At 35.8% G+C, this 51013-nt stretch carries 36 protein-coding genes (1 of these 36 only partly in view); 18 read left to right on the forward strand and 18 right to left on the reverse strand.

Going from position 1 to position 51013, the window contains the following annotated elements; all coding sequences use genetic code 11:
* The 4 genes from topA to M0R38_05410 form a co-directional block, all read right to left on the reverse strand.
* On the reverse strand, window positions 1-2242 hold the 5' portion of the coding sequence (gene topA, locus M0R38_05395) for a type I DNA topoisomerase (GenBank protein MCK9481180.1). 263 nt of this gene lie to the left of the window's left edge; the window shows 2242 of its 2505 coding nt (coding positions 1-2242); the start codon lies at window positions 2240-2242; its stop codon lies beyond the left edge, outside the window.
* Window positions 2243-2279: 37 nt separating this feature from the next.
* A complete protein-coding gene (locus M0R38_05400; GenBank protein ID MCK9481181.1) occupies window positions 2280-4355 on the reverse strand; it encodes a M43 family zinc metalloprotease in 2076 nt (691 codons plus the stop codon).
* Between the two features lie 8 nt (window positions 4356-4363).
* Window positions 4364-6463 (reverse strand): M43 family zinc metalloprotease, encoded by a 2100-nt coding sequence (locus tag M0R38_05405; GenBank protein MCK9481182.1) that lies wholly within the window; start codon window positions 6461-6463, stop codon window positions 4364-4366.
* 85 nt (window positions 6464-6548) lie between these two features.
* Entirely contained in the window at window positions 6549-7979 is a 1431-nt protein-coding gene (locus M0R38_05410; GenBank protein ID MCK9481183.1) for a dicarboxylate/amino acid:cation symporter, read from the reverse strand.
* Window positions 7980-8191: 212 nt separating this feature from the next.
* Here M0R38_05410 and M0R38_05415 point away from each other — a divergent pair, with 212 nt between their 5' ends.
* The 5 genes from M0R38_05415 (at window position 8192) to M0R38_05435 (ending at window position 14875) form a co-directional block, all read left to right on the forward strand.
* The gene (locus M0R38_05415) at window positions 8192-10186 is read left to right on the forward strand and encodes a peptidylprolyl isomerase (protein MCK9481184.1); all 1995 of its coding nucleotides are present in this window, start codon (window positions 8192-8194) and stop codon (window positions 10184-10186) included.
* A gap of 99 nt (window positions 10187-10285) precedes the next feature.
* Window positions 10286-11629, forward strand: coding sequence for a sodium:proton antiporter NhaD (gene nhaD / locus M0R38_05420; GenBank protein ID MCK9481185.1), 1344 nt, complete (start codon window positions 10286-10288; stop codon window positions 11627-11629).
* A gap of 60 nt (window positions 11630-11689) precedes the next feature.
* A complete protein-coding gene (locus tag M0R38_05425; GenBank protein ID MCK9481186.1) occupies window positions 11690-12556 on the forward strand; it encodes a hypothetical protein in 867 nt (288 codons plus the stop codon).
* Entirely contained in the window at window positions 12544-13929 is a 1386-nt protein-coding gene (locus M0R38_05430; GenBank protein ID MCK9481187.1) for a peptidylprolyl isomerase, read from the forward strand. The genes M0R38_05425 and M0R38_05430 overlap by 13 nt, the downstream gene beginning before the upstream one ends.
* The gene (locus M0R38_05435; GenBank protein ID MCK9481188.1) at window positions 13919-14875 is read left to right on the forward strand and encodes a MoxR family ATPase; all 957 of its coding nucleotides are present in this window, start codon (window positions 13919-13921) and stop codon (window positions 14873-14875) included. Before M0R38_05430 ends, M0R38_05435 begins: the two co-directional genes overlap by 11 nt.
* Window positions 14876-14910: 35 nt before the next feature.
* Here the strand turns inward: M0R38_05435 and M0R38_05440 are convergent, their stop codons facing one another.
* Together M0R38_05440 and M0R38_05445 are read right to left on the reverse strand one after the other, a co-directional pair.
* Entirely contained in the window at window positions 14911-15708 is a 798-nt protein-coding gene (locus tag M0R38_05440) for a hypothetical protein (GenBank protein MCK9481189.1), read from the reverse strand.
* A complete protein-coding gene (locus M0R38_05445) occupies window positions 15705-17429 on the reverse strand; it encodes a sulfatase-like hydrolase/transferase (GenBank protein ID MCK9481190.1) in 1725 nt (574 codons plus the stop codon). The genes M0R38_05440 and M0R38_05445 overlap by 4 nt, the downstream gene beginning before the upstream one ends.
* A gap of 202 nt (window positions 17430-17631) precedes the next feature.
* Between M0R38_05445 and lpxD the strand changes: the two genes are divergently transcribed.
* The 4 genes from lpxD to M0R38_05465 all read left to right on the forward strand — a co-directional run bounded on the left by lpxD (window position 17632) and on the right by M0R38_05465 (window position 21552).
* Entirely contained in the window at window positions 17632-18678 is a 1047-nt protein-coding gene (gene lpxD / locus M0R38_05450; protein ID MCK9481191.1) for a UDP-3-O-(3-hydroxymyristoyl)glucosamine N-acyltransferase, read from the forward strand.
* Window positions 18678-20078, forward strand: a complete 1401-nt coding sequence (locus tag M0R38_05455; GenBank protein MCK9481192.1) for a bifunctional UDP-3-O-[3-hydroxymyristoyl] N-acetylglucosamine deacetylase/3-hydroxyacyl-ACP dehydratase — start codon at window positions 18678-18680, stop codon at window positions 20076-20078. Before lpxD ends, M0R38_05455 begins: the two co-directional genes overlap by 1 nt.
* An 86-nt stretch (window positions 20079-20164) precedes the next feature.
* Window positions 20165-20953, forward strand: coding sequence for an acyl-ACP--UDP-N-acetylglucosamine O-acyltransferase (lpxA, locus tag M0R38_05460; GenBank protein MCK9481193.1), 789 nt, complete (start codon window positions 20165-20167; stop codon window positions 20951-20953).
* On the forward strand, window positions 20953-21552 hold the full coding sequence (locus M0R38_05465; GenBank protein ID MCK9481194.1) for an ATP-binding cassette domain-containing protein: 600 nt from the start codon (window positions 20953-20955) through the stop codon (window positions 21550-21552). Before lpxA ends, M0R38_05465 begins: the two co-directional genes overlap by 1 nt.
* Window position 21553: 1 nt before the next feature.
* Here the strand turns inward: M0R38_05465 and M0R38_05470 are convergent, their stop codons facing one another.
* Window positions 21554-23905 (reverse strand): T9SS type A sorting domain-containing protein, encoded by a 2352-nt coding sequence (locus M0R38_05470; GenBank protein ID MCK9481195.1) that lies wholly within the window; start codon window positions 23903-23905, stop codon window positions 21554-21556.
* Window positions 23906-23950: 45 nt separating this feature from the next.
* On the opposite strand from M0R38_05470, the gene murF reads away from it, so the two are divergent.
* Window positions 23951-25210, forward strand: a complete 1260-nt coding sequence (gene murF / locus M0R38_05475) for a UDP-N-acetylmuramoyl-tripeptide--D-alanyl-D-alanine ligase (protein MCK9481196.1) — start codon at window positions 23951-23953, stop codon at window positions 25208-25210.
* Between the two features lie 15 nt (window positions 25211-25225).
* Here the strand turns inward: murF and M0R38_05480 are convergent, their stop codons facing one another.
* The gene (locus M0R38_05480) at window positions 25226-25984 is read right to left on the reverse strand and encodes an RNA methyltransferase (protein ID MCK9481197.1); all 759 of its coding nucleotides are present in this window, start codon (window positions 25982-25984) and stop codon (window positions 25226-25228) included.
* Window positions 25985-26092: 108 nt separating this feature from the next.
* Between M0R38_05480 and M0R38_05485 the strand changes: the two genes are divergently transcribed.
* Complete coding sequence (locus M0R38_05485; GenBank protein MCK9481198.1) at window positions 26093-28318, forward strand: BamA/TamA family outer membrane protein; 2226 nt, start codon at window positions 26093-26095, stop codon at window positions 28316-28318.
* Between the two features lie 8 nt (window positions 28319-28326).
* Here M0R38_05485 and M0R38_05490 read toward each other — a convergent pair whose 3' ends face one another.
* The 5 genes from M0R38_05490 to M0R38_05510 form a co-directional block, all read right to left on the reverse strand.
* Window positions 28327-29289 carry an acetyl-CoA carboxylase carboxyltransferase subunit alpha gene (locus tag M0R38_05490; GenBank protein MCK9481199.1) on the reverse strand — a complete coding sequence of 321 codons (963 nt, stop codon included), beginning with the start codon at window positions 29287-29289 and terminating at the stop codon, window positions 28327-28329.
* A gap of 31 nt (window positions 29290-29320) precedes the next feature.
* Complete coding sequence (locus M0R38_05495; GenBank protein MCK9481200.1) at window positions 29321-31444, reverse strand: S46 family peptidase; 2124 nt, start codon at window positions 31442-31444, stop codon at window positions 29321-29323.
* Window positions 31445-31579: 135 nt separating this feature from the next.
* Window positions 31580-33148, reverse strand: a complete 1569-nt coding sequence (locus tag M0R38_05500; GenBank protein MCK9481201.1) for an OmpA family protein — start codon at window positions 33146-33148, stop codon at window positions 31580-31582.
* A gap of 109 nt (window positions 33149-33257) precedes the next feature.
* Window positions 33258-33725: a hypothetical protein gene (locus M0R38_05505; protein MCK9481202.1), complete on the reverse strand. Its 468-nt coding sequence runs from the start codon at window positions 33723-33725 to the stop codon at window positions 33258-33260.
* A complete protein-coding gene (locus tag M0R38_05510; GenBank protein ID MCK9481203.1) occupies window positions 33712-34599 on the reverse strand; it encodes a 3-hydroxyacyl-CoA dehydrogenase NAD-binding domain-containing protein in 888 nt (295 codons plus the stop codon). Before M0R38_05510 ends, M0R38_05505 begins: the two co-directional genes overlap by 14 nt.
* 58 nt (window positions 34600-34657) lie before the next feature.
* Here M0R38_05510 and gmd point away from each other — a divergent pair, with 58 nt between their 5' ends.
* From gmd to plsY, 5 genes are all read left to right on the forward strand, one after another.
* Complete coding sequence (gmd, locus tag M0R38_05515) at window positions 34658-35794, forward strand: GDP-mannose 4,6-dehydratase (protein ID MCK9481204.1); 1137 nt, start codon at window positions 34658-34660, stop codon at window positions 35792-35794.
* Window positions 35795-35802: 8 nt separating this feature from the next.
* Window positions 35803-36933 (forward strand): GlmU family protein, encoded by a 1131-nt coding sequence (locus M0R38_05520; protein ID MCK9481205.1) that lies wholly within the window; start codon window positions 35803-35805, stop codon window positions 36931-36933.
* Between the two features lie 168 nt (window positions 36934-37101).
* The gene (gene tpiA / locus M0R38_05525; protein ID MCK9481206.1) at window positions 37102-37866 is read left to right on the forward strand and encodes a triose-phosphate isomerase; all 765 of its coding nucleotides are present in this window, start codon (window positions 37102-37104) and stop codon (window positions 37864-37866) included.
* A gap of 79 nt (window positions 37867-37945) precedes the next feature.
* Complete coding sequence (locus M0R38_05530) at window positions 37946-42424, forward strand: hypothetical protein (GenBank protein MCK9481207.1); 4479 nt, start codon at window positions 37946-37948, stop codon at window positions 42422-42424.
* Between the two features lie 51 nt (window positions 42425-42475).
* A complete protein-coding gene (plsY, locus tag M0R38_05535; GenBank protein ID MCK9481208.1) occupies window positions 42476-43132 on the forward strand; it encodes a glycerol-3-phosphate 1-O-acyltransferase PlsY in 657 nt (218 codons plus the stop codon).
* 128 nt (window positions 43133-43260) lie between these two features.
* On the opposite strand, the gene M0R38_05540 is transcribed toward plsY, so the two are convergent.
* The 3 genes from M0R38_05540 to M0R38_05550 all read right to left on the reverse strand — a co-directional run bounded on the left by M0R38_05540 (window position 43261) and on the right by M0R38_05550 (window position 46984).
* The gene (locus M0R38_05540) at window positions 43261-44265 is read right to left on the reverse strand and encodes a hypothetical protein (GenBank protein ID MCK9481209.1); all 1005 of its coding nucleotides are present in this window, start codon (window positions 44263-44265) and stop codon (window positions 43261-43263) included.
* Between the two features lie 69 nt (window positions 44266-44334).
* On the reverse strand, window positions 44335-45009 hold the full coding sequence (locus tag M0R38_05545) for a response regulator transcription factor (GenBank protein MCK9481210.1): 675 nt from the start codon (window positions 45007-45009) through the stop codon (window positions 44335-44337).
* A gap of 37 nt (window positions 45010-45046) precedes the next feature.
* Window positions 45047-46984 carry a tetratricopeptide repeat protein gene (locus M0R38_05550; GenBank protein MCK9481211.1) on the reverse strand — a complete coding sequence of 646 codons (1938 nt, stop codon included), beginning with the start codon at window positions 46982-46984 and terminating at the stop codon, window positions 45047-45049.
* Window positions 46985-47180: 196 nt separating this feature from the next.
* Here M0R38_05550 and mnmH point away from each other — a divergent pair, with 196 nt between their 5' ends.
* Window positions 47181-48215, forward strand: a complete 1035-nt coding sequence (mnmH, locus tag M0R38_05555; protein ID MCK9481212.1) for a tRNA 2-selenouridine(34) synthase MnmH — start codon at window positions 47181-47183, stop codon at window positions 48213-48215.
* A 14-nt stretch (window positions 48216-48229) separates the two neighbouring features.
* On the forward strand, window positions 48230-49264 hold the full coding sequence (selD, locus tag M0R38_05560; GenBank protein ID MCK9481213.1) for a selenide, water dikinase SelD: 1035 nt from the start codon (window positions 48230-48232) through the stop codon (window positions 49262-49264).
* 15 nt (window positions 49265-49279) lie between these two features.
* On the opposite strand, the gene M0R38_05565 is transcribed toward selD, so the two are convergent.
* Both M0R38_05565 and M0R38_05570 read right to left on the reverse strand, forming a co-directional pair.
* Complete coding sequence (locus tag M0R38_05565; GenBank protein ID MCK9481214.1) at window positions 49280-49639, reverse strand: hypothetical protein; 360 nt, start codon at window positions 49637-49639, stop codon at window positions 49280-49282.
* Window positions 49640-49710: 71 nt separating this feature from the next.
* On the reverse strand, window positions 49711-50781 hold the full coding sequence (locus tag M0R38_05570; protein MCK9481215.1) for a COX15/CtaA family protein: 1071 nt from the start codon (window positions 50779-50781) through the stop codon (window positions 49711-49713).
* Window positions 50782-51013: the final 232 nt, after the last annotated feature.

The following is a 51013-nucleotide window of genomic DNA, read 5'->3' on the forward strand; positions in this document are numbered from 1 at the left end:
AGAGGTTTGTACCTTTTGGTAATGAGAAGTATTTTGATTTGTATTTAATATAAGGTCCAAATCTGCCTTTATTGACTTCTAATGCGTTGCCTTCCCACTCGCCAATCTGAAGTGGTAGTTTGTCAGCGTTTTTATCTTCATTGCGTTTTGCCTGAATCACCATGATAGCTTCTTCTTCATTTACTGACAGAGGGTCGAGCGTCCTGGGTAGAGAGTAAAATTTCTTGTTATGTAAAATATATGGACCGAATTTGCCAATGTTGACAACCAATTCTGTGCCTTCCAAGTTGCCAATTGTGCGTGGGAGCTTAAATAAATCCAAAGCTTCCTCAATACTAATTGTTTCAATACTTTGTCCCTGTCTGAGGCTTGCAAATTGTGATTTTTTATTTTCATCAGGTTCAACAATCTGTACATAAGGTCCAAATTTCCCCATTTTAGCAACAATTTTATTTCCGCTTTTAGGATCAATTCCGACCTCTCTTTCACCGGTAACTTTCTCTGCGGTAGTGGCTGTCTTTGTAACGAGCGTATGAAACGGGTGGTAGAATTTGTCTATCATGTTGCTCCATTTTTGCAACCCGGAAGCAATATCGTCAAATTCCTTTTCTACAGAGGCAGTAAACCCATAATCCATAATTTTGGTAAAATGTTCTGAAAGGAAATCTGTTACTAAAGTGCCAATATCCGAAGGAATTAATTTTCCTTTTTCAGAGCCTGTTTTCTCAGATTGAATCGTTGAAGTTATATTATTCTTCTTGAGGGTATGGGTTTTTATTTCTCTTGCAACTCCTTCCTTTTTTCCTACTTCAACATAGCCTCTTTTTTGTATTGTTGAAATAGTGGGAGCATAGGTAGAAGGTCTGCCGATACCTAATTCTTCAAGTTTTTTTACCAAACTTGCTTCCGTATATCTTGAAGGTGGACGACTATATTTTTGTTCAGCAGTGACCGAATCAGCTACAACAGTGTCTGACTTCTGTATCGGTGGTAAAATACTTGTGTTTTCTTCAGTTTCTTCGTCATCGTTGGATTCCATATACACTTTCAGAAAACCATCAAATTTAATTACCTCACCTTCCGCAATAAAGATGAATTTATGATTGTTTGATTTTATCTCAATAGTGGTTCTTTCAAGTTTTGCACTCGACATTTGTGAAGCAATTGCACGTTTCCAAATGAGATTATAGAGTTTCTTTTCTCTTTCTGTTTCACCTGCAAATTGAACATTAAAATTTGTTGGTCTTATTGCTTCATGTGCTTCTTGAGCTCCTGCAGTTTTGGTGGTATATTTTCTTGTATGTGAATAGTTTGCTCCGTATTCATTGGTAATAGTGTTTTTGGCAGCACTAATTGCCAAGTCGGACATGTTTAATGAATCCGTTCTCATATATGTTATGTGTCCTTCTTCATATAGCTTTTGTGCTAATTGCATGGTCGTGCTTACCGGGGTGCCAAACTTTCTTGAAGCCTCTTGTTGTAATGTGCTCGTAGTGAAAGGCGGTGAAGGATTGCGTTGAACAGGCTTTGTTTCTACATTTTGTACTGTGAATATTGAGTTTTTAGAGTTTTCTAAAAATGAAATAGCTTCTTCTTCGGTTGGGAAACGATTATCCAATACGGCTTTAAAAGTAGCACCTTGGAAATTAAATATGGCACTTATTTGATAATCTGATTTTGTAGTAAAATCTCTAATTTCTCTTTCTTTCTCAACTACTAAACGCACTGCAACAGATTGTACTCTGCCTGCTGATAGAGAAGGTTTAACCTTTTTCCATAAAAGTGGTGAAAGTTCATAACCTACAAGTCTATCAAGAACCCTGCGTGCTTGTTGTGCATCAACAAGATTGATATCAATGCTTCTTGGGTTTTTAATGGCATGTTCAATGGCGGGTTTTGTAATTTCATTGAATACAATACGCTTTATGTTCTTCTTTTTTAAATCCAATACTTCAGACAGATGCCAAGAAATGGCTTCTCCTTCTCGATCATCATCCGATGCAAGCCAGATTGTGTCAGCTTCTTTGGTTAATTTTTTGAGTTCATTAACTAATTTCTGTTTGTCAGCGGGAACAACATATTTTGGTTGATAGTTGTTGTTGAGATCTATTGCGCTATCTCCTTTGTCTAAATCTCTGATATGACCATAGCTGGATTTGACTAAAAAATCACTACCGAGATACTTTTCAATTGTCTTTGCCTTAGCAGGAGATTCTACAATTACGAGGTTTTTTTTCGACATATATTATTTACTAAAACTAGATTACAGCGACTTGTAATCAGTCGGCAAATATCAGTCTTTTAGTGAATATGCCCTCATTTGTTTCAAATTTCAGAAAATAAATGCCGGGTTTAATCCCCTTACTTCTTAAATCTATGTTTTGAATCAAGTCCTTTTCGGCAATATTGTTGTCATAGATTGTTGCAATATTTCTACCGGACATGTCAAATAATGTGATGGAAGTCTCTTTGTTTAAGAACAGTGGATTCAAATGAATATTGAACAAGTCCGTACTTGGATTGGGATGAATATTAATCAAGGCATCCAGTTCTATATCACTAATTGATGTGAAATATTGACTGATATTTATGTCATCAATGAAAATTGGATTGCCTCCTCCACTTACTATTTCAATGCGTATTTTAATACTTGTAGAAGTTTCAAATTCAGATAGTGAAAAATTAATTCTTTTCCATTCATTCTGATTAGAAGGTGTGAAATTGCTCACAAATCCAACACTTGATGAAAATTGCGCGCTCAATCTTTGTACCTTTTGTTTCCAGGTACTTCCACAATCTTCAGATACGTAGATTCTAATGTAGTCAATAGCAGTTGAGTTGCGTCTTCCATAGCCAACCATAAATGAAATCTTTGGATTCATGCCTGCCATCTTGGAGATGTTCATTGAAGGAGTTTCTAAAACAAAGCGGGTTCCAGTATTAGAATTGGTAATATTGGCTTTTATGCTATTATTACCATAAAATCCAACATTTGCTTTTGCAAAGGTGTCAAATCCGGTACCCGTCAATTGAGTGATGCCTTCTAATGAAAAGGAATTATTGGTCTCAAAACTTTCAGCAATACCGGTTAAGGCAGCAACTTTTGGGAGTACTTTTATATATTTTTTTATTTCATAAGACGAAGAACCAACACTATTTGTTGTAGTCAATTTTACATTATATTCTCCCGGCTCATCATATATGATAATAGGCGAGGGTTGATTTGAGGATTGAATATTACCTCCTTCAAACTCCCAAGTTCTTTGAGATACAAGACCATTACACGAATTATCCATAAATTGCACAGGGCTGCCGGCACAAACAATTTGAATATCACTTTCGAAGAAAGCAAAAGGCTTTTCACCGGCTTTGGGTAGAATACCGGTAAATTCTAAATTCTCATTGCTATAGAGATTTTTTCTTGTGTAATCATTGCTTTGTAAAAATCCATAAACTCGATTCTTCTGACCAATTGAAAACATGGATTGGCAGCCATGGGAGTAGTCCATGAAGTTCTCCCACTGATCGTAATATTGATTGTTAGCACAACTCTTGTTGGTTGGGTTGCATCCGGAGTTGGAAAATTGTGCAGATACGGGAGGGGTGTCGGCAACTAAATCACCACCCTGACTTTCGTTACAACCACCTTGGAATGTATGGTAAAGTCCTAAATAGTGCCCGACTTCATGTGTCAAAGCTCTTTGGTATAGTGGATTAGCTGCACCAAATGAGCCAACAGCATCAGAGCGCATAACAATACCATCTGTGCTTGCAGACATGAATGGGAAGTTGGAATATCCCAATATGATTCCACTACCATTACCGCTATAAATTGAGCTTACTACCCATATATTCAGATACCGATTTACAGGCCACTTAATTAAACTTTTAACATTATCTCCTGCATCAATGTGTAATGAAGATGTTATGCGATTGATTCCATTTGTGCAATTTCCTTGTGGGTCTTTTTTTGCTAATTGGAATTCAATTTCCATATCAGCTATCAGAGGCTTAAAGGGCGCATTGGCATTGTTGCGAACATTTTGAGTATCAGCATTTAACTTGTTAAAGTCTTCATTCAATATACGTATTGCGTCAAAAACTTGCTCGTTTGAAATGTTCTCAGGTCCATTCGTATTTATTATATGAAAAACTACGGGAATAATGATTTTACCACTTCTGCGTTCAGTTTGTTGATTGGTTGTTGATTCAGCAATAGGATCATGCCAATTAGGGGTTGCAAGTTTCCATTCTTCAAAACGCTGATCTGTTCCGCATTGTTGGCTATAAACGTGATGAACAGAAAAATATAGAAGAAGAGAAGTGAATAAAGGGAGAAACAGTTTTTTTGACATAATACGTATTAATCAGTAATTATCAATTTCTTAGTTGATATTCCTTCGTCAGTAAAAATTTTAACAAAGTATAAACCGGCACTGATGTTATAGTCTTTAGGGTTAATTTCAATTGCAAGATTATGTCCCTGAATTTTATTGCTGTTTAATAATGCTATTTCTTTTCCATTGATATCAACTATTGAGATTCTAGCAAAGGTATTTGCATTCACAGACGCTAATTGAATTGTAAAGTTGCTGTTACTTGGGTTGGGGAAAATTACAACATCGAGTGGTTTGTCAAGTGTAGGAACGGAAGTGTAGTATTGACTTAAATTTATATTATCAATGTAAATTGGGTTACCTCCACCACTTTCAGCAACAATTCTAATTTTGAGATTAGTAGCATTGCTATAGCTATTTAAAGGACAATCATAACGTTTCCAATCATCCTGTGTCTGTGGGACAACACCAACTCCAAATCCTGGATAAGTAGAAAGGAAAGTGCTATTGCGCTGTACCACTTGTTGCCATGTAGCACCACAGTCTTGAGAAACATATACTCTTACAACATCCTGGATTGTAGCATCTCTTCTTGCATGCGCAACCATAAAAGACAGTATTGGAGTGCCACCCATCTTAGTCATGTCAAGCCCGGGTGACTCAACAGCATATCTGTAGGCAAAATTGAAAGAGTTAATAGGTGCTTTTAAACTAACATTGCCGTCATAGCTGATGTTTTTTACAACTTCAAAAGGATAATATCCGGGTTCTGCAACTTGGTATAAACCTGAACTAGTAAATGAGTTTCCTTTAGCTTCCTCAAAGCCTTCAAAAAGGCCTACTTGAGGGGTTGTAGCAGCATGAACCTGAATATATTGTTTGATTTCAAATTCGTCTTCGCCTGATGAGTTGCTAACTTTAAGTTTTACAGCAAATTTACCGGGATTTGAATATGTAACTAATGGATTAACATCAGAAGAAGTGGTTACATCCGCTCCTTCAAATGTCCATGTTCTATTTGTAATATTGATACCGGCACAAGGAATTGATGAGAACTGAATTTGACTGCCCGCACAAATTACTGTCTTGTTTGCTCTGAAACTTGCAACCGGTTTTGAGGCAGAACCGGAAATGCCTGTGAATTCAAGGTTTTCTTCAGAATAAAGTTTATGTCTGGAAAATTCTTTACTTGTAAGGTAAAAATCAACTCTTTCTTTTTGTCCATGAGTGAACATTACTTGACAACCATGTGAATAGTCCATGTAGTTTTCCCATTGGTCATACATAGTGTCTAAAACAACTTTTCCACTTGCATCATAGAAACAACTATTGCCGGTGGGAGGGCAAGATGTGTTTGTGAATTCTTCTTTCACTAAGGGAGTGTCATCTACACGGTCATTAGGGAAGGTACAGCCACCTTGAAACGTGTGCAGGAGTCCTAAATAGTGCCCGACTTCGTGTGTCAGAGTTCGCCCTTGATCAAAACCGGAATAACCAACTTCGCTCGCAATGATAACAACGCCATCTTTAGACGGGGTCATCCATGGGAAATTAGCAAAACCTAATACAGTACCTTTTGCACCGGAAGAGTTAATTGAAGTAACTACCCATATATTTAAATAACGATCCGGAGGCCAAAGAACTAATTCTTTTACATTATCTCTGGCATTGGTTCCAATTGTTGAATAAATTCTTTCTATACCATTGGTACATCTGCCTTGTGGATCTCTCTTTGCGAGTACAAATTCTATTTCAAAGTTCGCAACAAGCGGAGCAAAAGGTGCATGTAAAGAATTTCTTACATTGCCAACATCAGGATTTGTTGCGCTATAATCTTCATTTAAAATTTTTATTTGATCAAATATCTTGGAGTCCGGAATGTTCTCTGGTCCATTTGCATGAATAATATGAAAAACAACAGGGATTGTAACCTTTGTACGTCTTCCATTGGTAGTAGAACTTCCAGCGGTTTCCGCATCGTTAAATATGGTAGGATTCTCTTTTCTCCATTCTTCTAATGTTTGATCAGAACCGCAAACATGGTGAGTTTGTGCGTGGGCATTATTGATAAAGACAGTTGCGACTGTTGCGAATAGAATAGATTGGAATGTAGTCTTTGTGATCATGCTTTCTTAATATTATGGTGGGCAAATATATAATTTATAATTTGTAATATGTTGTTTCGATTGGTGTGTGTTTGTCTATTTTTTACTAACGGCTTAAATTGTTTGTTTTCTGTTCTGTTTTCTCAACAATTGTGGCTGTAATTGAGTCTCCGGTAACATTGATTACTGTTCGACACATATCTAAAATTCTGTCAATTGGTAGAATGATTGCAATCCATGCGGGATTGAGGTGTACAGACTGCAAAACCATGATAAGCATAATGAGTCCGGAACTTGGGATTGATGCTGCACCAATGGATGCCAATGCAGTCGTTAATACAATGGTCATTTGTTGTGCTATGGTCAAATCAATCCAATGTAGTTGAGCTAAAAACACTATGGCTACCGCTTGGTATAAAGCAGTGCCATCCATGTTGACAATAGCACCTATAGGTAAAATAAAACTGGTCGTCTCTTTGGAAACTTTTAAATTGTTGCTAACACATTCTATTGTAACGGGTAGGGTTGCTGCACTTGAGCTTGTTGAAAATGCAAGGAGTTGGGCAGGTCCCATTGATTTAAAGAAAAATTTATAACGAGATATAAAACTCTTGTTCTCAGGTTGTTGGACACCTAAAAAGATATAAAGTGAAGGATAAATTATGAACAAAAGGATTGAGAGTCCTGATACTACTACTATGCTGTATTTGAGTAAAACAGAAAGTATGTCTATCAGTTCGGTCATGTTAGAAGCCATTTCGGTCATGTTCCCTGCCATCAAGCAGAAAACAAAAAAAGGAGAAAATGACATTACAATATCTACCATCTTAAGGTAAATATGATTCAATCCGCCAAAGAAGAAAGTAAGATTTTCGCTATATTGTTTAGGAATTTTTTTGATTGCAATGCCAAAAATGATTGAAAAGAAAATGATTTGAAGAAGTAGTGTGTTGTTAGACAGGGAGTTTACAATATTGTCCGGAACAATTTCCACTAAGAATGAAAGCGGAGATTGTTGTTTTGTTTTTGTTGCAACCTCAATTTTTTCTGCAAGTTTGCTATTGTTCAATGTGCTTTCATTACCACTTTCTGATACTTCATTGGAGTATTTTGGATCCGACAAAATGTTTTTGTTGTCAATTAAATGAATGTCGGGAGTGGATTGCGCCCATTTTTCGTATGTGATACGGTTTTTTATTTTTTGCTCGATAGGGATTGTTTTTCCCGGTTCAAAAAGATTCACAACTCCAAGTCCAACAATGATAGCAATGAATGTTGTGATTCCGAAAATAATGAGTGCTCTTGTCCCCATTCGTCCGAGTTTTGTAAGGTCAGAAAGTTCAGCAATTCCTGTAATAATTGAAAACATGACTAATGGGATGGCGATTAGTTTGAGCAAATTCAAAAAAATGACTCCAAAAGGAGAGAGCCAGTCTTGAGTGAATGAATTAAATCCAAAGTATATTGAACTAAATGCCCAAATTATCCCAGCTATTAACCCAATGAGTATTTTCCAATGCAATGCTATTTTTTTCACTTTGTTGAGATGTGATTGTGAAATAAACTTGAGTGGGCAAAACTATTTGATTTTTTTGAATTGAAAAGATGAATGATATTGTATGTGATTACTTGTGTTTTCGATTAAACATGAATGTATGGTGTTCATTGGAATAAAAATTGTTAGTGCTTTTTTATTTCATCAAGTGTAAGTTTGCGCGCTCAATCAAAAATGAAATATTGCAATTTATTATGAAGATATTAAAAGTTCAATTGATGACAATGGCTTTGCTATTGTCTGCAACAGTTTTTTGCCAACATAATGATGATGTGGTTTTTTCCTACGGAAACCATAAAGTTACTTATGATGAGTTTAAGAGAGGGTTCTTAAAAAATCAGTCAATAGAAAAAAAGCAGATAACCCAAAAAGATATCAATGATTATTTGAACCTTTATATCAACTTTAAACTAAAGGTTCAAGATGCTTATGATAAGCAATTTGACACATTGCCGAGTTTTAAAAATGAGTTAGTAATGTATAGGAAGCAAATTGCCCGACCATTTCTTACTGACAAAACGGTAAATGAGCATTTAATGCAAGAAGCGTACAGTCGAATGAAGGAAGAGGTTGATGCATCTCATATTTTGATTGTTGTAAAGAATTTTGATAATCCATTGGACACAATGAAGGCGCGTAAGCTTTTAGATAGTATTCGTAATTTAATTATTGAAGGTAAAATGGATTTTGCAACAGCAGCTGAGAAATACTCTCAAGACCCTTCTGCAAAATACAACAAAGGTGAGTTAGGGTATTTTACGGCATTTGAGATGGTTTATCCTTTTGAGTCTATGGCATATAATACGAAAGTAGGAGATGTAAGCCCTGTCTTTAGAACAGATTTTGGTTATCATATTCTAAAAGTCAATAATAAGCGTCCGGCAGATGGAGATATCAAAGTGTCGCATATCATGATTAAATTAAATCAGAATGCAACTCAACAAGAAATTGCGCAAGCAATGGAAAAAGCAAACAGCATATATTCAAAAATTAATTCAGGTGAGAAAACATTTGAAGAAATGGTAAAACTTTATTCAGAAGATAACACTTCTTCTGCAACAGGAGGCGAGCTACAATGGTTTAAGCGCACAAGTCAATATCCAATTGAGTTCAAAGAAGCAGCCTTTAGTTTGAAACATGATGGGGATATATCTAAACCCGTAAAGACTAATTATGGCGTACACATTATAAAACGCATTTCACTCAGACCGATTGAATCTTATGATAAAGTTTTGGGTACCTTGTCCCAACGCATTAGCAGAGATTCGCGTTCTCAACAAAATACAGAAGTGGTGTTTGCGCGTGTTAGCAAAGAGTTAAATCTGAAAGAGGGTGAAAAAGTGTTGAAGAAATTCATAAAGTCATTTGCAAAAGACCAAACACTTACTGAGGGCAAATGGAAGTATGTTGCAGATAAAAATGCAACGAAGATAATTCTGTCTTATGCTGACCAAAAGCTGACAGTTGCTGATTTTGCAAAATTTATTGAAGGTGCTCAAAGCCCTGCTGAAAATGCCAATAAAGAGGGATTAATCAAAAAGTATTTTAAAGAGTTTCAGGTTGTCAGCCTGATGAATTATTATGAAAATAATTTAGAGAAATTCAGTCCCGATTTTCAACATCTTCTTCAAGAATATAAAGAAGGTATCTTGTTGTTTAGTCTTATGGATGAAATGATTTGGACCAAGAGTATGCAAGATTCTATTGGTTTGCAGGAGTTCTATAATGCAAATAAGCAAAGATATCAGTGGGGTGAGAGGTTTGACGCTGACATTTTCATTGTGTCAAATGTGGAAATAGAGAAGAAGATTTCTCAGATGATAGCTAAGGGCATTGCTAGTGACAGTATTATAAATTACTACAAGAAGGCTGACCCGCTTGCCTTATCGGTTAAGAAAGGTAAGTTTTCTAAAGGTGAAGACCCTGCTGTTGATTTACTATTTGACAAGGCTGATGCAAAGAATACAAAAGGCAATTATTATACAGAATTAAAGGAAGGCTCAACTTTATATATTGTCAGAGCCAATAAGTTTTTACCTCCTTCTCTCAAAGAACTTGATGAAATTAGAGGACATGTTACCAGCGATTACCAATCTGAACTTGAAAGTCATTGGATTGAAAGTTTGAAAATGAAATATCCGGTAAGTGTTAATATGGAGGTTGTCAACAGATTGCAACAAGAAAAATAGTGAATTAATCCACTATTGAGATAGTATGTGAATACTATCAAAAATGATTTTTTTATTCGAAAATCAAACTAAGTTTGCGCCCAATAAATTTTATTTTTTATGATAACATTCATTGTTCTTGTATTCATCATTGGCTATTTAGCTATCACTCTCGAGCATAGTTTAAAAATAGACAAATTAGTTCCGGCTTTAATCATGATGGTATTGGCTTGGACTGCTATTGCTATTGGCTTGGACGGATTTCCAAATTGGTTTGATTCCCACAATGGCAGAATGCTTGATGGATTTTCGAGTATGTTGTCTGAACAGAAACAAGTTTTATTAGAAAATACGTTACTGCATCATTTTGGTAAAACTTCTGAAATTTTAATTTTCCTTATTGGTGCAATGGCAATCGTGGAATTGATTGAATATTTTAATGGTTTTAGTACCGTTAAGGGATTTATCAAAACTAAGAGCAGAAGAACTTTGCTGTGGGTGATTTCAATCCTTGCATTTTTCTTGTCAGCGATTATTGACAATCTTACAGCTACAATCGTATTAATCACAATATTGCGCAAACTATTGCCTGAAAATAAAGATAGAATCTGGTATGCAGGTTTTATTATTATTGCTGCAAACGCAGGAGGCGCATGGACTCCGATTGGAGATGTTACCACTACGATGTTGTGGATTGGTAAAAAGGTATCCACTGTAAAATTAATTGAGTATTTGGTTGTCCCAAGTATATTATGTCTTGCTATTCCATTAATTATAGGCTCTTTCTTGCCGGTGTTCAAAGGGGAGTTTGAAAATACAGAAGATAAAAACCCTTCGAAATACAGTAAACTCATGTTGTTCCTTGGTTTAGGCATGATAGTATTTGTTCCGATTTTTAAATCTATTACACATTTACCACCATATCTTGGTATGATGTTTTCTTTTTCAATTGTTGCCATTACTGCTGAAATCCTAAAAATGAAACAATCCAAGTCTGGGTTGAATGTTTTGGCAACTGCCGAACATCACCAAAGCCCAACTGCGCGTGCTTTATCAAGAGTTGAAATGCCTTCTGTGTTATTCTTCCTTGGAATTTTAATGACGGTTGCAGCATTGGAATCCTTAGGTATTATTTTCAATCTCGGTCAAGAAGTGCAGCATGTAATGTCTAACGAGATGTTTATCTTTATTTTGGGAGCGGCTTCTGCTGTAATTGATAATGTCCCATTGGTAGCAGCCAGTATGGGGATGTTTAACTTCCCTATGGATGAACATATCTGGCACTTTATTGCTTTTGCAGCCGGGACAGGGGGAAGTATGTTAATCATTGGATCTGCAGCAGGTGTTGTTGCAATGGGTATGGAAAAGATTTCTTTCTTTTGGTATCTTAAAAAGATTTCATGGTTAGCACTCATTGGCTATGTGGCTGGTTACATCTTCATGTTGATGTTTCATAGTTATTAATTTTGGATATTATCTCAAATAATAGTACTTTTCCATTTGAGATAATTGGATGTTATTTTGATGAAAAGAACCGCTTTAATATTATTATTTGCCATTATTCTTGTTTCTGTTATTAGTTGTACAAACATTTTGCCTGACAAAGGGAAAAACCTGTTAGCTAAAGTCGGTGATAAATCTTTGTATTTGGAAGATATTCCCCAAGAGAAGTTTGTAAAAACCATTGAAGGAGACAGCGCTACTCGATTAAGACGATACGTAGAAAAGTGGGTTGAAGACCAGTTCTTTCTTCTTCAAGCAAAGCAAGAAGTATCAGAGCAATCACCGCTAATTAGTGAAATTTTAGAAGAGTACAAACGGAATCTCATGATTTATGAATTAGAGAAATTGTGGATGAATAATTTTACTGACACTACAATAGGTGACAGTGCTATAAATGCGTATTATGAAGCAAATAAGGAAAATTTTCAATTAAGGAAGAATATTGTGAAGATTCGCTATGTGAAAGTAGAAAAGGATATTGCTGCCAAAGAATTAGCAAAAGTTAAAAATCTTATCAAGAACCCTTCTCAGCAGAATGATAGCCTCATCAGAATCTTTGCAGAACAAAAAGCAGAAAACTTTTATCTGGACAACAATTGGCTTTATTTTGATGATGTATTAATAGAGATCCCTATATCCTCAAATTATAATCAAGAAAGGTTTCTTCAAAACAATCGTTTTGTAGAATTAACCGAAGGACGATTTATATATTTGGTTAACTTCGTTGACCTTAAAATAAAAGACGACATTACTCCGTTGGAATTCGAGAGAGATAATATTAAGAAGTACATTATTATGCAAAGGAAAGCTCAGTATATAGAAAAAAAACGCAGAGAACTGCTTAATCAAGCAATTAAATCAGGAGAAATTAAAACATGGATAAATTAATCAAACCGACTCGTCTTGTATTGGTTGGGCTTCTGTTGCTTTCAGGTCAGCTTTTTAGTCAAGAACCACCCAGAAAGATTGTCGATTTTGTATTAGCAAAAATTGGGAATCAAATCGTTCTCCGCAGTGAATTGGAAGCAGAAATTGAACAAATAAAAGAAAGTGGCGAAGTTGTTTCTGATGAATTAAGATGTGCAATCTTTCATGAATTAATCAAAAGAAAGTTAATGATTATGCAGGCTGAGTTGGATAGTATCCCGGTGTCTGAAGATCAAGTGGAGGATGAATTGAACCGCAGACTTAGCTATTTTGCAGGTCAAATGGGAGGAGAAAAAAAGCTTGAGGAATATCTTGGGAAGTCTCTAACTGAATATAAGAAAGAGATGCGTCCTAAAATGAGACAACAACTATTGTCAAGGACGATGGAATCCAAGATTACAGGAGATCTCAAAATAAGTCCAAGTGAAGTAAAAGAGTACTTCAATAAGATTCCTAAAGACAGTATTCCTCTTATTAAGGCTGAATTTGAGTTGGGTCAAATTATTATTAATCCACAATCTTCAGACTTGGCGAAAGAATATGCACTTGAATCCATTCGTAAGATTAGAGAAGATATTGTATTACGAGGGGCAGATTTTGGCAAAATGGCTCGTAATTTCAGTGATGACAGATATACCGCAGAAAGAGGCGGGGCTCTCGATGAGTTCGGGCGCGGGGAGATGGTGCCTGAATTTGAAAGAGCCGCATTTAAACTCCAAAAGGATTCGATTTCTCCAATCATTGAAACAAAATACGGATTCCATATCATAAAAATGATTGAAAGACGTGGAGAAAGAGTAGAGGTATTGCATATATTAATCAGACCAAAACTTACGTCTTATGATGTGCAAGACGCAATTCATCTGGCTGATAGCATTCGCAATGTGTTTATAAAAAATGATGCTACTTTTTGTGAATTAGCATCCAAGTATTCAGATGATGATCAAACCAAAGGTGCTTGTGGAATGTTTACTGACCCTCAAACCGGGTCTTCCAAAATATCCATTGAATATTTAGATAAACAAATGATGTCTGCTGTGTCAAAATTAATGCCCGGACAATTGTCAGAACCGGAAATTGTGGACATGCCTAATGGTATCAAAGCTATTAGATTGTTTTATTTGAAAAGTGAAACCCAACCTCACCAAGCAAACTTAAAGGATGACTATCCAAGAATTCAGTTTAATGCTTTGGAAAAAAAACGTGAGGAAGTAATGAACGAATGGCTGATGAAAAGACTTGAAAATACTTACATAGAGATTAATGACGAGTATTTAAAGTGCGATTTCATTGACAATTGGAATAAAAAGGCAAATAAAGGTAATGGAAAATAGATTGGACTTAGTAACTGAGTTTACACAAACAATTAGTGTTTTAAAACGTGAAATTGGTAAAGTAATTGTTGGACAGGAGGCAGTTGTTGACTCTGTGTTGACTTCTATTTTTAGTAACGGACATTGTTTATTGATTGGTGTACCCGGATTAGCCAAAACCTTACTTATTAAAACAGTTTCCGAGTCATTAGACCTAACTTTTAGCCGAATTCAATTTACACCTGATTTAATGCCATCCGACATAACCGGCTCTGAGATTTTGGATGAAAATCGAAATTTCAAATACCTGAAGGGTCCTATCTTCTCAAACATAGTCTTAGCGGATGAAATCAACCGTACTCCACCCAAAACCCAAGCAGCATTATTAGAAGCTATGCAAGAAAAGAATGTTACAGTTGCCGGAAAGTCATATCCACTACCGTTGCCATTCTTTGTTTTAGCTACTCAAAACCCTATTGAGCAAGAAGGTACTTATCCTTTGCCTGAAGCTCAATTAGATAGGTTTATGTTTAATATCGTGTTAGATTATCCTTCGTTTGAAGAAGAAGTAAGAATTATTAAGGAAACAACAGTAGAAAGCCAGTCAAAACCGGAGAAAGTAACCGATGCATCAAAAATAATAGCATTCCAAAAGTTAGTTCGTCAAGTTCCGGTCGCAGATAATGTTGTAGATTACGCAGTTGCTTTGGTTGCAAAAACCCGACCTTCCAATCAACTTGCACCAGATTTTATTAATAATTATGTGTCGTTTGGAGCCGGTCCAAGAGCTGGGCAGTATTTAATAATGGGAGCGAAGTGTAATGCCTTGATGAAAGGAAAATTGTCTCCGGACATTGAAGATGTGCAGTCAGTAGCTTTGAATGTTTTAAGACATCGTATTGTGAAAAACTATAAAGCAGATGCCGAAGGTGTTACAATTGAAGCTATAATCAGAAGACTTTTTTAAGAGCAACTGTTTTTCTTTGCTACTACATTAATAGGTTATTTAATTTCAGCTTTTGTTGCTATCCAATAAAGTAAAACTTTGACTTTTGGATCGCTGGCAACTTTCCATTCATGCACACTTCTATTCATGTTGTCAGCAAACGTTAATTTATTCTCTGCTAACCAAAGTAACATTTCTTTATCTGGATAGTATTTTTTCAAAATATCATAGTCGTGAATAGGGGCAGAAATGTAAGTTGTAGGGTATTTCATCCCTTCATTTATTTTTTCTAATGCGGCTTGTAAGTCTTCATCAGAAAGAGTATAAAGTCCGGGGTAATGCAAGTAGTAACTAGTTTTAAATCCTGCTTGCTCAAATGCTTGCAATTCTTTTGTCTGGTTTGATTCTACAATAAAGCGGTTTTGATTGAGAGATAATGTGTTGCATATATATATTAACCTATCAATAGCATTAGGTAGAATAATACTATCCAGATTTTTGAAATCTAACCAATAAAGCGTGTTTGAATCTTCATTGGATTTAAGAAAATCAAAGAGTGAAAGTTCTGATGATAGCGCAGGTGGGTGATAAACATCGAAGTTGTTTTCAGAGGGGACAAACATGATATCTAACTCAACACCTTTATAGTGAGGTGCTATTTCTTGTAGTCTCTCAATGGAGTTAACCCTATGTGCCCAAATCTTATCTTGAATTATTGTCTCATAATACAACTCTACCAACTCTCCGGATGCAATCATTTGTTCTATTTTCGCTTTGTAGTATGTATATGCCTTATATACAGATATTCCTACAGTGATGAGTATTATGAAAATAATTACTATCCTTTTTATCATGGTTTTATTTCTTTGTCGTAGTTAATACTGCCTTTTACAATTCTTGGTTCAGGTTGGAAGGAAGTGCTAAAGATGCTTTTATGATCATCCCTACCGTTAAACTTGATGTCTAACAAATCAGCAACAGAATAGATGAGTTCATCTGTCATATAACTGCGATTTTTATACTGTGCATAAGTTTGCACTTTATTTTGTTGATTAGACCAATAAATAAAAGGTATTTCAAACATCGGAAAGCTGCCCACAGATTCTGTATGTCCTTCAAAATTCATGGATTGATATACATCTTCACCATGGTCTGAGTAATAAATAACCTGCTGTTCTTCACCATTCTTTGAATTTTTCTGAGTAAGAGAGATGATATGACTTACAATAAAGTCATTATATCTTACAGCATTGTCGTACATATTTATTGCATCCAATGCTCTTTCAGAAGGGTAGTCAGTATGTGCACTGTCCTTGAAGTATGCATATTCTTTAGGATATCTGCCGCTATATGCAGCATGTGTTCCGTATAGGTGTACAAAAATCACTTTTAAGGGTTCGGAATCTTGTAAAGCCTTTTCAATAAAAGGGAAAAGGCGCTCATCATACGATTCTTTATAGTACGACTTCTGTTGGTCGTTGCTCCCGGTATTGATAAAATAACTTTGATCTGCAGTTCTGCCAATCATTGTTACCAGGGTTTCATATAACCCGATTGGATTCTGATTTGATATCCAAAAGGTCTTATAACCGGCAGCCTTGACAAGTTGAATCATGCTGCCTTTTTCCTTTTCTTCAGGATGGGCGTTTGTACCAAAGGTTAAAGATTTTTCTAAAGCTGCAATCGTATGCGTGTGTGGACTTATCACATCATTAAATAAAACAAGCTGGTTTTCAATTTTCTTTAAATTAGGAGTGGTGTTGCGATAGTATCCATAAATCTCCATGTGGTGCTTAGTAGTTGATTCTCCAATGATAATGATGAGTGTACGCGGTTTATCCTTGCTTTGCGGAATTACAGATGATATATAAGGACTCTTGTTGGAATTAACCATATAGTCCTTGTATTTATTAATCTCTTCTTCATACAGTTTATAACCGTTCAAAAATTTTGAGATAATATGATGTTGAAAATGCCCTGCTTCTACATAAATAATTGTCCCGGTACAGGTAATCAAGAGTGCAATAATCCATCTGTAAAGACTAGATTGTGTTGTGGTTTTTTCGTGCAGACGTACTGGAGCGGTTGATTGTTGTTTAGTGAAAATGGATTTGACAACTGAAATTAAGTCTTTCAGATCTTGTAAATATGAATCAAGTGAATACTTATACAATGCTTTAATTACAAGCCAAAGAATGAGGATTGACGGTATCAAAAATTGAAGTAGGAGTTTGATGATTGGGGTTGTAAAATATACCTTTAGATACTCTGTTGATTCCGTAATGTTTGTTTCCAATAATATAAAAACAATAGAAGAGGTTAATTCTTCTTTATACAAATAAATGTAGGCTGTTTCAAAGAAGATTAATAGAAAAGTTACTAAGTAGATTGTAATAATATATCCTGCTTTAAGTATCTTCTTTGGTAAGAAAAACGCAAGCGAATATAGCAAAGCATGTAAGAAAATGAGTCTTTCCGGCATGATTGCCTCTATGGAGTTTTGAGCAGTAATTCCCCAAAATAAGAAAATAGGGAAGAATAATAACAGATAACTATATTTAACAAGGTAGGACATTCCTAGACTATGGGTGTTCTGATAAATCTAATTTATGAAAAAATGAATTGGCGAAATTAAAGAGTAATTTTTAAACTCAATGCAAATAAGCCAAGAATAACCCAGTTCGTGTTTTGAACAACAAATTGGATTGTAATAATCTTAATGGAACACAGCAATTTTGCTTTAAGTTTATTTTTATTCTCTTATTTTCGTGCCCTATATGAGCAATCCTACCATTGAGGATATTATTCAGTTTGTCGGAGGGACGGTTGAGGGTAATCAAAATCTAGTAATTACCGGTGTAGCCGGTATAGACGAAGCTTTGCCTTCGCAGCTAAGTTTTATATCTAATTTAAAGTATATCCAAAAGATTAAAAATACAAAGGCAGGTGCGGTCATAGTAAATAAAGATTTGCAATTGGTAGAGTTGCCTGCTGGACTTACATTAATCCGTGTGTCGGATCCATACCTGGCTTTTTGTATGGTTTTAGACAAATACTTTAATCCAATCAAATTTCAAAGCGGAATAGAACCTCATTCCTATGTCCATTCCGGTGCAACCATAGCAGACTCTTGTTATATAGGTGCTTTTAGTTATGTGTCACAAGGAGCGCAGTTAGCAGAAAAGGTTCAAATTTATCCTCATGTTTTTGTAGGTAGTAATATTAAAATAGGCAAGAATACCATCATTTATCCCGGAGTAACCTTATATCCCGAAACTGAAATAGGTGAAAATTGTATCATTCATTCAGGAACGGTTATTGGTTCTGACGGATTTGGACACGCTCCAATGCCGGATGGTTCTTATGCCAAAATTCCTCAAGTGGGTAAAGTGGTCATTGGAAATTATGTTGAAATTGGTGCTAACTGTACGATTGATAGAGCCACCTTGGGTGAGACACGAATTGAAGACGGAACTAAACTGGATAATCTTATTCAAATTGCGCATAATGTAAAAATAGGTAAACATACTGTAATTGCTTCTCAGTCGGGCGTTTCCGGTAGCACAACTTTAGGTAATTATTGTATGGTGGGCGGTCAGGTCGGTTTTGCAGGGCATATTCAGATTGCAGACAAGTCAAGATTTGGAGCGCAATCCGGAGTCCCGGCATCAATCAAAGAAGAAGGCAAAGATTGGATGGGTACTCCTATTGTTCCATTAAAGGAAAATCTTAAAGCAATGGTTATGAGCAGAAATCTCCCTAAACTTGAAGAGCGAATCAGGCAACTAGAAAATATTATTAAAGAACTTACATCAAAAGAATAATGAATCCAAAACAGAATACACTCGCAGGGAAAGTTACACTGTCGGGTATTGGTTTACATACCGGAAAAGAAACGACACTTAGCTTACTCCCGGCAGAAGCTAATTTTGGCTATAAGTTTAAAAGAGTGGATCTACCGGGGCAGCCGGTGATTGATGCAGATTGTGATTTGGTTGTTGAAACTGCCAGAGGAACTACACTGGAACAACATGGAGCAAGAATTGCAACCGTAGAACATACACTTGCTACGCTTGTAGGACTTGAGATTGATAACTGTCTTATAGAAGTTGATGGTCCCGAATGTCCAATATTGGATGGCAGTTCAAGAATTATTGTAGAAGCCATTGATAAAGTAGGAATTGTTGAGCAAGCTGAAGACAGAGAATACTTCGAGATTCCACACAACATTCATTATAATGATGCCAATAATAAAGTCGAGATGGTGGCAATGCCTTTAGATAGTTATCGATTAACTGTTATGGTTGATTACAACTCGCATATTTTGGGTACTCAACATGCTACCATTACAGGATTAAAAGAGTTTAGAAAAGAAATAAGCCCCTGTCGTACTTTTTGTTTCTTGCATGAAATTGAAGCAATGGTTAAAGCAAATTTAGTGAAAGGTGGCAGTTTGGACAACGCCATTGTGATTGTTGACAGACCTATAGAGCAGCAAGAGTTAGACAACCTTGCTAAATTATTTAACAAAGAGAAAATCGAGGTAAAGAGTGAAGGTATTTTGAATAACTTAGATTTAAGATTTCAAAATGAACCTGCTCGACATAAGTTGTTAGATTTAATAGGTGATTTGGCATTAGTTGGAAAACCACTCAAAGCACAAATTATGGCTGCACGTCCAGGACATGCATCCAATGTTGCATTTGCCAAGAAAATAAAAGCAGAAATGAAGAAGATTGAAAGGAAAGCACTTACAGAAGTGCCTTATTACAATCCTTCAGAAAAACCACTTTACGACCATAGAGATATAATGCGTATTCTACCTCATAAGCACCCTTTTCTATTGGTTGACAAAGTGCTAAGAATGGATGCTACAACCGTAATAGCAGTTAAAAACATCACTGCTGATCAGTATTTCTTTCAAGGACATTTCCCGGGTGACCCAATTTTTCCGGGTGTGTTGCTGGTAGAAACCATGGCACAAGCAGGCGGTATCCTTATTCTGGGAGATAAAGAAGATCCTGAGAATTATGGGACTTATTTTCTAAAGATAGAAAATGCCAAATTCAAGGAAAAAGTTGTACCCGGAGATACCTTAATTTTAAAGTTAGAATTGACCGAGCCGGTGAGAAGAGGTATATGTCAAATGAGGGGAAGAGCATGGGTTGGAGAAAAACTTGTATGCGAATCAGAAATGATGGCGCAAGTAGTAAAAATTAAATAAAAATCCGAATTGTGAATAAAGTTTGTTATAGTTATTATGAGGGATTTGAGAGTTTATAATGTTAGAAAATTTAAGTAAAAGATAATATGATACAGCCTTTAGCGTATGTTCATCCTCAAGCAAAAATAGATGATAGTGTTGTAATAGATCCTTTTGTAACCATCCATAGGGACGTTGAAATTGGTGCAGGCACCCATATCATGTCGGGTGCTGTGGTTTTTCCCGGTTCTCGAATAGGGAAAAATTGTAAAGTATTCCCGGGTGCTTCCATAGGTGCAATTCCTCAAGATTTGAAATACAATGGCGAAGAAACGCTTGCTATCATTGGGGATAATACAATAATTAGAGAAAATGTTACAATCAACAAAGGTACGGTAGCATTAGGAAGAACTGAGGTTGGAAGTAACTGCCTATTGATGGCATACTCTCATGTTGCGCATGATTGTATCGTTGGAAATAATTGTATTTTGGCTAACACAGTTCAACTTGCAGGACATGTGGTGATTGCTGATTTTGTGATTGTGGGAGGTATGAGTGCTGTGTATCAATTTGTACACATAGGTCAGCATGTAATGATTGCCGGAGGATGTATGGTTAGAAAGGATGTGCCACCATATACCAAAGCCGGAAGGCAGCCTATTTCTTACGAAGGTGTCAATTCTGTTGGGTTGAGACGCAGAGGTTTTTCTGCTGAAAAGATAAACGAAATTCAAGATATATACAGAACACTGTATCTTAGAGGAAATAATACCCAGAAGGCACTTGCAATCATAGAAAATGAAAAACCGGCTTCTCCTGAAAGGGATGAGATTCTTCAATTTATCAGAGAGTCAGAAGGTGGTATTATGAGAGGATATTCTTCTAAGCGATTATAATGCAACTTGTCTTAGAAAATATCTCTAAGTCTTTTGAAAATAAAGTCTTATTTAAAAACAAACATTTTGTTCTCAAACAAGGCGAATCTTATGCTGTTTCCGGTAAAAATGGCTCAGGCAAAACTACATTATTAAAAATTGTGATGGGTTATATGCAGCCGGATTCAGGAACTGTTTCTTGGCAATATGAACATGCCTCAAATGCTCCTGTCCAATTTCAAGATTTTGCATTTGCAGGAATACAAGAACAATTGTTTGATGATTTGACAATTCAGGAATCTATTAAATTCCATTTTAAATTTAGAAACCCGATTTGCGATAATTATTTAGAAAATATTAGAGCTGTTTTCCCTCCTACATTGTTTACAAAGAAGGTAAATCAATTATCAGCCGGTTGGATAAATAGGCTTAAACTTGTGCTTGCTATTTTCTCCAAATCAAAAGTACTCATTTTAGATGAGCCTTTTTCTAATATGGATGTTGAAGGCATTGAACAAATGAAAGCAGTTATTTCTGACAACCTTAATAACAGAATCCTCATTGTCGCAGGAAATAGGGAAGAAGAGTTTAATTTGTGTAAGAATAGGATTAATCTTTAAATTAATCTTGAATAATAATATTACAAGAACCTAGAATCATTCCGGTATCATCACTGATTGTCCCGATGTATATGCCGTTTGCAACCTTCAAATTAATGATATCCTCTCCGTAAGGGCTGAATATGTTTGTGCTTACAACTCTACCCGTATAGTCGTGAATTTTAAGTGTAATGTTCTTGTGAATCAAATCATTAGGGAGAGCGATTCTAAATTCACCTTTAGTAGGATTTGGATAAACTTTAAATTTGTATGATTGAGGTTTTAATTGTGTTACATTAATATGTTTGATACTTGCAGTGGATGAAAGGAATTTAAAACCACCGCGATTAGTGCCCACTAATACATCTGCTTTAGAACTGTCACGTAATTTAGTAACAGCAATTTTTATGCTTGTTCCTAATCGGTTGTTCCAAGAAGTATCGCGATCAGCATTTACTAAACCATAAAAATCAGTAATTTCAGGAAAGGTATAAAAAGGGTCATAAGAAATATACCACATTTTGATATGGCCTGAGTTAGAACCGGAAATTAATTCCGGTTTTCCATCGCCTTCAAAATCATAAAAGACAGGCGCAGACATTCCGATTGCTTCATATCCGGGAGGATTAAAATCATCTCTGAAAAGGTTTGCCCGTGCATTGCCTAATTGGTCAGTTATCTTTGTAAATGTTGGTTCAGAACCGGTAGAAGTGTTTTTGTAATATGCAAAATAACCATCGCGTTTTCCAACAATTAAATCCGGCTTGCCATCTTGACTGTAGTCAAAGATGGTAGGAGCAGCATATAAACCAACAGATTCATTTAAAAGATTATTGGTTTTAAATAAAAAAGTAGGGTTTGTTGTGGCATTTGAAGGGGAGGTGTTCTTAAAGTAAAGAATCTTGCCTTCAGCATTGCCGACTATCATATCTTCAATCCCGTCATTATCCATATCTCCAATTGCTATAGTAACTCCCAACTGATTGAAGCTGCTGAAATTCGCAAAATTTGTATCCACTAATTCATATTTAGGCAGTTGTGAAGTGCCAACATTGTTGTATCTGAAAAGTCGAGTATACGTAATAGAAGGGTTGAGCACTGTGTCTGGCTCAACGGCTACCAATAAATCAACCAAGCCGTCTTTATTTATATCCCAAAATGTAGGACTTACATTAGAGCCTAAATCTATGGATTCATCCATTAAAAAATTCTTATTATACAAATTAAAGTAAGGTGCTTGGTCGCTACCCTCATTTCTTAGGAACCAGATATTGTTGGAGAAGATCGGATGATTGCCATATTTAGGATCAATCATAAAATAGGAGGAAGCAATGATGTCTTTCTCACCGTCTCCATCTACATCAAAATGATAGAGTGCCGGCATGTATTTAAAGTTGATTTCATTTTCGTCATTATTAGGGAAAAATTTTGAGTATGCAATCATTGTATCATAATTCATTCCCAATTCTTTTTGTCCATTTTTAAGCATTAATAAGTTTGGGAATTCTGCATTGCCTAAGATGAGTTCTTTGTCGCCATCATTGTCTAAATCAATTGACAGTAAAGTGCTGCCACCTCCATGTCTTCTTTCTACATCGTTATCTCTTCTGTAATTTGGGAAAGAAATTCTATTGCAATTTAAAATAATCTCATTGCCGGGTGCTTCGTGAAAGCCTCCCCAACATAAATCTACCAGCCGAAATGCAAAGGTGTCCTTGGATAAGCCTTTTTCAACCTGTTCATTCAGATACAAGATGAGTGTTTCAAATGCAGATTCGTATTTGATATAATCTAAGTCTCCATCGCCATCAATGTCATCAATTATTGGCAAGTCGGCTAATCGTCCTCCTAATGTTAAAATTGAACCTGAACTATGTTCATATTGAATGTCTCCCATTTTGTATAATCGAAGAATTGAATCTGAAGGTTGAGTTATGTTTTTATACACTCTAAATCTATTCGAACCTCCTTCAAGGGTAAATAAGTCCGGTTTGCCATCTTGGTTAAAATCTCTAAAAAGTATGTAAGCATTCGTGTTCACATCCTTGAATAAATATTCAAATTGAGGAGCATATTCATAGCTGTAATTATTGTGTGTGCCTGTATTGATATATGTCAGAGTAACACCACCCGAACGGTCAAAAATGACTAAGTCCGGTTTCCCGTCATTGTTTAAATCAACAGGACTGAAGACCGGTAAATCAAGTCCTCCGACAAATGGGCTGACTAATGTTTTACCTTCTTTTGTGAATTGTAATGAATCAGAGAAATAAAGTTTAATATTACTACCCCCTTGTGCATTTAATGTTTCTGAAGAGGTAATCGCCAAATAGAATAAACAAAAGAGTGTAAATGTTGATATACGCAGTTTCACAGTAACAAAGATAGTGAAATTTATTGCTAATCTTGCAATGTGGAAATGAACAAACTTTATTCTATTTATCTCGATGCCAACGGGAGTATATATACAGACACTCGCAAACCACAGCCCGGTGCTATATTTTTTGCATTAAAGGGGGCGGGATTTAACGGAAATAAGTTTCTAAAACAAGCAATTGAGCAAGGTGCATCTTATGTAGTAGGAGATGAGCATCCCGATTTTATTAGTGAAAAGGTAATTATAGTGGATGATGTTCTAACAACACTGCAAAACTTGGCCTCTTTTCACAGAAACCATTGTAAAACGAAGATAATTGGAATAGGTGGTAGTAATGGTAAAACTACTACTAAGGAATTGTTAAAACGTGTGCTGAGTGTGAAATATAAAGTGCACGCAACTCCGGGCAATTTTAATAACCATATTGGTTTGCCCCTTACATTGCTATCCATGCCTGTGGATACGGAAATTGCACTATTAGAACTTGGCACTAATCAAAAGGGTGATATTGAACAGCTTTGTAATATTTGTCAACCTGATTTTGGATTAATCACCAATGTAGGGAAGGAGCATCTTGAAGGGTTTGGAAGTGTTGAAGCAGTTGCACACGAAGAGAGTCATTTATATAACTTTTTGTTAATGCATGGAGGAACTGCTTTTGTAAACGTTGATGATTCTTGGTTAGGGAATATGTCTAAAAGGCTGAGCAACAAAGTAGATTATTCTATAAATGATTTTACTGCGGAACAACTTGCACCTCAAATAAAAGCAAATAGTAACAGTAATATAGTATATGATGCAAATCTTGCAGGAAAGCATAATCTGAGCAATATTGCTGCTGCACGTGCTGTTGGGTTATTTTTTGGCATTGCAGAAGCTGAAATAGCAACTGCAATTGCAAGCTACAAACCCGACAATATGCGTTCAGAATGGAGGCAAACTGGGCGTAATTTGATTTTCTTAGATGCGTATAATGCGAACCCAAGCAGTATGGAAATGGCAATTCATACACTCCAAACAGTGCAAGCTGATAAGAAGATTGCAATATTGGGCGATATGTTTGAGTTAGGTGATTTTGCCTTGTCCGAGCATAGTGCGGTGTTGCAATTAGCACAACATGCGGGATTCGATATGGTTATTACTGTGGGAGAAGTGTTTGCAAAAGTTCATAGTTCACCAACGAGTTTTCTTGATGTTAAAAGCTTGATTTCGTTTCTCGAACAAAACAAGATTTCCGGCTACACCGTTCTGTTGAAAGGCTCACGTGGAATGAAATTAGAGACTTTGATACCTCATTTGTAGCGCTAAAAAGTTTTACTATTTTAACTTACTTGTTCTGTAAATGTTATCCAAAACTATTGCTGTTGCCATAGCTGCATTGAGAGACTCTATATGCCCACTTCCTTTTATGGTGATTCTAGAAGATATAAATTTTTCTACCTCAGGACTAATGCCATCCCCTTCATTTCCAATTACTAAAATGAAATTCTTTGGGAAAACAAAATGATGGACATCTGCGCCTTCTAAAAATGCGCCTAAAATTGGAATGTTTGCACTTTGAGCTTGACTCAGCCAAGTTTCTTTCTCAGTATAGACGAAGTTGATTTTAGAAAAGCCTCCCATGCTGGCTTGTATTGTCTTAGGATTAAAAATGTCAGTACATCCCTTGCTAAACGCAATATTGTTAAAACCATACCATACTGCCAGCCTTATAATAGTCCCAAGATTTCCTGGGTCTTGTATTTCATCTAAAAACAATGAACAACCTTTAGAGATTGAAGAACTTGAAAGACTTGGAACAGGTAGAGGAATAATAGCAATAGTATCACCGGGTGTTTCAAATGAGGAGATTTTATTGAGTTGATCTCCACAATTTTCTATTATAGAGGATGTAGGAAATAACTTGCATAATTCATCTTCAGATTTATGCCTAAAAAGTAAGGTGTCGGGAATAAAGTTCGTATGTGTTAATTCCTTAATAGATTTTTTCCCTTCGACTACAAATTGGCTATATTTTTGCCTGAACTTTTTGACTTTCAAGGAAGCAAATTGTTTTAACTGAGTATTGCTCAACATTTGGCATCAAAAATAAACATATCTTCATTTATCAGTGCGATAGTCATGCTTGTATTTGCATCAGGTTGCTCACTCACTAAGACTGTGCCTGAAGGGAAGCATTTGTTTATGAAAGTAAAATATGATTTACATGATGTCAAGCGCCAGAAACAAAATTTGCCGGAGTATAAAGAGCTAAATAACTATAAACCCAACAGAAAAATACTTGGATTGACACGTTTCCATCTTCGCATGTACAATCTTGGATTTAGTACGAAGGACAGCAGTTTGAACAATAGAAAAGTTCGCAAATTTCTACGTGATGCCGGAGAAGTACCGGTTCTTTTTGATTCTTCACATGCGGATAAAGCTGCAAACAACATCCGTCAATTCTTGTTTAATGCAGGGTATTATGATGTATCAGTGTATTACACTGTAAAATATAAGAAAAAAAAGGTGAAATATGTGATGTATCATATAGCGCCACAAGAGTATTATAGGGTTCAGTACTATAAACTTGATTGTAAAGATACCGCATTAAAGAATCTGATAAAGAGCAACCAATCCAATAGTCTATTTATAGGCGGAAGGAGGTTGGAGTTTGAGACTGTTAACCAAGAACGAGAAAGAGTCGTAACGTTGATAAGGAGTAATGGTTATTTTGATTTTAAAAAGGATTATTTGGATTTTGAGCTGGATACTTCACATGATAACCACACAGTGGATATTAAGCTTATTGTGAATTTGCCTTCAGATAAAAATGTGTTGTTGAAATATAAAGTTGAAAATATTACTGTACAAATCAATTCGCCATTTCACCAACCTTTTTCATATTTCGTTGAGTATGATAGTGTTCGATATTATACCAATCATTTTCCTTTTTCTCCCAAAGTGTTACAAAATAATTTATTGATAAAGCGAGGGGGGATTTATAATCAATCTGAATTGACTCAGACATATAGAAGGTTAAATGAGTTAGGGGTGTTTAGCAGTGTTGAGATTGAAACTACCAAGTCAAAGAGTGATAGTCTGAATCTTAATACCTCGATAACTGTTACACCGGGTAATCTGCAAAGCTTTACAGTTGAGCCTCAGTTAATCTCATCTGATTTGAGTAATCAAATTGCGAACTTAGGCAATTATAGAAATTATGGTGTTGCAGGTGTCGTTACATACTCACACAAGAATATTTTTAGAGGTGCTGAGAGATTAGATGTTTCATATACGCTCAGAGCCGAAACCCAATTCCGTACAAATGACAAAATAGATAGATTCTTTACTAATTTTCAAACAGGGGTTACAGCAAACCTTTTTATGCCTAGCTCTTATTTATGGCAATCACTCATAGAAAGAAAGAAACTAAATTCGGTGCGCTCTGTTCTGTCTCTTTCTTATATTTATGAGAATAATCTAGATTTTAAGCGCAATCTCATGCCTTTGTCTTTTTCGTATCAGTTTCTCAAGGATCGGAATGTATGGATGTTTACACCAATAGAAATATCGTATTCTAATAGCCTAATTGTCCCGGGCTTTCTTGATAAAATCAGCCCCCAGAATCTCGATTATGTAAAACGACTTTTTGCAAATAACTTAATTACTTCTTCAGGACTGCGTTATTCTCATTCTAAATTTAAGTCTAATAATGCAAAGGATTATGTTATTTGGCGAGCAAATTTGATTGAGTTTGGTGGCAATATTCATAGGATATTACGCAGGTCAATGGATACTGAGAAAGCGACAGATACTACCTATGATTTTTTGGGTGTAAATTATTTCCAATTTGTGAAATCAGAAATTGATTTGCGCATTGGAAAGTATCTTGATATGAATAATGCACTTGCTTTCAGATTCAATATTGGCGCTGGAATTCCTTATGGGAATGATGATATTCTGCCTTTTGATAAAAGATTTTTCATAGGAGGGTCAAATAGTTTAAGGGGGTGGCGTCCACGTACGTTAGGACCGGGAAGTTTTCTTGATACTACTGCCGGAACGCGCATTGACCGTTCCGGAGATTTAATAATACAAGGTAGTGTTGAATATAGATTTAAGTTTATTAGACCTTTAGAACTGGGAGTCTTCCTAGATGCCGGAAATGTGTGGACTCTTGTGAAAAACTCGGGTACAACCACTTCTGAGCTCTTTGATTATAGACGTTTCTTAGGAGAAATGGCTCTCAATACAGGAATTGGATTTAGATTTGATTTTAATTTTTTTATCTTTAGACTTGACTGGGGAATTCAGCTCAAAGACCCCGGAGTTGCTAAAAATAAAGGTTGGGTAGCAAAGGAATTATTTAAGCCCAAGGGCATTAATTATACTGTACTAAATGCAGGGGTAGGATATCCTTTCTAAAGAGATTATTAAGATTCAGCAATCTCTGTATAGACGCCCATTTCAGAGAATTTTTCAATTCTACTTTCAATAAGTTTATCTGTAGGAATGTCTTTTAAGGATTTGTGCAGTTTTTTAATCTCTCTTTTTAGAATTTCAGATGCTTCTTGAAGATTGTAATGAGCCCCACCTAAAGGTTCTTCAATAATCCCGTCAATTAATTTGTTGGCAAGCATGTCGTTAGGTGTAAGTTTTAGTGCATCTGCTGCCTTTTCTTTGAAATCCCAACTTCTCCAAAGAATTGAAGAGCAGTTTTCAGGAGAGATAACTGAGTACCACGAATATTTCATCATCATCACTTTGTCGCCAATACCAATGCCAAGTGCACCACCTGAAGCTCCTTCTCCAATCACAATGCAAATGATAGGAACTTTAAGTACAGACATTTCCATTAAATTTTTTGCGATGGCTTCGCCTTGCCCGCGTTCCTCTGCTTCCAGACCGGGAGATGCACCCGGTGTGTCAATTAAAGTAAGAATAGGTTTTTCAAATTTTTCAGCGAGTTTCATCAAGCGTAGAGCCTTGCGATATCCATCAGGATTTGCCATCCCAAAGTTGCGATATTGACGTTCTTTTGTGTTTCTGCCTTTTTGTTGGCCTATGATCATAAATGTTTGACCATCTATAGTGCCAAAGCCTCCAACAATTGCTTTGTCATCTTTGACAACGCGATCGCCATGTAGTTCAATAAAATCAGGAGCTATGTGTTGGATATAATCTAATGTGTATGGACGGTCAGGGTGTCTGGAGAGCTGTACTCGTTGCCAATTTGATAAATTGCCATATACCTCTTTCTTGAGTTCATCAATTTTTTGTTCTAATTGAGCAATGGTTTCAGACATGTCCACTTTTCCTTGAGTATGAGTCAATTTGACTTTTTCAAGTTGCTCACATAAATCTTCAACCGGTTTTTCAAAATCTAGATAGTTCATATCAACTGCAATATTAACTCAAAATATGATATTAAATATTTACCCCCATTTCATTCAACAAGTGGTCTGCACCAGATAAATATTTCATGATATATATGACGTAACGAATATCTACTCCTACAGAACGGCTGTAGTTCTCGTTCCAAGCATAGTCATTGATAGTTGCGGTGTATGTTCTGTCAAAGTTTATTCCAACCAAATTACCATTGCTATCCATTATCGGACTGCCGGAGTTGCCCCCGGTTGTATCTAAATTATAAAGCATGCACACCACCGGTTTACCTGTTTTCTTATCAATTAAAATCTCAGGATATTTTTTTTGGTCAAAGAAAGTTCTGAGATTGTCTGGCAAGAAATAGTCGGGATTGCCTGTGTTGTATTTTTGTTTGATACCTTCAACTGAAGTAAATGGATAGTCTGTTTCTCCATCATTTGGTGAATATCTTCTGATATAACCATAAGTAAGTCTTAATGTGGAATTGGCATCTGGAATAAAGTTTCCCGGTTGTGTTCTATATTTAAGTTCTGTGTAAATAGGAACCCAATAATTTAATTCAGCATCAATATACTCTTTTTGAGTCCTAATATCATTGATATACGGTAGTAATTCAGCCACAAAGTCTAGCATAGGAGACTTGATTTTTTGGAAATTTCCCGGACTTTTTTTCAAAATGTTTAGCCAATTGTTTCTGTCCTTTTGGTAATGCGCATAAAGTTTGTGTATCCACACTTCTTTATTTTTGGCTTTATTGTAGGATGAAACACTAATGCCTTCCGCTGCTAATCTGAATACTAAAGATTTAAAGAATTGATACTCGATATCTTGATTGTTTTCTACAAATCTTCTTTGTAATAATCCTTCTATAATAGTTTGTTTCTCTTTCCAGAAGGAAACAACATCTTTCTTAGGTTCAAGTTGAAGTTTTAAGATAGTTAAAGCTGTTTGAACATAACCTACGTCATTATTTAAGAAGTTCAAAATAAACTCCTTGTTAAACATTTGATTTTTAAGTCCGTAAAGGCTGTCAATCTTGTCAATCACTCTTTCATACTCAGCTCCCATGTGTTTTTCAATCGCAATTTGCTTCATCTTTAGGTCTTCTTCAATTTTAGATTGGAGTAGTCCGGTTCTTTTTAATCCTTGAATTTTACCTTCATAATTTTTTTTGACATTGGCGAGGCTTTTCATTGTAGAAGCCAAATTCAGATATCGTTCTTGGTTGCCAATGTTGATGCTTACATCTTTCATGGTCTGAATTTTATAGCCAAACCATTCTGAAATAAAAGGGAGTAAATGTTGTTCTTGATATTCAATAAATCTAGCAGGTTGATGCCTGAATGTTCTGCCTGGATAGCCCAAAATAAATACTAAGTCTTCTTCTTGTACTCCGTTAGGATTGATTTTCAGGAACTTATTTGGCTTATAGGGAACATTCGATTTATCATATTCTGCAGCTTTGTTATTCTTGTTTGAGTATGCACGTAATATTGTAAAATCGCCTGTATGCCTAGGCCATTCCCAATTGTCTGATTCTCCTCCAAATTCTCCAATTTGTCTGGGTGGAACATAAACTAAGCGTGTGTCTGAAAGGATTTCATATCGAAAGAGTACATACGTTCTGCCGATGAACATTTCTGACACTTCAATTTTTAAGTTTGGATGTCGTTTTGATTCTTCTTCAACTAGTTTTTTAGTGTTTTGTGCAATTGTTTTCTCTCTGTTTTTTCCATCTGTATTGTCCCCAATGCCTTTTAATATGATAGAGGAAACATCTTCATAAGAACGTGTGATTTTGCACTCAATTCCAACGGGAATTTCTTCTTCACGAGTTTTTGCCATAAACCCATTTTCTAAATAATTGTTTTCAACAGAAGAAACCCTGCTGACAGCACCAAAAGCACAATGATGATTTGTAATGATTAAGCCATCTTCTGAAATAAATGAACCGGTACATCCGCCTATTCTAACCAATGCATTGGTTAGGCTGATACCATTTGGATTAAATATGTCTTCTTGTTGAATTTTAAACCCTGCTTCTTTAAAGTCAATTTTACTCAGATCACTCAAAGGAAACATTCCTTCTTCTTGTTTGTTAGAGTTAAAAATGAATATGCAGGCTATGCACCCGAATACAAAAGCAATTTTCTTTATCATGATTTTTTAGTTAAAGTCGAGATTGAGTGTGCGAAAATAATGAAAGTATTTGGCTTGGAATGAATTGCAAACACATATAAAACACAAGAGGGTGGACATTTGCCCACCCTCTTGTGTTTTATATGTGAAAAGCGTTTAATACTTAATATTAAAGTCAACCCTTCTGTTTTTAGCTTTACCAGCGGAGGTTTTGTTATCCGCTATAGGTCTTTCATCTCCATAACCAATTGCAGTTAAGCGAGCTTCGTCAATTCCTTTGCTTACCAAGTATGCTTTCACAGCATCTGCACGGTCTTGAGATAACTTCTTGTTAGCCTCAGATTTTCCAACATTGTCAGTATGACCTTCAATGTCCACATAAGCTTCTTTGTAACGTTGAAGCATTTCAACCAAGATGTCTAGATTTTTGTAAGAATCTTTAGTGATAATTGCTTTTCCTGTTTCGAAGTTGATACCCTTTGCAGCAAGCGCAATTTTCTGAATATCTTGCTTCTTAATTTCAGGACATCCTTTATTTGCAGCAATACCAGGTACGCTAGGACATCTGTCAAGGTGGTCAGGGATACCATCTCCGTCAGAATCTGGACAGCCTTCCCATTCTGCTGGACCTTTAACATCAGGACATTTATCATCAATATCAGGAATGCCGTCTCCGTCTTTATCAGGGCATCCTTTTAGTTCAGCAGGACCTGCTGCATTTGGACAACGGTCATCAATGTCAGGAATACCGTCTCCGTCAGTGTCAGGACATCCTTGGAATTGTGCAGTGCCGGCTTCGTTAGGGCAACGATCTTTAGGGTCAGGAATTCCATCGCCATCAGTATCAGGACATCCGTTGAATTCAGGAAGTCCTTTTGTGTAGCGACAAGAGTCTGCGTGGTCAAAAATGCCATCTCCATCTGAGTCCAAAGGACAACCTACACTGTCAACAATCCAACCCAATGGTGTTTTTGGACATTTATCTAACTTGTTTGGAACACCATCTTGGTCAGAATCCTTAGGCTTTTTAGGTCCTTTTTCATAATTAAATAGGTCGTATGGTAGATTTACAACAACTCCTAATGAATGAAACATATAAGAATCATAGAGTTTCCTTCTTTTATGAACACCATCTGTGAAAGGATAGCCATCCCAAATATCATTGTATGTATAGTTAAACACAGTTTGTGCGCGAATTCCTATCTTGTCATTAATATTGTATTGTATGCCTCCACCACCGGTAAAGACTCCACAAAACTCAGTGAGGTTGTTGCGAGTTTGATTTAATATTTTGGAATGAATATATTGGAAACCCCAGCCTCCAACTAAATAAGGAAATAGCTTAGCATCAGAAGAAAGGATAATATCATTGTTAAATTTATAGCGCAATCCTGTTGATACATTAAATAATCTCGCGGTAAAACCGGCTCGGTCGAAAGGAGGCTCTGAATAAGGTACATTTTTATAGTAACCTAAATCACCCGATCCGCCAAATAACATTACATCAAATGATGGCGATAAGTAATGACTAATGTTGCCCGAAACTCCCATATAAGTTGGTTTGCGTGCAAAAAATAAAGAATAGCCGTGATCTCCTTGGTATTCCATGAATCCTCCGTTGATCTCTATACCTAATTTGTTGTCAGCATTTTGTGCATTTGATGGATTGTTAAGTCCAAATACAATGGATAATGGTACCAGTAGGGTAAGTAGTGTTTTCTTCATGAGTAAGATATTAAATTTTCTCTTTATGATTATGGGCAAAAGTAAATATTATTTTAGTTCAAGCAAATTTTTTTGTGCGATAAACTTGAGAGTTATTGGGACGAATAAATTAGTTCGCAATATCGAGTATGTTTCCACTTCTATATACCCTATAACTTTTTAAGGGGTATATGGCAGGACCATTTGAAATTTGACCATCATATTGAAACTTAGATGCACAGCATTGTTCAAAAATGCCATTAATACTACTTCCACATCGGAAAGTGAAATTGGAATCTAATTCAACTTTTGAACATGCATCAAAGGGTTGATAAGGACAAATTCTGTCTGTGGCATAATATTGATCATCAAAGCCATGAAATAACGTGATACCCTTATTGCCTCCTTCTAAATATATATAATTACCCGGAATTAAGAGCTTTGAGTATAAAGGTAATTCCATGTTTACTCTTATGCTGACGGGCACATTGGGAATTACATCTTTGTCATTGTTTTTATTACATGAATAAGTAAGGACAATACACAAGGTAAGGACAATGAGTGTAAATAAATGCCTGAAGAGCTTATTCTTTTTCATATTGATAAAATCCCTTACCGGTTTTCCTACCATAAAATCCAGCCAATACTTTCTGTTTTTGAATTCTGCTTGGTCTAAATCGATTCTCATAGTTAAACAACCCAAACATGCTTTCTGTTACAGAATAATTTGTTTCCACTCCAATCAAATCCATCAGTCGGAATGGTCCCATTTTGAAACCTGTTGCCTCAAGTAGTTTGTCAATTGTTTCAATACTTGCTACTTGTTCTTCAACTAATTTTAAACTTTCAACATAGTAATGTCTGGCAACCCTGTTTACAATAAATCCGGGTGCGTCTTTGGCTGAGACTCCGGTTTTGCCAAGCTTTCTAACCAATTCATTGCATGTTTTTGCGACTTCGCTTGAAGTGGATTCTCCCTCAATTATCTCAACCAATTTCATGATATGTGCAGGATTGAAAAAGTGAATTCCTATTATACGTTCAGGGTTTTCAAGTCCGTTGGCAATTTGAGTAATTGGAATAGAGGAGGTATTGCTGGCTAAAATTGTGTCGCATGAATTTAGAGCAATAACTTTTTTGAAAAAATCTTGTTTTAAATTGAGTTTTTCAGGAATTGCCTCAATAATCAGGTCAGCAATTAATTTGTTTACTTCCGTAGTAAATGAAAGCCTGCTTAGTGTTTGTGTTTTTTGTTTTTCACTTATTTTTCCAAGTTCTTGCGCTTTTTCAAGATTCTGTGTAATGTGGTTTTTAGCTTTAAGTAAAAATTCTTCACTAATGTCGTAAAGAATAGTTTCTAATCCTGCCATTGCACAAACCTGTGCAATCCCTGACCCCATCACTCCTGAACCTGCAATTACGATTTTTTTAATTTCCATTGAGTTGCAAAGATATACAAATGTATTACGCATTGATTTGTCCATTTATTCTTACTTTTGGCAATTCAAAAATTGATAGCATATTAGGAGAATGAAAAAAGCCATTATTACAGGAATTACAGGTCAAGACGGGGCGTATCTTGCTGAATTTTTATTAAAAAAAGGGTATGAAGTACACGGTATTAAAAGAAGAAGTTCTATGTTTAATACTGATAGGATTGATCACTTGTATGAAGATCCGCATAATCCGAATGCCGCGCTGAAACTTCACTATGGTGATATGACTGACAGTACTAATTTGATAAGTATAGTGCAAGAAGTGCAGCCGGATGAGATCTACAATCTTGCAGCACAAAGCCATGTGAAAGTTAGTTTTGAAAGTCCGGAATACACAGCAAACTCTGATGCTTTAGGGACATTGAGACTATTGGAAGCTGTTAGAATTCTCGGACTCACAGAGAAAACTAAAATTTATCAGGCTTCTACTTCTGAATTGTATGGCAAGGTGCAAGCAATCCCTCAAAATGAAACCACTCCTTTTTATCCCCGCTCTCCTTATGCAGTTGCTAAAATGTATGCCTATTGGATTACGGTAAACTACCGAGAGGCTTATAATATGTACGCATGCAATGGCATTTTATTTAACCACGAATCTCCGATTAGAGGAGAGACTTTTGTAACTAGAAAAATAACAAGAGCTGCTGCAAGAATAGCCTTGGGATTACAAGATAAATGCTATTTAGGTAATCTTAATTCTAAACGAGATTGGGGGCATGCTAAGGATTATGTGGAAGCTATGTATCTGATTTTACAACAAATCAAACCGGAAGATTATGTTATTGCTACAGGGCAGACTACCGAGATTCGTGATTTTGCACGGCTTGCTTTTGGATACTTAGGTATAACATTGGAATTCGTAGGTAAGGATGAGAACGAGAAAGGTATTATTGCGGAAATTGATACTGAACGTGCTGTCGCATTGGGACTGAATACCAAGTTTATCAAACAAGGAAAAGAAGTGATTGCTGTTGATCCAAAGTATTTTAGACCAACTGAGGTTGATTTGCTTATTGGTGATGCAACAAAAGCGTATCAAAAATTGGGCTGGAAACCTAAACATACCCTAAAGGAACTCGTGGATGATATGATGCATGGAGATTTGAACTTAATGAAAAAGGATGAATTTCTGAAGCAAGGTGGTTATGGCTATAAAAATTATTTTGAATAGTATTCATGTTGAGAATCACACTTTTTGATGATGAAATGCGAGAGGATTTGTTTCCTCTTTCACTAAGTAGAAGTTGCGCTGATTTTAGATGGGGTATTTTGACCATTCGCGAAAAATGGGAGAAAGTCTTGAATTCCGCAGTGCACATCAAGACTGTTGATTATTTACAACCATTATATGGCAATGCAACTCATCCTGTTGAGGTTAACAGCAGGTTATTGCCGAATAATGATTTTATTAAGCAACTTTCTAACTTATGTGCAGGCGATGCAATCTATAAAGGGGAAGTATTGCTTGCACGAAATGGAACAAATGAAAGTAAAAGGGTTGAATATACAGGGGAAGTCGTTTTGTTGTCAAATCTGTGGGACATTTTTCAATTTAATGCTCGCGAAATCGAATCTGATTTTCAGATTCTTACTTCAGGTAGAAGTTCACAAAAGTTATCTTCAACTAACCAAGTGTTTGGAAAACATCCTGTTTTTCTTGAAGAAGGCGCAAAAGTGGAATGTGCCATTTTTAATACTACCGATGGTCCAATTTATCTTGCAAAGGATTCTGAAGTTATGGAAGGGGCTATGATTCGAGGTCCATTTGCTTTAGGAGAACATAGTCAAGTAAAAATGGGTGCAAGGATATATAGTGGTTCTTCATTTGGTCCACATTGTAAAGTAGGAGGAGAGGTGAGCAATAGTGTTATTTTTGGATATTCAAATAAAGGTCATGAAGGGTTTTTAGGAAACTCTGTGCTGGGAGAATGGTGCAATTTGGGTGCAGATACCAATAATTCTAATCTTAAGAATAATTATGATGAGGTTCGGTTGTGGAACTATCGCAAAAAATCTTTTGTAAAAACAGGATTGCAATTTTGTGGACTCATCATGGGGGATCATAGTAAATCAGGAATTAACACCATGTTTAATACCGGTACTGTTGTGGGCTTTTCATCAAATATTTTTGGGGCAGGATTTCCAAGAAATTTTATTCCATCTTTTTCATGGGGTGGAGCTGCAGGAATTGAGCTTTATACATTGCCTAAAGCACTGCAAACTGCCCAAAGGGTAATGGCAAGACGCGGTGTTGAATTAACCGAAGTACATAAAAATATTTTTAAAGTAATTGAAAATATAGAAAAGTAGTATTTAAAGGCTTGTTAAACTGTCTTTTGCGACTGTTTAATGTTATTTAGTGAATATTCTGTTTGATTTTATAAGACTCAGAGTCGAGATCCAAGTATTTATCAGGTAGCACATTTTCAAACAATAAAGCCATATTTTTGCGCCAAGTCAAAAAGAGTTAAGTCTAAAATGAGAAGAAAAATAATTGCCGGAAATTGGAAGATGAACACCAATCTCAATGAGGCTTTGGGATTAGTAACAGAGATTAAAGGCATTATCAAAGATGAGGTTCGCAATGATGCTGAAATTATATTGTGTCCTCCCTTTGTTAGTATTGCTGCTGTGGCAAAAAATCTTGAAAATCATTCTATTTGCCTCGGTGCGCAAAATGTTCATCAAGAACCGGAGGGGGCTTATACCGGTGAAATTTCAGTATCAATGCTCAAAAGCGTTGGTTGTACACATGTTATTGTAGGACATTCTGAACGCAGGCAATATTTTTCTGAAGATAATGAGGTGTTAAATCAAAAAAATAAAAAGGTTGTTGAGGCAGGTTTGATTCCCATTTATTGTATTGGTGAAACTTTAGAAGAAAGAGAGAGCGGTGATTTGTGGGATGTGATGAATGTTCAGCTATGGGAAGGGCTTGCTAATTTGCCATCAGACCTTAATTCAAATCAAATTATCATCGCTTATGAGCCTGTTTGGGCGATTGGAACAGGAAAGACTGCCACTACCGAACAAGCACAAGATGTACATTCTTATATCAGAGAGCAATTGGCTGAAATCTTTTCTGTGGAAACAGCTGCCGGCATACGGATTTTATACGGAGGAAGTGTTAAACCAGGCAATGCAAAAGAGTTGTTTTCAGCAGAAGATATAGACGGAGGTCTGATAGGCGGAGCTTCGCTAAAATCAAGAGATTTTTGTGAAATCATCAAAGCCGCAGGTTGAAATTCTGTGGAATGATTTTTGAAAACATTGAGAATATCTCATTACTCTTGTCGTTGATATTAAGATTGCTGCACTGTTTATGAAAAAAACTATTTTCTTACTATTCTTTATGTTGCCTTGTGCATTCTCAATGCTTTATGGGCAACAGAGAAGTTTCTCGCCAGCCCCTGAAGTTTTTATAAATGAATTGGTCAAACACATGACCGAATATGGGCAAGAACACGTTGCAGTGGAGGTGAAAAAGTTTAAAGCAGCATGGGATGCAGGGAAATTTGATGATAAGGAAAAACAAGCCATCAGAGATATCTGTGAAGATATGCTATATAAAAAATTAGCGGTTCAACCATATTTTGAACTGTTTATCAGCACTATTAACTTCTATTTTGCGAATAATATTGAGAAAAAAGTGCTTACTCAATGGCAAGATATTAGTGGTAAATTGCTGAGTAAGAATACAAAGGATTATTTAGCTTTTCTTCAAACAGCAAACAAACTATTTGCTGAGAATATTCTTTACAGTAGTGAGCAACAGAAGTGGTATGCGGACAATAATAAATTTGAATTGGTATATGATGGAAGGGTTGCAGTCAAGTTCAAATACTTAAATCTCACATGCGAAGCTTTTTTGGATAGAATGCAAATTTTTGATACTGAGGGTACATTTTATCCGGATAAAGCAAATTGGGTAGGTAGAAATGGCAAGGTAAATTGGTCAAGGGTTGGGCTGCCGGAAGAAGTTCTTTTTTGTAAACTAACTAATTATAAAATTGATTTTATAGGAAGCACTTATACAGCTGATAGCGTTTATCTTAGATATCCCAAGTATTTTAAAGGCGATGTGTTGGGGATGATGACAGACCAAGTTTCTTTTACTACAAGCCAAGACCAACTTATGAATGGGAATTATCCTAAATTTTCAAGTTATAAAGGCAATGTGAAAATAGATGGTCTTGTTGGAGATTTAGCTACCTATAGCGGGGGATTTAGTTTGCAAGGTAAGGTAATAACCGGAGACAACGTGAGTGGAGAGCCTGTTACGATTACCCTGTTTCAGGATAAGAAGCCACGAGTTGTATTACAATCAAAGTCATTTAAGATTAATGAAGGTGTTGCAGGTAGTTTAAATGCATCGTTTAAAGTGTTGTTAGATTCTAATAGAAGTGTTTTTCATCCTGCTATTGAAGTTCGTTATGATTTTAATAAAAAGGAACTTGTTGTGAACAAAGGTGAAAAGGGGCTAATGCTCATGACGTTCCAAGATGATTTTCATGGAGTTGAAATTGATGCAGATAGGGTGGTATGGAAACAACTCACACCCTATATTGAATTCAGAAATATGTCTCCGGACAAACCTGTAGCAATTGAATCAAAAGACTTTTTCAAAGAATTCAGATATGAAAAGGTGCAAGGAATCTTAGCATACAATCCTCTCTATAGAATGCGGGATTATTCTTTAAAAACCCAACAAAGGAAATTTCACTTAGATGACTACTGTGCTTACTATCAAAGTAAAAAAGAGTATATTCAAGAGCAAATAATTAACTTAGCTGATGATGGCTATATATACTACGATATGCAAACGGACTCTATTGAGATTAGAGATAGACTTTACAACTATGTAAATAACCACATGCAAGTACGTGATTATGATGTAATAAGAATGATTTCGGTTATTTCTGCAAGACCCAATGTTACCCTAAGTTTAAATAATATGAACCTGCAAGTTGAAGGAGTGCGTAAATTTACTTTTAGTGATAGTCAAAATTGTATTGCAGTTCCTCATGAACAACAAGTCTTGATTAAAAAAGATAGGGCGATGAACTTTGGAGGTGTTGTGAGAGCAGGAAAGGTTGATTTTTATTCAAAGTCTTTCAATTTTGAATACAATTCGTTTATGATTAGGAATACCCATTTTGATTCAATGGTGTTATATTATCCTGATGAAACAACAAAAGCATTAAGAAAAGTACAATCTGTACTGTCAGATTTATATGGTACACTTGAATTTGATTATCCCAAGAACAAATCAGGTCTAAAAAAGAAAGACTACCCTGAGTATCCCATTTTTACGTCTGAAAGAGGTTCTAAAGTACATTACGAATATGAACAAACTCATAATTTTGTATACAAGCGTGATAATTTTTATTTTGAGGTTGATCCATTCAGAATTACCAATTTGAATGACTTTACGGCTGCTGATTTAAAATTACCAGGCACTTTTATTTCTGCCGACATTTTTCCTGATTTTCGATATGAGTTGACAATTCAACCTGACTTCTCACTTGGATTTGTCAAGGATATTGATTTGCCAATGTATATGTCTAAAGGAAATGCAAAGCTAAATATTTCGCTCAGCAATCAAGGGCTGTATGGAAATGGCGAGATTCAATATTTAACTTCTATTACCAAAAGTAATGATTTTCTAATTCTGCCTAAGGAAACACAAGCAAACAGCAAAACATTTGATTTGCCTGAATCATCAAAATATCCTTTGGTTGCAGGGGTAGATGTTTCTACTCGTTGGTTGCCTTATGAAGACAAGATGCTTGTGTCACACAATACAGAGAAGTTTAATGTGTTTCAAACAAAATATCAATTTGGTGGCATACTGAGTCTTGAGCCTACTGCGTTGTCCGGCAATGGTCAATTAGAATGGAGCGAAGCTGAATTTTTCTCCAAAAAGATGGTTTATGGAAGAAACAAAGTTGATGCAGACACTTCAGGAATTAGAATCTTTTCAATTGACCCGGGTGTCTTTGCTTTTCAAACTACAAATGTTGAAGCACATATTGATTTTGACAAAAGAAAAGGACATTTTATTGCAAATGCTCCTGATGACATGACTTATTTGCCTGTTAATCAGTACGGGACAGTGTTAAGCGACTATACTTGGAAAATGGATGAGAAAAGAATTGAGATGCGACCCAATCCGAAGTTTCCTGCTCTAAAACCTTACTTTGTTTCCACAAAAGCAGATCAAGACTCACTCAAGTTTGAATGTTCGTATGCTGATTTTGATATGAAAGAGAATGTAATCTATATGGAAAAAATACCCTATATAGATGTGGCTGATTCTCGTGTATTTCTTGTTGATGGCAAAGCAATTGTGAGAAAAGATGCCGATATGGATAAGCTTGACAGTACATTAATTGAAGCGAATAGGGTTGATAAGTATCACAAGATTTATAACACTCAAACGAAGATTTATGGCAAAAATAATATCAGAGCAAGCGGATATTATGATTACAAAACCAAATTAGGAGAACAACATATTATCAATATGGACTCAATCAAGATTGATGATTCAAAACATTTAGTGGGAGTTGGGTATATCCTTGATTCACAGATGTATTTCTTGGATAAGGCTATAGGTTATAAAGGATGGGCTAAGATTGTCAGTACGGATAAGCCAATAGTCTATACCGGTTTCATTAAACCTATCCATACCATGGACTATGTTGTTGGTCAATGGGTGAGGTTTAAAGGGGATATGGATGCAGCAGACGTAGTGATAGATGTTGCCAATCCGCGCAATGTTGACAATAGACCTTTGTTGTCTGGACTTTTTGTTGCTGGTGATAGTGTGAGAGTATATCCTATGCTTTTTGGAATGAAACAAGGGTATTCCAATCCGGAAGTTACCTTAGATTCCGGTGTGTTATTTTATGATCATGCAAGCGGAGATATCGTTGTTGGAGATAAGAAGAAATTGTTTGAAAAAGAAGAACGCGGCAATGTAATTCGAATTAACGATCAAGCAAGGACTATTAAAACTGAAGGTAGATTTGATTTGAGTTTAAATGTAAAACCCGGTATCAAAACAGGTTTTGCGGGCACAAGTTTGTGGAAAGAGGGAGATACCACATATAATTTTGATTGGACTGTTTTTATAGATTTTCCTTTACCCAAAGAAGCTGTTACTCGAATGATTGAACTTGCCAAAAATGAAAATTTTGGTACCGCTACCAGTATTAAAACGAGTGCCTTTGTTGCAAATTTAGCTGAGTTCTATACCTCTGCAGCAGATATGAAAACACTGATGAGCAGAGTGAAGAATAGTGGCATGCTCAATGGAGAGAGTGTGGTTGCCACCAGTCAGTTTTTTAAAACAGTTGGCAAAGCATCCGATAAAGTTAAAGAAATTTTTGACTCTGATTTATATATCAAAGAAGTCAACTCGAGAGCTCCTGAAAAAGCCATGTTCTTTATTGCAGCATCTAATTGGAGATTTGATAATAGAAACAATGCCTTTATATGTAATGGGGCAATCGATATTGCTTCTATTAATGGTGTGAATATCAATAAGCGTTTTGGAGCAATATTGGTTGTTGATAAAAAGCGCAGTGGTGATGATATTCATATCTATATTGAATTTACTCCAAATGAGTTTATTTATCTGAATTATGTGCGTGGTGTGATGTATGCTTATGCAACTGATGATAAGTTTAACCAAATCATTTTAGAGAAAGGAGAGAAGATTTCCAATGATGATTATAGTTTACGTAGAGGAACTCCTCGATCTGTAGATAAATTGTTGAGGCGGTTTGACCAATTTTAGAAAAAACATTTAGATTTGCACTTCCTAACTTTATTACTTTAAATTTTAGAATTGATAGAAATACTTTCAATTATCGGACTTGCAGCTTTGTCTTACGTGCTTGGTTCAATACCGAGCAGTGTATGGATAGGAGAAGCACTTTTTGAGAAGGATGTCAGAGAATACGGTAGCGGAAATGCAGGGGCAACAAATACCTTTAGAGTCTTAGGAACAAAAGCAGGTACTTTTGTACTGATGATGGATATTTCCAAAGGGCTAATAGCCGCTTCGCTTCCTTGGTTGCTTAATTTTGTAGATATATATTCTGTGAGATTTGTGAACCTTCAACTATTGTTTGGTTTATTGGCTGTGCTTGGGCATGTATTCCCGTTGTTTGCAAATTTTAAAGGAGGAAAAGGAATTGCTACTCTTTTAGGGATGGTTATAGGTATTCATTATGTACCGGCTCTGATTTGCATTGCTTTGTTCATTGTTATTCTGTTTGCGACCAAGTATGTATCCCTTAGCTCAATTTTAGCTACTATTTCTTTCCCGCTAATGTTGATTTTTATTTTTAAACCTGATGAGCCTCTATTTGTTGCATTTGGCATTTCTGCAGCTATCATGGTTGTGCTTACGCATCAAAAAAATATCAAGAGGTTAGTTGCCGGCAATGAAAGTAAAGCCAATATTAAACTTAGAAGACGAAACAGAAGAGAAGATGCATAAATGCACTCTTCTAATGAATATCATCAAGCTTGGTATCTCGCATTCTAATAATGAATTTTCTCTCTATTAAAATTGTCATGAGCATACTGCTCTTATTAAAATCTCTTTATCTTTAATAAGATGAATGATTAAAACTTATTGGTAGGAATAGAAATTCCCATTGTAATATCTAAAAAGAATCTCGGATTGAGAATTCCTGATTTCTTGCCTTTGTATCCGGGTCTCGCTCCGAAAGCAGTTTCAAAAGACATCCAGGTTTTATTTGGGTGTCTGTATTGCCAACCAAATCTCCATCCCATTCTGCTGATATTTTTATTATCAATATTCCATACAGTATTGTCAGCTGAGCTCATGTCTGCAAATGAAACGACAGGTGCGAACATAAAATCCAGAAAAATATCATTTAATCCGGCATTACGTCTATTGCCCCAACCTTCAACATAAACAAGCAAATTGGTAATATATTTATATGACAAACCGGCAAAAATTGCAGCGGTCTTCATCATTGTATAACCGGAATAGATAGAATTTCCTCCTTGCTTTTGACCATAAGCACCAAATTGAAATGTCCTTGTTTTGTCTTTAGAATCTTCAGCAACAAAATCAGAAGCCCCGTCTCCTTCACTTATGTCTATGGCTGTGTTAATAAATGAGACTCCACCGCGTGCACTGAATATATTTCGTGCAGTACCCGGTACATAAATGTATTGAGTATTGGTATATCTATAATTTCCAACTGTATAAGATGAAGATGATAATACAATTTTCATGTTTGTGCGTTTTGTTTGATCGCTGAGCGTATAATATGCAACGGGTTCAATATGTATATGTTTTGAAAGTCCACTTGCACTATACATCAGACTATTGTCTATATGCTCACGCGCATTCATGTCGAAGTATGCACGTCTGAAGGTGAGCCCAAAGCAGAGACTTTTATCTAAGATATAATCTGCTCTAATCCCCCAACCCATTGTTACATTTGTCCAATATGCGTCTGCATAAAAAGGATCTAAATGGATGGTTGTCCGTTTCAAATCGTATGGGTCATCGCTAGAGATTGAATAGCTGATGTTTTGCCCAATTGCATTTATACTGATAAATACACTGATTAATGTTAGAGTAATGTTTTTCATAATGTTAAATAGTTTGGTTCAAAAATAAATATGTTTAAATATGTTGTTCTTCTTATGTTCTGTTTTTTTTTAATCAATTAAGTTGTTTCCTGAAGCTTTTTTAATGGCTTCCACTTTGTTGTTGACTTGCAGTTTGCGATAGATATTTTCAATATGCTTGCGAACTGTATGATAGCTAATAAAAAGATTAGCGGCTATTTGTTCATAAGTAAGCCCGTTCTTTAATTGATTTAATAATTCTATTTCTCTATCTGTTAAACCAAAGTCTTGTGAGTCAAACTGGACGGTCTTTGGATTTTTAATCAAGTTGAGAGCTTTTAGCGCAATACCCGGGCTCATGGCTGCACCGCCTGTCATTGCATCCATTATTGCTTGGAAAAGTTGATCGGAATTGCTGTCTTTTAATATGTAGCCTGAAGCTCCCGATAAAATTGCATTGAAAAGATTTTTTTCATCATCAAACATGGTAAAAATCAATACCTTAATTTGATTCCAATTTTTCTTAACCTCTTTGGTGGTATCTATGCCGTTCATGATAGGCATTTCAATGTCCATCAATATTATATCTACATTACTATCACGATTTAACATTGAAATCAGTTCTTTGCCGTTTACTGCGATGTGTTTTAATTTTAACTGCGGAAATTTTGCAATACGCTCAACAGCTGCTTGCCTCGAGAAATGGTTGTCTTCTGCAATTGCAATAGTAATTGGCATATTAAGTTCAAAGGTCATGTTATTCATAGCTGAGTGCAATACGCAGTGTTTCGTATATTGTGTATTATTTGAGTGGAAACCCGCCAAAGATGCGAGTGCCATTGTTAGGATTGCTCTCTATTTGAAGATGTCCTTTCACTTGCTCCATTCGGTATTGCATATTGATAACACCGTTACCTGAATTCATGTTTTCTTGTAAAAACCCTTTGCCGTTATCTTCGATTAAGAACTCCAATTGATTTTCTATTTCATTGTTGAGCGTAATGCTGATTAAACTGCAATCAGCATACTTTAGTGCATTGTTTACAGCTTCTTGTATTGTCCGAAAGAGATGTGTAGTTTGAATGTCGTTCAATATTACTTTAGCATTTCCTTTAGTTTCAATTTGGATAATTTTTCCATGTTCTTCTAAATTGCTCAAGAAGTCTCTTAACCTAATCTCTATCTCCTCCAAACTGTTTGATTCTTTGTTTAATAACCAAACAGTCTTTCTAAGTTCTTTCATGCTAAGTTGAATGTGGTTTCGCACTTTTTTGATTCTGGAGTTAGATTCGTCACATTCTTCAGTTAGTGCGTTGATGAGCGTTAAATGTGAGCCTATATTGTCATGCAGTTCTCGAGAAATGCGCAATCGTTCTTCTTGTACTTTGTTTCTTGCTTTTTGTTCTTGTAAGGATAATTCCAATGCTGCTTGTTTAACCTGAGCCTGTTTTGCTCGAAATTTCATAAAAATTATAAAGATACTGATGATTAAGCAGATGAATATCACCATAAACCATAGGAATGTTTGTTGTGATTTTATGTCTTTCTCTAAGAGTAATTGCTTGTTTAGTAGTAATTCCTTTTCTTTCTCATTTGTCTCATATTTTACCATCATGTCTGCAACAGATGTATTCAATTTGATTGTAGTGATACTGTCTTTGAGGTCTAATAGTTTATCTAAACTATTTTGTGCATTTTCTGTTTGTCCCAAGCCCCAATAAGTTTCAATTAAAAACTCTTGAACATCTGCCATGTCAATATAATTACCGCTTTTGTCAGCCCATTCTGCAGCTTGGAGTAAATAGGTTAAAGCTCGTGCATATTCCTTTTTTTGATTAAATAGTATTCCTAAACTGGTGTAAATTGTAACTTTATTGTTGAGCGATCCGTAAATGAGGTATTGTTCAGCTTCTAACAGCGTTTGTTCAGCTTTTGCAAAGTTGTTTTGACGTTTGTAAATATTAGCAAGGTTGTTTAGCGGCTCTATAAGCCTTGACCAAGCTCTTGCACTCTTACCTGTTTGAATTGCTTTTTGGTAGTAATAAGCAGCAGAATCTAACTTGTTAAGAATTTTATATGATAAGCCAATATTGTTATATGAGGCGGTAATAGAATTTTTATAATCTCCTTCTAATCCAAGCTTTATTTCCAAACTCTTGAGATAATATTCAAGTGCCTTTTTCTCATTGCCAAGTTCTGTTGACCAAATGTTGCCCATTTGGTTATAGGCTTTTGCTTTTTGGATGAGGTCTTGCCGGTATGGTAATGAGACAAGTTCAATGTAGCAGTCCAGTGCTTTGGTCGGGTTGTTATTGTCATAATAATATAATCCCAAATCAAGTAAACTGCCCATTATTCTTGTGGTATCTCTGTTTTTTTTCCAATAATTTAATGCTTGTTGAATTACTATGATTGCTGAATCAAGATTTCCTAAGTCTGCATAAACTTGCCCATAGGATTGGAGAATACGTGTCTCTAAGTATTGGTTTTGAGCAATGCGATATTTCTTTTTCGCTTGTTCTAAATATTGAAATGCTTCTTTGGGTTGTCCGTTAAAAGAGAGGATTTTACCAATCTGATGTAATACTCTCCCCTGATGTTCAATGCTATCTTTAGGTGAATCATTAAGAATTTGTTTCAGAATGATAATAGCTGAGTCGGATTTATCCTCATCAATCAGTTGATTGACTAATGTCCTTTTTTGGGTAGATTCTTGAGCATTGATTATTAATGAGGTCAAACAAATAATAATCAACAAGAATAACTTCTTTAAGCAACTGTTGTAATGCAGTGTCAATGGTAATTTGCTTTGGTAAACGCTTCAAAGAAAGTAAATTTTTAAGAGAAATCTTAAGTGAATTGTATTTCTTTGACTTGTTGTAATTAATGAGTGTTTCGTTGCTTGCTGTAACTTACTTTTGCATGCCCATAAGCGAATGATAAAGCGAATAGATATCGGTGATTTGTTTAAATTAAACCAAGATGTTGTAATCATTGATGTTCGAACGCCAAGCGAATATTCGCATGCTCATATTGTGAATTCTATCAATCTGCCAATTTTTACAGATGAAGAGCGTGTTCAAATTGGCACAACATACAAACGTAAAGGAAGAGAAGAAGCTATATTGCTGGGCTTTGATTTGACAGGTAAAAAATGGAGGGCTTTTATTGAAAATGCTCTGCAAATAGCTCCTGATAAAAAGGTTCTAATTCATTGCTGGAGAGGAGGAATGCGTAGTGGCGCAATGGCTTGGATTCTTGATTTCTATGGTTTTGAAGTTTTAGTGCTCAACGGAGGGTATAAGCAATATAGAAATTGGGTATTGAAGCAATTTGCAAAGGACTATCCGTTCTGTGTTCTGGGTGGAATGACAGGTTCTCACAAGACTGAAATTTTAAAAGAATTGGCAGTAAAAGGAGAGCAGGTTATTGATTTAGAAGATTTAGCTCAACATTTGGGTTCTGCTTATGGTTCATTAAATAAGTTGATTCAGCCTTCTCAAGAACAATTTGAGAATATGTTGGCGCAGCAATTGTCGAACGTCAATATTCACAAAAGAATTTGGATAGAAAATGAAAGTTCTCTTATTGGGAAAATTTCTATTCCCCCAGATATTCTCAAACAAATCAAATCTGCACGTTTGGTTGAATTAAGGATTGACAAAGAGCAACGGGTGAAATTCTTAACCGAAGAGTATGGGATGTTAGATAAGAATTTTTTGATAGAATCCACTCAAAAAATTCAGAAGAGATTTGGACCTGAGCAAACTAAGGACGCAATCAATGCGATTCAAGAAAATAGAATAGAGGATTTTATTAGGATTGTATTGATTTATTATGATAAGACTTATACAAATGGAATATTAAACAGAGATGCGACAAATTGTTTTCCATTATCAATAGAGTTTGACAATGTGCAAAATACTGCTCAACAAGTGATAGCATTTGCAAATAATAATAATTTAACATAAGTGATGAACCGATTATGGGTGAAAATACAATCAAATTAACTCAATATTCTCATGGCGCAGGTTGCGGTTGTAAGATCAGTCCAACCATTTTGGATAAAATATTACATACTTCTGCAAAACAAATTGATTCTCGTTTATTAGTAGGAAACAAAGAACGTGATGATGCGGCAGTAATAGATATGGGTGATGGAAATGCGCTGATTTCAACTACAGATTTCTTTATGCCTATTGTTGACGATGCGTATGATTTTGGGAGGGTTGCTGCTACAAACGCGATTAGTGATGTTTATGCCATGGGAGGCAAGCCGCTGGTTGCAATTGCAATTTTAGGTTGGCCCATAGATAAACTTGCACCGGAAGTCGCACAAGAAGTTTTAGAAGGTGCCCGCAGTATTTGCAGCCAAGCAGGAATTAGCATTGCAGGGGGGCATAGTATAGATAGCCCTGAGCCAATCTTTGGATTGGCTGTGAATGGTTTGGTGGAGAAACGATTTTTAAAAAAAAATTCAACGGCAACAGAAGGCTCACTTATTTTTCTTACTAAACCTTTGGGCATTGGTATTTTGTCAACTGCTCAAAAAAGAGGTGTGCTGTTACCTCAAGATGAAGAACTGATGTTGAAGTATATGACAACTTTAAATGAGTCGGGAGTTTCATTTGGTCGCATTGAGGGGGTGAAGGCGATGACTGATGTTACAGGTTTTGGTTTGTTGGGACATTTGTCTGAAATGTGTGAAGGGAGCAATTTGTCAGCTGTGTTAGAGTTTGATAAGATACCGGTTATCCCATCTATTTATCAGTATTTAGAAACGGGATGTGTACCTGGTGGCACTAATAGGAATTTCAAGAGTTATGGACATAAGGTTTCAGAGTTGAATGATTTGCAGAGAAATATATTGTCAGATCCTCAAACCAGTGGTGGGTTGTTAGTTGCTGTGGAGGAGAGTGCAAGTGACAAATTCTTTCAACTGTTAATTAATGCAGGGATTGCACCTGTTGCCATTGGGCGTTTTGTAAAAAAGATGGATAAATTGATTGACGTTCTCTAAATTTATTATGAATGATTAAAAATCATTCAATTCATTTGCTATAGAACGTAGCTCGTCACGATTGTACTTATTGTCAGACTTTTCTAACATAGAAAGGAGTGTAGAGAAATGCTCTTCAGCAGTATATTCTTCATCCTCTAGGGGGTTGCCATCTTCGTCTTCTTCGGGTTTAATTACAGGATATTCCCATGCACCATTGTTTTCCAAATGCTCATAAGCCATACGAATACAGCGGATAACTACAGGGTCGTTTTCTAATTTTGCAAGTTCTCTCAGTTCTTGTAATTGTGGTATAAGAGATTCTGCGTCAATACCGCCTTTTGTTACTTCTGAGGTGATTTTTTGGATTAGTTTATTTGCCTTAGGACTATTCATGGTACTTTATTGAGGTTGCAAAAATAAGGATATAAGTTATAAATAGAAATTCTATTTTTTACGCAAAAAGGTTACATGTTGCTTTGCTTATGAGTCTGTGTATGGTACATGTGATATACCTGAAATAACATTGCTGCAAAAATGAGAAACGCCATTGCTTGATGCGTTACACCCAGCCATACCGGTACAACAAATAGTAGAGTGAAAATCCCGAGTAGAACTTGTATCAAAATGAATAACATTACAATATTGGTAGATTGAATTTGAACTGAATTAAGATTCCAAGTTGGGTTTTTGCGTTTTAACCAAATGTATAAAACGAGTGCCAGTAAAATCAAAGCAACTGTTCTGTGAATAAATTGTACACTGAGTGGGTTATCTATCAGACTTATTAATCCATTGTTCGCCAATACTTCTCCTACATCAGGAGCAATCCACTTATCTCCCATCATGGGCCAAGTGTTGTACATAAATCCGGCATGAGTGCCCGCGACAAATGCACCATAGATAATTTGAATTATCAATATTAAAAAAGTAGTAAGACTCAATGTTTTGATAGATTTAGATACGTGGTTGTTAATGGGGGTTGCTTTTGCTTTGAGACCTAATATCACCCAGTATATATATCCAAAAGTGATAAAGGCATTGGTTAGATGTATAGCAAGTCTGTAATGGCTCACGTGTGTATTATTCACTAAGCCGCTTTTTACCATATACCAACCAAGAAATCCCTGCCACGCACCTAACGCAAGAATAAAAAGTAGTTTTGGTAATAGGGTACGGCTAATTTGTTTTTTATATAGGAAAAATAGAAAGGGAATAATGAATGCAAATCCCATCAATCTGCCAATTAGTCTATGTAAATATTCCCACCAGTAAATGTTTTTAAAGTCTGATAAGGTAAAATCTGCATTTAATAGTTTAAACTGTGGAATCTGTTGGTATTTAACGAATTCTTCCTGCCACTTTGCTTCGTTCATTGGAGGTAACGTGCCTGTAACCACATTCCATTCCGTAATAGATAATCCTGAACCTGTTAGACGTGTAATGCCGCCTATTATAACCATTGTAAAAACTAAAAAACATCCACTATATAGCCAGAGAATTAAGGGACGATTGTTGTTTAATGTTGAATTACTCATTATTAGATTGTAAGAATCAGGGCTCAAATATACAAGAATTGGACATGCTGAATGGGAAGTTTTGTTCCTGTTTATCTATACTTTTAGCGCAATAAGGATAAGGTGCCCTTGTATTCATAATCCTTGCCGTCAAAGCCTGTAACCTTTACTTTGTAGGTATAAACATCTTGTTTGCAATCCACGCCATTAAATGTTCCGTCCCAGCCTTCTTCGAGGTTATTAGACTCATAGA

Source organism: Bacteroidia bacterium (genome assembly GCA_023228875.1).
GTDB lineage: Bacteria > Bacteroidota > Bacteroidia > NS11-12g > UBA955 > JALOAG01.

Bases quoted from the DNA above. Each gene is read 5' to 3' on its own strand.
- M0R38_05485 (MCK9481198.1), top strand. From the start codon at position 26,093: ATGAAAGTAAAATATGATTTACATGATGTCAAGCGCCAGAAACAAAAT.
- lpxA (MCK9481193.1), top strand. From the start codon at position 20,165: ATGATACAGCCTTTAGCGTATGTTCATCCTCAAGCAAAAATAGATGAT.
- M0R38_05500 (MCK9481201.1), bottom strand. From the start codon at position 33,148: ATGAAGAAAACACTACTTACCCTACTGGTACCATTATCCATTGTATTT.
- M0R38_05465 (MCK9481194.1), top strand. From the start codon at position 20,953: ATGCAACTTGTCTTAGAAAATATCTCTAAGTCTTTTGAAAATAAAGTC.
- M0R38_05430 (MCK9481187.1), top strand. From the start codon at position 12,544: ATGGATAAATTAATCAAACCGACTCGTCTTGTATTGGTTGGGCTTCTG.
- M0R38_05440 (MCK9481189.1), bottom strand. From the start codon at position 15,708: ATGATAAAAAGGATAGTAATTATTTTCATAATACTCATCACTGTAGGA.
- M0R38_05540 (MCK9481209.1), bottom strand. From the start codon at position 44,265: ATGAAAAACATTACTCTAACATTAATCAGTGTATTTATCAGTATAAAT.
- M0R38_05455 (MCK9481192.1), top strand. From the start codon at position 18,678: ATGAATCCAAAACAGAATACACTCGCAGGGAAAGTTACACTGTCGGGT.
- M0R38_05565 (MCK9481214.1), bottom strand. From the start codon at position 49,639: ATGAATAGTCCTAAGGCAAATAAACTAATCCAAAAAATCACCTCAGAA.
- M0R38_05435 (MCK9481188.1), top strand. From the start codon at position 13,919: ATGGAAAATAGATTGGACTTAGTAACTGAGTTTACACAAACAATTAGT.
- M0R38_05405 (MCK9481182.1), bottom strand. From the start codon at position 6,463: ATGATCACAAAGACTACATTCCAATCTATTCTATTCGCAACAGTCGCA.
- nhaD (MCK9481185.1), top strand. From the start codon at position 10,286: ATGATAACATTCATTGTTCTTGTATTCATCATTGGCTATTTAGCTATC.
- murF (MCK9481196.1), top strand. From the start codon at position 23,951: ATGAACAAACTTTATTCTATTTATCTCGATGCCAACGGGAGTATATAT.
- selD (MCK9481213.1), top strand. From the start codon at position 48,230: ATGGGTGAAAATACAATCAAATTAACTCAATATTCTCATGGCGCAGGT.
- tpiA (MCK9481206.1), top strand. From the start codon at position 37,102: ATGAGAAGAAAAATAATTGCCGGAAATTGGAAGATGAACACCAATCTC.
- M0R38_05495 (MCK9481200.1), bottom strand. From the start codon at position 31,444: ATGATAAAGAAAATTGCTTTTGTATTCGGGTGCATAGCCTGCATATTC.
- gmd (MCK9481204.1), top strand. From the start codon at position 34,658: ATGAAAAAAGCCATTATTACAGGAATTACAGGTCAAGACGGGGCGTAT.
- M0R38_05510 (MCK9481203.1), bottom strand. From the start codon at position 34,599: ATGCGTAATACATTTGTATATCTTTGCAACTCAATGGAAATTAAAAAA.
- M0R38_05505 (MCK9481202.1), bottom strand. From the start codon at position 33,725: ATGAAAAAGAATAAGCTCTTCAGGCATTTATTTACACTCATTGTCCTT.
- M0R38_05490 (MCK9481199.1), bottom strand. From the start codon at position 29,289: ATGAACTATCTAGATTTTGAAAAACCGGTTGAAGATTTATGTGAGCAA.
- M0R38_05415 (MCK9481184.1), top strand. From the start codon at position 8,192: ATGAAGATATTAAAAGTTCAATTGATGACAATGGCTTTGCTATTGTCT.
- M0R38_05530 (MCK9481207.1), top strand. From the start codon at position 37,946: ATGAAAAAAACTATTTTCTTACTATTCTTTATGTTGCCTTGTGCATTC.
- M0R38_05400 (MCK9481181.1), bottom strand. From the start codon at position 4,355: ATGTCAAAAAAACTGTTTCTCCCTTTATTCACTTCTCTTCTTCTATAT.
- M0R38_05570 (MCK9481215.1), bottom strand. From the start codon at position 50,781: ATGAGTAATTCAACATTAAACAACAATCGTCCCTTAATTCTCTGGCTA.
- M0R38_05545 (MCK9481210.1), bottom strand. From the start codon at position 45,009: ATGAATAACATGACCTTTGAACTTAATATGCCAATTACTATTGCAATT.
- M0R38_05425 (MCK9481186.1), top strand. From the start codon at position 11,690: ATGAAAAGAACCGCTTTAATATTATTATTTGCCATTATTCTTGTTTCT.
- mnmH (MCK9481212.1), top strand. From the start codon at position 47,181: ATGATAAAGCGAATAGATATCGGTGATTTGTTTAAATTAAACCAAGAT.
- M0R38_05480 (MCK9481197.1), bottom strand. From the start codon at position 25,984: ATGTTGAGCAATACTCAGTTAAAACAATTTGCTTCCTTGAAAGTCAAA.
- M0R38_05445 (MCK9481190.1), bottom strand. From the start codon at position 17,429: ATGTCCTACCTTGTTAAATATAGTTATCTGTTATTATTCTTCCCTATT.
- lpxD (MCK9481191.1), top strand. From the start codon at position 17,632: ATGAGCAATCCTACCATTGAGGATATTATTCAGTTTGTCGGAGGGACG.